The organism is Tumebacillus amylolyticus, from assembly GCF_016722965.1.
Taxonomy (GTDB): Bacteria; Bacillota; Bacilli; order Tumebacillales; family Tumebacillaceae; genus Tumebacillus; species Tumebacillus amylolyticus.
Genome location: NZ_JAEQNB010000005.1, coordinates 394,031 through 449,285, shown reverse-complemented (window position 1 = coordinate 449,285; position 55,255 = coordinate 394,031). Strand labels below are relative to the sequence as shown.

The following is a 55,255-nucleotide window of genomic DNA, read 5'->3' as shown; positions in this document are numbered from 1 at the left end:
TTTCATATGCGGCCATGGCGGAATTGGCAGACGCGCAAGATTCAGGTTCTTGTGGGGGCAACCCCGTGGAGGTTCAAGTCCTCTTGGCCGCACCAACCATGCAATACATCGAGAAAGCCCATCCTTCAAGTGAAGGATGGGCTTTTTCTATTCTACGTTCTCCAAGATGTTCAGGAAGTTCTGTCGGTTGATGACCACGGAATTCTGGATGACGTTCTCCGGGTCGTGCCCGAAAACGACCAACTCGACGACGCTGAAGAGGTCTTGGTTCAATTTTTTGATTCCCTGCCATGAGTTCTGGCTCTTGGAGATCTCCTGCTCCATCTCCAAGTAGCCCATCGTCAGAAACAGGTCGGTGACTTGGTTGAAATTTTTGCTGTCCATCGCGTTCTCCATCCTTCCAGCCTACAAAGAAAGGGACGTAGAGGTACGTCCCTTTGGGCTGCTTATGCATTCAGCGATTGTTTCGATTGAATTTTGGCCGCCACTGCACGGAAGCGGAAGTAGGACCACAAGCGCCAGACAAACGTCGAAACGACCAGCACCATGATGTAGTAGGAGAGCATGATCTCGATGTCCGGAATGTGCGCTTTCGGGAGCAGTTCTTGGAAGAAGATCGGGTGGTTCTTGAAGATATAGGTCCGAACTTCATAACGCGCATACGGGAAACCGAACAAGATGATGTAGAAGAAGATGTTCGATTTGAACTGAATCTTGCCTTCCTTGTTCGGAGCGTAGTTGGTGAAGAGGATGTACGGAATCGCCAGCAAGATGCCGTAAACGAAGCACATCAGAATATCATCTGACACCCCGCGCTTGGCCCATACCCAGAAAATCCACGGCAGCGGCGCTACCAACAAGATATCGCTAAGCAAGATCCGAAGCCCGTTGCCTTTGACCGGGCGGCGAGTCTCCATAAATTGTTTGAGCGTCATGTAGATGATGATGGCCCAAACTCCATAGCCAATCCAATCCCACTGTTGTTGAGTCAACATTTGACCATTCTCCATTCATGAGTAAGTGGTTACGAATTCATTGTAACGAGGAGTTCAGAAATCTTCATCTGTCTTCCTTCATGTTTTTTAGGTCTTCAAGCGGGTGTAAAAAGTAATGGGACAAAAAGTGACCATTACTTAGCAAGTTGAACGCGCAGATTTCCGCGCCAAATGGTCGCATACCCGAGTGACGCAAACTCATCAGGAATCGGGAGTTCAAGCAGTTCCTCCGCTTGAAGTCTTTGCGCCTTGCCCGCCTCGATCGTCTGCAAGAACACTTCCAAATAACGCAGATTAAACGCAAGGTCCTGCATCCCTGCAACCGGCCCATGACCCGGCACGAGCACTTCAAGATCAAACTCGTTCTGGACACGAGTGAGGATCCGGTGCCACTCACGCGCATCTTCCCAGATCGCAAGGTGGCCGTTTGTGAAGATCAAGTCGCCCATGAAGGCGATTTTTTCATCAGGAAGGTAGAGGAACGAATCGCTCGGTGAATGCCCGCCGCCGAAGCAGTGCAACTCGGCCCGACGCTTTGTGCCATGAAAATCAACTCGCTCTGTAAACGTCACGGTCGGCAGTGTCAGTTCCAACGTATGAATGGTCTCGCAAATTTCCCGCATCTGCGAGAGGTGCAGCTCCAAATTTCGACGCTCGTCCTCCGTTTGAGCGGCTTCCACTTTCGCCGGAAGACTTGCTACATACCCGTCGATTCCGCTGCGCTGCTGCTCCACACGAGCTCGGTCTTGCTCGATCAAATCGCGTGTCAGCTTCGTCGAGATGATGGTAGCATCGCAGAACACCTGATTGCCGCGCACATGATCGCCGTGTCGATGGCTGTTCACAAGCAGTGTGACCGGCTTGCCTGTTAACAGCTCCGCCGCCGTGCGCAAGTATTGGGCAGCTTGCGGGGTTTGAAACGAGTCAAAAACCAACGTGCGATCTCCGAGGTCTACAAAACCGCCGTTGCTAAAAGCGCCATACCCATTTGTATCTATCGCTGCATACACACCTTCTGCGAGGCGTTCGAGGGTAAAATGTTTGGATGAGGTCAAAAGTTCGGCATTCGTCATGGAAAGCAGCCTCCTAATCTTGGAAATAAGTTTCCAGTTTATTGTAGCGCGATTGTCACGTTTTGCACATCGTTTTTTAAGGTGATTCTAAGGACTTCCATCCATACTGAGAACGTAGAGTGGACAATATCTCATCGAAAGGGTGAAGGAACATGAAGAAACAGGTAAAATTGTGGGCCGCAGCAGCTGTTATCGCAGTCGCGGGAGGTTCGGCAAGCGTGGCGATGGCGTCGACGAAATACATGACGGCTGTCACACCCGACAATACCCAAGTCCACACGCAAACCGACAAGTCGGGACATGTGGGCAAGGAACGCTTTCAGTTCGCCATCAAGGGCGGTCCGGAGTCTTGGAAGTCGAACACCGAATTGCTGACTCTCCTGCACCTCACCTCTGATGAACTCGCGCAGCAGCTCAAGGACGGCAAGACGCTCGCCGACATCACGACTGGGCAGGGAGTAGACAAACAACAAGTCATCGACCTCCTCGTCAAGCAACAGACCGCGCAAATCGACGCCGAGATTTCTGCGGGCAAGCTCCCGACTGAAAAAGCTACCGCGTTGAAAAAAGGCGTCACCGAGATGGTGACAGCCTCCGTCGAAGGGAAAAAAGGCGCGATGGCCTTCGGGGAGCACGGCGGCCCGCACAAGTTCATGTTCGGCGGCAAAGACTTGGCTGACTTCTTGAACATCACCCAAGACGAGTTGAAAACGGAACTCCAATCCGGCAAAAAACTCCTCGACGTCGCCGCGGCGCACAACGTGACCAAGGAGCAACTCACGACCTTCTTCACCGACCAGCAAACCAAGCAACTCGACGAACAACTCAAAGCCGGTCACATCACGCAAGACCAGTACAACGAAATGAAGTCCCACGTCGCCGACAGGGTCACGAACCTGATCGAAGGCAAAGGCCCGGCCGTGATCAAAAAAGACTTCAAGCAAGGCCAAGATTTCAAAGGCAAGAATCAAAAGCAAACCAAAGCCCAATGGCAACAATCCAAACAATCGCAAAAAAACCAATCTCAAAATCAGTCTCAAACCCAGCCTCAAGCCTAGTAATAAACCAAAGCTCAAACCTAGTCTTTAACCAAAGCTCAAACCCAGAATCAAACCCAGCTCCAAGTCCAACCATCTCCACAACCGCAAGCTTAGCAACCCAAAAGCGCCACCCAGCCTCACTCTCATTACCTACACATACCTACACACAAGAAGACAGGCAGACGATGCCTGTTCTTCTTGTTACAATAGAGAAATAGAAGTCACACAAAAAACTCATCCAAAAAGGAGGCCCCCGCATGCGCATCTTACTCGTGGAAGACGACCGCCCGTTGCTCGACGCCATTCGGCAGATGTTCGAAGAGGACTCCTACGCCGTCGACACCGCCGAACACGGAGACGACGGCTTGATGCTCGCCGAGCAGGGCATCTACGACCTGATCGTGCTCGACATCATGCTCCCCGGCACCTCTGGGCTCGACATCCTCCAACACCTGCGCAAGCGCGGTCTCGCCACCCCGATTCTCTTGCTGACCGCCCGCGACACGGTGGAAGATCGCGTGCGCGGACTCGATGCCGGAGCGGATGACTACCTCGTCAAACCGTTCGCCGTCGCCGAACTGCTCGCCCGAGCCCGCGCCTTGCTCCGACGCAACGGGTCGGTCAACCCGGACGGCGAACTTACATATGGACGCCTCTCCATTCGCCCGAAGTCCCGCGACGGCTACGTGGACAACCAGCCCTTGAAACTCACCGCCAAGGAATACAAACTCTTCGAATTCCTGCTCGTGAATCGGGAACAAATTCTCACCCGCGAGCAGATCTTCGACCGCGTTTGGGGCTTTGAAGTCGAAACCAACACGTCTGTCGTCGACGTCTACCTCCACTACCTTCGAAAAAAACTCGCCGTCCACAGCTGCGACCATCTCATCCAAACTGTGCGCGGCGTCGGCTGCATCTTGAAAGGGACAAGTTGACATGTTTCAAAAAATACGCGTGCAGTTGGTCACCCTCAACGCCGTCGTCTTTCTCGTGCTCCTGATCTCCTGCGGCATCGGTCTCTACATCTACATCGAGCACCGCCTACTCGACCGCGTGGATACCAACTTGCAAGAAATCGCCGCCATCCCGATGCAACCGATCATCCGCCCAACCGGTCGCGCCATCGACCGACCGGCCGTGACGATCATCTACGACAAACAGGGCGACGTACTCCAACCTCCCGACTCCAAGTTTGAAAAAGCGGACCTGCAGGCCCTGCAAAGTCTCAAGATCTCCCGCGACCCGCAAACGCTCAAACTCGACAACCACTCCTACCGCGTGCTGACCGTCCCCGTCACTCAGATCGAGATCCCGAACTCCAGCCCGTTTTCCCGTGGCAACTTGAGCGGACAACCGATCCAACAAGTGACGAACACCCTGCAAGTTGTGCGCAACATCGACGCCGAGCAAGATGTGCTCGACACGCTGTTCGTCGTCACGATCATGGTCATCGTCTTCGGCAGTGCGCTGACGGTGGGAGCCGGATTCTTTCTCGCGGGACGCGCATTGGTGCCGATCCGACAAGCTTGGGAACGGCAACAACAATTCGTCGCCGACGCCTCCCATGAACTTCGCACACCGCTGGCCGTCGTGCAGTCACACTCCGAACTCATGCTGCGTCATCCCGACGATACCATCGAAGACCAAAGCCGCAACGTCGCCGTCGTCCTCAAAGAAACCAAACGCATGACCAAACTGGTCAGCGACCTCCTCACGTTGGCACGAACCGATTCCAACCAAGCGCTCGTCGAAGGTCGCACGTTCTCCCTGGATGAAGTCGTCCGTGATGTGGCCGAAGATTACACCCTGATGGCCGAACTCCAAGAGATTGAACTGAAAACCAACATCGAATCCTCCCTCGACTTCACAGGCGACGAAAACCGCATGAGACAATTGCTCGTCATCCTGCTCGACAACGCGCTCAAATACACCCCCGAAGGCGGTCGCATCGACCTCACCTGCCGCAACGCCGCGATGGGGAACATCGAACTCAAAATCAGCGACACCGGCATTGGGATCGCGCCGGCTGACCTCCCGCGCATCTTCGACCGCTTTTATCGGGGAGACAAAGCCCGCACCCGCGCCGAGGGAGGTTCCGGTCTGGGACTGTCCATCGCCCAATGGATCGTGGAAGCCCACCACGGCAAGATTCGAGCGGAGAGCGTGCTGCACCAAGGGACGACACTCACCGTCACCTTGCCCAAAGTAAAAAAGGAGTGAGCCACCCGCGTGGCCCACTCCTTTTTTCTACTATTATATAGAAGGCACAGACTATTCGACTTTCGCCCCGAACGACTTCGCCAGTTGGATGGCGTGCTCCAAATCAATGCGCGCCCCGAACAGGTCGAGCGTGCGCATGTCGACGGCGTCGAGGTTCGCCCCGCGCAGATCGGCTTTGGTGAATTTGACATTGGTCAGTGTGGCGCGGGAGAGATCGGCGCCGCGCAGATCGCTTTTTTCCAAGTTGCAGCCGTAGAGGTCGGCTTCCGTCAGCCGAACGCCTTTCAAATTTTGCCCGCGCAGGTCTTGCAGTCGGAGATTGGCAAACGACCAGTCACCGCCGACGATGGAAAGCCCGCCGAAGTTCGTCTTCACAAAACTCGACCCCGTCATCTTGCACGAAGTGAACTTCGCGACCAAAAAGTTCGCATGGTCGAACTTGCAATTCAGAAACGCGCTGTTCGTATGCTCCGACGCATTCAACTGCGCGCCCGTGAAGTCACACTCTGAAAACACACAGCCCCGCGTGATCAATTCCCGCAAATCGGCATCTCGAAACGTACAGGCGACAAACGTGCAGTCCTGCCATTCGTCCTGCGAAAACCCCTCATGATTGAAACTCTCTCCCGAATACTCTTGTCCACTCCACATCTCCGTCACGTCCTCTCTGTTGCGTACCCTCAGTGTACCTGAGTCTTCCTGGACAAGCCACCATCGCTTACAGTTGAACGAGTCCATTAAGGCATGGTACGATGTTCTGGCACCTCATTTACAGCGCATACAATCGTATACGAGAAACGGAGGGACTTGCTTATGACAGAGAAATCAGGCCAATCGGAGAGCATCCGACAAGCGGCGACGATTTTGTTGGTGCGTCAAGAAACAACGCCCGAGCGGCTGGAAGTATACATGACGAAGCGACCGACCACGATGCGTTTTTTGGCAAGTCATTACGTGTATCCGGGCGGTCAGATGGACGAGGAAGACCACGATCCGCGCTTTGCCAAACGGGCGGTTCCTTTGAACCCTGTGCTCAACCCAGAAGGTCTGCCTTTGGCGTACTGGGTGTGCGCGCTGCGGGAAGCGTTTGAGGAAGTCGGAATCTTGTTGGCGCGCAACACGTCGGGGCAACTGATTCAATCCCAAGCCTACCGAGATGTGCGGCACGAGATGCTGGCGGGCCATGTAAGTTTTTATGAAATCTTGGAAAGCGAAAACCTCACCCTCGCCACCGATCTCTTGCGTTATTTCGGGCATCGCTTGACGCCGCGCAAGGTGTCAAAAAAGCGCTTTGACACGCGCTATTTTCTCACGATCTTGCCCGAGGGGCAGACGCCGGAGCCGCATGTTGGCGAAGTGGAGGAAGACGGCTGGTTTGATGTGACCTCCGCCTTGGATGGCGTTACGCGAGGCGAGTTGGAAATGGTACCGCCGACGCTTGATTCGCTGCGTGTGATCGGGCGTTTCAAACGTGTGGACGATCTGTGGAATTCGGCTGAAGGCGTGGGGACGCCGACACCGGAAGAATTGGCATAGGGATGCCGGGGACAGGGATGACAAAAAGGGAAAAGGGGGAAGCCCGATGGGGATGATTCAAGGAACCTATCACATGCCCCTCGTTGCAATTTCAGTTCTCATCGCGATCATCGCGTCGTACACGGCGCTGGATCTCAGCTCTCGTGTGACGGCTTCACGAAACATCGCGCGCCGCATCTGGCTGATCGGGGGCGCGGTTGCGATGGGCACAGGCGTTTGGTCGATGCACTTTATCGCGATGTTGGCGTTTGAGATGCCGATATCCGTTCGCTATAGCTGGTGGTATGTGCTTCTGTCCATTTTGCCGGCGATTGTGGCGTTTGGCATCGCGTTTTACTTGATCTCCCGAGAGACGTTCACCACGCGCACGCTTCTCTTGGGCGGACTGTTGATGGGCGGCGGCATCGTCGCCATGCATTACACCGGCATGAGTGCGATGCAGATGTCGGCGATGGTCTCGTACGATCCCGTTCTGGTGACACTGTCGGTCGTGATCGCCGTGGGGGCGTCCTGGGCGGCGCTGTATCTGCTGTTCCAATTGCGAAGCGACTCGCAAGACAGACGGCTGTGGGGACGCAAGATCGGCAGCAGCGTCGTGATGGGATTTGCGATCTCCGGGATGCACTACACCGGGATGTCGGCTGCGCAATTTATGCCGATGGACATGTCGGGCCTGCCACACCATCCATCGACCAACTCCTGGGGGATCGCCTACGGAATTGCGATGGGGACGCTTGTCATCCTCGGGTTCGTGATCGTCAGCGCCGTCGTGGATCGACGTCTGTCTGTACAGTCCTCGAAACTCGAGCTGAGCGAACAGCGCTACAAGTCGTTGTTCGAACACAACCCGGACGCGATTTTCACCATCGACTTGCAGGGCTACTTCGTGGAAGTGAACCCCACCGCAGAAAAAATGCTCGGGTACAGCGCCGAGAAGTTGATGAAGATGATCTACCTCCCGTTCATCGATGAAGCGGACCGAGAACGCACGATCGAACATGCGCAAAAAGTTCGCTCCGGCATCTCCTCGATGCTCGAAGTGACGTTGCTTACACGCACCCGCCGCGTGCTGGCGGAAGTGACAACCGTGCCGATCTACGTAGACTCTGAGATTTCCGGTGTCTACGTGATCGTCCAAGACATCACAGAACGCCGCGAGTCGGAGCAGGCCATCAACTTCATGGCGTACCACGACGACTTGACCGGCTTGCCAAACCGACGTCTCTATATGAAGCAATTGCAAGACGCAGTGGACGCCGCCGACAAGCAGGGAGCTCTGGTTGCGACGATGTTGCTGGACATGGACCGGTTCAAAAACTACAACGACTCGCTCGGTCACAGCTTTGGCGACAACTTGTTACGCGCCATTGGGCAACGTTTGGTGAATTCCGTACCTCCAGGAGCGCTGGTTTCACGTCTGAGCGGCGACGAGTTCACCGTCCTGCTGCCTCGCGTAGAACGCATGGAGCTCATCGACGAAACGGCGCAAAACTTGTTGCAAGCCATCTCGGAGCCTCTGCACCTCAACGGCTACGACATTCGCCTCGAAACGTCGATCGGGATTGCGGTCTATCCGGACAGCGGCCGCACGGTCAGCGACCTCATGCGCAACGCGGACGTCGCGATGTACCGCGCCAAGGAGCGGGGCAATACGTATCAATCGTTCGACCCGCAGATGGTAAGCGTTGCATTTGACAAAATGGTCATGGAACACGACCTGCGCAAAGCGTTGGAGCGCGACGAATTCATCGTCTACTACCAGCCTTACGTAGACATCCACAACCGGCAGATCGTCGGAGCGGAAGCGCTGATTCGTTGGCAGCACCCCGAACGAGGTTTGGTGCCGCCGTTTCAGTTCATCCCGTTTGCGGAAGAGACCGGTCTGATCGTGCCGATCGGAGATTGGGTGATGCGCACCGCGTGTGCCCAGTGCAAGAGTTGGCAGGAGCAGGGCCACAATTTGCGCATCGGCGTCAACCTTTCCTCTCGCCAGTTCCAGCAAGAGACGTTGGTGCAAACTGTGCAAGACATTTTGGACGAGACGGGGCTTCAACCCGAATTTCTCGAATTGGAGATCACGGAGAGCATGACGATGGAAGTCGAACGCTCGATCTCGATGCTCACGAAGTTGAAACAACTCGGCGTGCGCATCGGCATGGACGACTTCGGCACTGGATACAGCTCGCTGAGCTACTTGCAGAAGTTCCCGCTGGATCGGCTCAAAATCGACCAGTCCTTCGTGCGCGACACCCACATGTTGACCCACGAATCGGCGATTGTGCCGACGATCATTTCGATGGCGCACAACCTCAAACTGCAAGTCACCGCCGAGGGCGTCGAGACGCCGGAACAACTCGACTTCCTCAGCACGCAGTTTTGCGACGAAGCGCAAGGCTATCTGTTCAGCAAACCGGTGCCGGCCGCCGAGTTCCTGCAGCTCCTCCAAAGCCCGCACAAACAGGTCTAGCAAAAAGAAGTCCGACACGCCCGCGCGCAGTCGGACTTTTTTTTATAAAAAAAGACCCGTTCGCACCGCGGCGTCGGGTCTCTGGTTTGAATTACAGGGAGTGGTACGTGCCGTCCACATCGCGGGCGCGACCATTCTCGATCAAGTGGATCACAATCCCTTGGATGGTGCGCTCCGCCACCCACATCACGCTGGGATGGACGCTGCCTTGGTAGACCGCTTCGACCAGTTCCGCTTCGGTGCGAGGGCGTTCTCTCAAGAGTTGGTAGACTTGCTCCACGCGTTCCAATCGGCGGGAGATGAAAAAGTCGATCTTGGCTTCGACATCGGAGATCATCCCGCCGTGACCGGGGGCGATCCAAGCGGCTTGGAAGGTCTTCAGACGGCGCAAGGTGTCCAAGTAGACACGCAGGTCGCCATCCGGGGGTCCGATCCAAGTCGTGCCGACTCCGACGACGTTGTCGGCGGTGAACAGCACGCCGTCCTCCGGCAACCAAAAGTTCAAGCAACCGTGCGTGTGGCCCGGCGCGTGCAAGACATGCAATTTCAAACCGCCCACGTCGACGACATCGCCCTCAACCAGCGTCCCGCCGACTTTTACGGGCGCGATTTCCTTTTCCACGAGTTCCACTTCGAGCGGGTGGGCGTACACCGGGCAATCAAAATGCGAGGAGAAAAACTTCGCCCCCGGCGTGTGATCGTGGTGGTAATGGGTCATGAGAATGGCTTCGACCTTCGGCGACCCGATTTGCTTCACATACTCCGCCACTTTTTGATGGGCTTCCTCGTGTTCGTAGCCTGCGTCGATCAACACCGCCCGATCTCCGTGAACGACCAGATAGACGTTGGTCGTGGTCGCCGGAAACAGCGTCGGCGTGGTGACGGGCAGTTGGTGGACGTGCGGGGTGACTTCCATGCAAGCAAACCTCCTCTTCAACTAAAACTCTATATTTTGTAGTATAACGGGTGTTTACAAACAGAGAAAAGTATCTTATAATTCTGACATAGGGGAAACAAATGAGAGCTGCGTTGTTTGGGGAAACAACGTAGGAGCTATTCAAACGCAAAATGTACGGTAGGAGGCCTCTCGTCATGAGTGGCCTCTTTCGTTATGATAAGATCAGACGGGAAAGGAGATGGTAAGAGTGAAAATCTATACCAAATCGGGTGACAAGGGCGAGACCTCGCTCATCTACGGACATCGCATCCCCAAAGATGCGGTGCGCGTTGAAACATATGGTACCATCGACGAAGCGAATTCGATGATCGGGCTTGGTGTATCGTATCTGCGCGAGGTGACGTTCCGAACGGACGACCTGCAACAGCAACTGCTCACCATCCAGCGCGACCTGTTCGATCTGGGCCGCGACCTCGCGACGCCGGTGGAGAAAGCAGAAGAGAAGGGCTACTACGTCAGCGCCAAGCAAGTCGAGCAAGTGGAGTCCTACATCGACAGCTTCGATGCGGAAGTGCCGCAGCTGACTCGCTTCATCCTGCCGGGCGGACACAAATCGGCCGCCGCTCTCCAAACCGCTCGCACGATTACCCGCCGTGCGGAGCGCATCGCGGTGACGCTTTCCAAAAACGAGCCGGTCAACCCGGAAGTGCAACGCTATTTGAACCGGCTCTCCGACTACTTGTTCGTTGTGGCCCGCGCCATCAACCATCGTGCCGGGACGCACGAGCCGGAAGTCGATTTCACCTTCTAGGAGTGATTGTGAACGTGAAAGACCTGACATGGCTACGAGACATCGAGACGTTTCTGATCGACCTCGACGGCACGCTCTACCGGGGCAATGAAGTGATCGAAGACGCGCCTGCGTTCATCGAATGGTTGCAGAGTTCCGGCAGACGATACTTATACGTCACCAACAACTCCTCCCGCACCCCGGAGCAAGTGGCAGACCATCTGCGGCACTTGGGGATTCCGGCGCAGACGGAGGATGTTTTCACGTCAAGCCAAGTGGCGGCGGAGTACATCAAAACGGACGGTCGCAGCGGCAAGCGCGTATTCGCCGTGGGCGAGGGCGGTCTCTACACCGCGTTGACCGAAGCCGGTTGCGAAGTCGTCAAGGAAGGTCCCGCCGATTATGTCGTGCAGGGCATCGACCGTGACTTTTCCTATGAGAAGTTGAAACATGCTTCGCTGCTCATCCAGAGCGGCGCTCTGTTCATTTCGACGAACGTCGACAAAGCCCTGCCCACCGAACACGGCCTGTTACCGGGTTCGGGGTCGTTGGCGGCGGCGATTCGCACCGCGTCCGGCACCGAACCGCTCGTCATGGGCAAACCGGCCGCGAGGATGATCGACTTCGCCATCGAGCGCCTGGGCGTGAGCAAGGACCGCGCGGTCGTCGTCGGCGACAACTTGGAGACCGACATCCTCGCCGGTGTGAACGCCGACGTGCGCACCGTGCTGGTGCTGACCGGCTTCTCCAAGGAGGAGCACATCGAGAGCGCCGAGGGACGTCCCACCGTCGTCCTGCACTCGCTGACCGACCTTCGCCGTCATGTGGAAGGCACAGAGCAATAAGCAGAGAAAAAAGACCCGTTGCACCTCCTGAGAGGTGTGAACGGGTCTTTTTTCTTCACTTATTATTCATCTGTCCGCAGTTTTCCGTAGATCACGAGATCGCGGAACTCCCCAAAGGTGTAGGCCGCGCCTCGCAGTACGCCTTCGCGCTTCAACCCGATCTTCTCCACGACACGGTGCGAGCCGATGTTCGGTGCTTCGATTTTGCCTTGCACACGGTAGAGGTCCATCTGCTCGAATCCGTATTGGATCAATGCGCCAAGCGCTTCCGTCATAATCCCTTGGCTCCAGTAGTCTTTGCGCAAGATGTAGACCAGGTCGGCGGAGCGGTCCCGGTGGTCCCAATGTTGCAGTCCGCAGGTACCGATGATGCGACCGGTGTTTTTTTCTTCGATCCCGAGACGAATGCCGCGTTTGTTTTCAAAATTGTCGTCGTATTTCTGAATCAACGAACCGATTTGCTCGCGGGGGAACGGCTCGTTTCCGTAGTACTTCATGACGTCCGGGTCCGACAGAAACACAAACACATCCTCCGCATCCTCTTGCGTTACTTGGCGCAAGACCAACCGATTCGTCTCCACGCGGGGAAACACAGCTTCCATCTTCAACACTCCTTTTTTCAAACAAACAGTCTAGGTCTTCTGACCCAACTTTAGCAAACCGGCTACGGTCGATCAAGGGCTCATCCCCGTCAAACGAAGTTACGCCCCTTTCTCGACTTCCTTGACGATTCTCGGCGATTCTCGACGAACTAGGGGTCGCCTATCGCCGCGCTGGTACATATTTCATAGACTTATAGACTCTTGACCCTAACTAAATCTAGTGGATATAATCACATAGGTTAGTCAACGAACACTACATATGGTGTTTCGATCAGGAGAGAGAAAGCGAGGACCCCACATCATGAAATGTCCGTATTGTGCCCAAGCGAATTCCCGCGTCATTGAGTCGCGAGCGACCGATGAAGCGGTGCGCCGCCGTCGCGAATGTGAGAACCAAGACTGTCAGCGCCGGTTCACGACCTATGAAAAAGTCGAGATGGCCCCGCTGATGGTGATCAAGAAGGACAAAAAACGCGAGGAATTCTCGCGTGAGAAATTGCTGCGGGGTCTGCTTCGCGCCTGTGAGAAACGCCCCATTGCCGTCGATGAGATCGAGTCGTTGGCCGATCACGTAGAGAAGACGTTGCGCAGAGAGTTTGACAAGGAAGTCCCTGTCGAAGCCGTTGGCGAACAGGTGATGGACCGACTGCGCGACCTCGACGGCGTGGCGTATGTACGATTTGCAAGCGTCTACCGCCAATTCAAGGACGTGGAGACGTTTGCCCAAGAAGTGCTCGGATTGCTTACTCATAAGGGGGACCAGTGATGACTCAAGAACTTCAAACCAGCATTCTTCCTTTTACCCAAGAAGATTATCTCGCACCGACCGGTGAGCGGATCGTATCGGACCGCTACCTGCTCAAAGACACCAAGAAAGAAACCCTCGGCGTCGGCAGCGTCGTGGTAGCCGTGGTTGATAAAAAGCGCGCCTACCACGAACTGGCGCGTGTCATCGCGCTTCATGACGCGACCCGGCAGGTGCAAGTGGAATTGCGAGACGGGTATCGTCTGGAACTCCCTTATGATCAGATTGACGTGCTCAAGGAAACTTCGCCGCGTGAGATGTGGGCCCGGATTGCCCGCGGGGCGGCAGAAGCGACGAACGACCCGCAGATGTGGGAAGAGCGTTTTTATCAACTTCAAGCCGGTTGGAAGTACGTGCCGGGCGGTCGCATCAACGCTTCGATGGGCACGGGGATTCAGACGACTTCCTACAACTGCTTCGTCATCCCGAACGTCGGCCCGTCGCCGCGCGACTATGCGTTTTCGTTTGGACAAACGTTGGAGATTCAAGCGCGCTCGGGCGGCGTCGGCATGAACCTCTCGCAAGTCCCGCCGCAAGGAAGCCTGACTCCTGTCAAAGAACTCAAGCGTTCCGACGTGCAATTGGTGCTGGACGTGTGGCACGGCGATGTCGTCGACTTTTTGAAGGAAGAAAGCTACAAGCACACGACCAAAGTGATTCGCGTGACCCGTGAGTTTTTGCGTGCCGTCGAAGAGGAAGGCGAATGGACGTTCCAATTCCCGGATACGTCTGTGGAAGGCTATGACGAACTGTGGAACGGCAATCTCTCGGACTGGCTGGAAAGCGGTCGTGCGGTTGTCCAAGGCGAAACGGTGAAAGCGGCCGACCTGTATGAGCAAATCGTCGAGAGCGGTGTCATGGTCGTGCAAGATGTGATCGGGTTGACGCTCGTGCCGGGCGACTCCCGTGGCACAATTGCTGAGACGCTGGCCGACATGTGGGAAGCGTTGCTCAAAGGCAAGCGCGTTTCGGTGGTCTTGTCCTCTCTGCGTCCGCGTTACAGCTATGTGCGCGGTGTGAACGGCCGCAGCTCGGGGGCGTATTCGTGGGGCAATCTCTATGACAAAGGCAACTATGTGTTCGCAAACGGATTTGGTCCGGTCGGTGTCGGGGAGATCATGAGCGTGGGCTGTCAGCTCACGTTGCAAGGCGGTTCCCGTCGCGGGGCGTTGATGCTGATCTTGAACGACAAGCATGCGGACATTCGCAAGTTTATTACGTGCAAACAAGCAGACGGCGTCATCACCGGCGCGAACCTGTCAGTTGGGGTCTCCGAAGAATTCATGGCGGCACGAGCAGCAGGCGAGAAGTGGTCGATCGGCTATCCGGTGCTGGAGTCCGCGGAGGACTTCGAAGCCACCGAGCAGTTCGACGCAGAATCGCTCTGGGATGAGATGATGCAATCCGCTTGGCAATCGGCTGAGCCGGGCGTTGTCTTCCTCGGTCGTTACAACCACATGTCGAACTCGAACTATTTCAACCCGATCATCGCGACGAATCCGTGCGGCGAGCAAGGTCTGCCTGCGTACGGCATCTGCAACCTCGGCGCGGTCGTTCTCAGCCGTTTCGCAGTCGGTTTCGTCGGGACGAAGGAAAAAGCGACATTTGCAAACGCCGCACTTGAAAAGCAAATTCGTGCAGAGCTTGGCAAACACTTCGCCGAATCCAGCGCGGAGTTCCTCTTGCATCATATTAAATGGGAAGAACTCGAAACTGCCGTCCGCACCGGGCTGCGTTTCCAAGACGCGGTCATCGACGCGACGTACTACCCGTTTGAAGAGAACCGCAAAAACCAACTCGCCGAGCGTCGCGTGGGTCTGGGAATCATGGGTCTGCATGACCTGATGCTGTTCTGCGGCATCCGCTACGGTTCGGAAGCTGCGACTTCGTTGAACGATGTCTTGCTGGGCATGATCGCCGAGTGGTGCTACCTCGAATCGGTGGAACTGGCGAAGGAGAACGGCCCGTTCCCGATGTTTGACGCCGATAAGTACCTGCAATCGGGGTACATGCAGGTCATGGCACAGGAAAAACCGCATGTCGTCGCCGCGATTCGCGAGCATGGCGTGCGCAACGTCACCACGATGACGATCGCTCCGACGGGGACGACCGGCACGATGGTGGGTTGCTCGACAGGCTGTGAGCCGTACTATGCGTGGAGTTACTACCGCAATTCTCGTCTGGGTCTGTTTGAAGAGAACGCGAAGATCGTCAACGACTTCTATGAAGCACATCCGGGAGTAACGGAATTGCCGGAGTACTTCGTGACCGCGATGGACCTCACGCCGGAGGAGCACGTTATGGTGCAAGCTTCTCTGCAAAAGTGGATCGACTCTTCGATTTCGAAGACCTGCAACGCGCCGAACTCGTATACCGTGGAAGACACCAAGCGCCTGTACGATTTGGCGTATGAGCTGGGTTGCAAGGGCGTCACCATCTACCGCGACGGTTCTCGTTCGGAGCAAGTGCTTTCGTTGAAGGAAGAAGACAAGCAGGAGGAAGTCACAGCATCTGCGGAGGCTCAAGTGGCCGCAGTCGCTGAACCGCTTCCGGTGATCAACAGCAAACCGAATTACAAAAAGCCGCGCCCGGACGTACTCTACGGTGCGACCTATAAAAAAGACACCCCGCTGGGTTCGGCGTACATCACGATCAACGACGACCCGGAGGACGGCTTGGCCCGCGAAGTCTTCGTCAACATCGGCAAGGCCGGCTCCGACGTCTACGCATCAAACGTCGCCCTCGGCCGTGCGATCTCGCTCTACCTCTCCGATTCCTCCAACCCGGACAAAGAAGCGCTCCTCGTGAAAAACTTCTCCGGCATCGGCGGCTCGGGATCTGTAGGCTTCGGTGAACGCCGCATCACGTCCGTCCCGGACGCAATCGCCAAATCGCTCATCGAACACAGCGAAACGTTCCCGCTGCGCCACCTCGACTTCTTGAAAGACAAAGAAGTCGCCTGCGCCGACGAACACAAGTCCCTGCGCGACTACAATACCGGCAAAGACTTCTGCCCGAACTGCCACCAGCACAGCTTGGTGAGACAGGGTGGATGCAATGAGTGCGAGGCTTGTGGGTTTAGTAAGTGTTAAGGGAAGAGTAGGAAGAAGCTAGGTAGAAAATGATGTAGGGCATTTGCATATGCAGATGCCCTATTTTTTTAGTACAGGATATTTAGGGTTTCATAACGAATTTGATTGCTGTGAAGTGTAATAACTGAATTTTATTTTTAATATGATAATTCGAATTGTGATGTGCATGGAGTACCCAAACAACATCATTCAACCTGAACCCGAAAGGAGGAATCCCCATGAAAAAAATCACCATCAAGAAAACCGAGGTAGTAAAACTCACCAGCAGCGCAGCTTCCTTGTACGGACCTGGTACCGGTTGCGACCTGTACAACACGTGGTAAGGGAACAAAACTCACCCTGAACGGAGGTGTCAGCATGAAGACGTTGGCGATCAAGAAACTCGGTGCAGTCAAGCTCGCCGTATCACCCCTGTATATTCCGGAAGACTGCTTGCCGTACACGTTCATGGCGTAAGGGAACAAAAAGCGAGGCCAACAACGGCCTCGCTATTTTTATTGTTTTAATTAGTCGAAAATTGTTGAAAATTAATAATTGACTTTGTATTGTAGATGTTATAAATTTAAGGCGTAGAGGGGAGCACAAGTTTCCAACTACATAATCCAACATCCAAAGGGAGGAATTAATCATGAAAAAAATGATGGTTAAGAAAACCGAGGCTGTAAAACTCACCACCGCGGCGTCCCTGTACGGCGAACCGTGTGTTATCGTTGTAGGTTACTAATCTCTTCGGAAAAAAAGCGGGGCACAGCGATGTCCCCGCTTTTTTTCTTATCCATCAAGGAATTGAGGTGAATCTCACATGGACGATCAACAAGACCAACGAAAAATACACCTGCACCCGCTGACCTTCCTCCCCGACTCGGAAGGGGTGTCCATCGGGAGGTTTGGAACGGATACATTTGCCGTGTTCCCGGAGGACGGCGCGGAGTTGATCAAGCAATTGCAAGCAGGTCTCACCGTAGGCGAAGCGGCCCGCTGGTACCAAGAGACCTATCACGAAGAGCTCGACATGGGGGATTTCTTGGAGATCTTGCGCGATCTCACGTTTGTCATCGAGGAACCCGAAGGCGGAGACCTACATACGAATGATCTCGCAACCTCCCGCTCGGACAGCCCAACGCTTCGAGGCCAAACGCTCGGAAAGTGGGCGTTCACTCCAGTCGCTTGGATTCTCTACGCGGTGTTGATCGGGGCGGGCGTTGCGTTTCTATGGAAGTACCCGGAGTTACGACCTGCGCGAAAGCACGTCTTTTTCACCGACTATACAACCGCGATTATCCTCGGGCTGTTTATCGGGCAGATGCTCGGCATTTTGGTTCATGAGAGCATGCACTTGCTCGCCGGTCGACGACTGGGGCTGCCGTCTAAACTGAGCGTCGGACGTCGGATGTACATGCTGGTGTTCCAAACGTCGATGCCGGGAATCGCCGGCCTGCCGCGCAAAGTGCGGTATCTACCGTTTTTGTCGGGGATGTTTGGGGACGTGCTGTTTTTCTCGGCGCTGGTCCTGCTCGCGGGGATTACGCAAATCCTCACAGGCGAGCTCAATCTCTTCGCACGGTTTTGCTTAGCGCTCTCATTCACTACAATCCTGCGGTTTCTCTGGCAGTTCTACTTCCATTTGCAAACGGACATCTACTACGTCATCGTCACGATCCTCGGCTGCGTCAACTTGCAAGAGACGGCCCGGCAGAAGATCGCGAACGTCTGGTACCGCCTGATTCGCGCCGACCACAAATTGCACGACCCGTCGCGATGGGCGGAGACGGACGCCAAAGTGGCGCGGTGGTACGGGCCGGTGTACAGCGTGGGGTATGCGTTTTTCCTGTACGTGTTGGTGTTTGTCATGTTCCCCATCGCGTATAAGTTTTTGTCCACCGTCTTCATGAACTTGTTGCACGGCTCCACCGACAAGATGTTGGATTCGGTGCTGTTCATCGTCTTCAACGGCATCCAATACGGGGTCGTGGTGTGGCTGTATGTGCGAGGTCGCCTGACGCGACGCCGCAGTCAAAAATCAATCGTCCAAGGAGGAGTAGGGAAATGAGCATGGCACAGACGCAAAAACATCGTTGGATCACAGGACAGACCCGCGCCGACCGTGAAGCGGTGTATGGGGCAGGGGACGCGGGGCAGGGTGTCTTTTTCATTGAGGCGCATCGTCAGTTGAGAGGTCCGTATACGGCGGCCGGCGAGCTGTTGCGTCAACTGATTCCGACCGTGCAGCAGCGCTGGCCGGAGCTTGTGGAGCGCCACGTCGTCGAAATTTTAAGCCTTGCGCCGGAGTTGCGTGCAGTCGTGCCGACGTCCCGTGAAACGCTGACGTCCATCGCCATTCCCGAAGAGCGGACCCGTTTTTACGCCCGCGCCCGCACGCTGCGCTTGACCAACGGCGTCATCGAGCTGTTGAAAAAACTCGCAGACCCGGCGCGCATGGGCCCGTTGAAACTTGTGTTTGAAAACGCGGGGGATTGCGAACACCTCGACGGCGAGTTTTTCGCGACGATTTTGCGCCGTGCTCATCCCGCGCAGATTGAAGTCACGCTCAGCACGAAGCCCGAAATGGAGCAAGAGATGGTTCGCGAAGCTCTGGAGAAATACGCCGAACGAGTTGAAGCTCCGGCGACAACCCAGCACCAACCGGCTTCAATCGAAACGGACGTTCTCGCACTCGCCAAACGCTTTGTGCAATCCGACGGCATCTCCGACCGTGCCGAGGAAATCGCGGCCTACGAATCTCTCACCGAGGAGCAACGCCAAGCTCTGCACGATGAACGGGCGGACGAGTTGGTGGCGCGTGACGAGGTCACCTTGGGTCTCGGGGCCATCCCGTGGCATCGTGAACGGGGGAGTTCAACGAAAGCGGCGATTCTTGCGTTGCGTACTCCCTTGGACTATTGCCTCAACATGGGGTTCTACGAATCGTGCTTGGACTTCGGCTTGCGAGGCCGCAAATTTGTGGATTGGTCGGATGAGAACTTGGAGATGATGTGGGCGTTCACGACGAAATCGACCAACTCGCTGGCCGCTCTGGGTCGCGCCGAAGAAGCGGAAGTTCTCTACAACGACGCCCGCGCCCACACGGACAACGAAGTGATCCTCATGCAAGCCGCCTATGCCACGTCGATGCTCTACACCCGCCATCGCCAAGACCGCGACCACTCCACCGCCCGCTATTGGATCAACCAAGCGCTGGACCTCGCCGCGAAAGTTTCCGACGAAAAAGGGCGCATCTTCCGCACCGTTTTCTACAACAACGGCCTCGCCCTCGTCGAAATGCACGTCGGCAACATCGAAGAAGCGCTGCGCCTCGTAACGGACGGGCAAGCTCGCCTCAACGAGATGCTCGGCGAGAACGAGCAGATGTTGCACCGCTCGGTGCTCATGAACAACAAAGCGCATATCCTCAGCGCGATGAAACGCTACGAAGAAGCGCTTTCCGAATTAAACGAAGTGATCGCGATCGACCCGAATTACCCGGAGTATCACTTTGACCGGGGCAACGTGTTCAGCAAAATGGATCGTCTCCCGGAAGCCATCAATGATTACACGCACGGCATCGAAATTTCGCCGCCGTTCCCGGAACTTTACTACAACCGCGCCGCTGCGTACAACCGCATGGGCGAAACTGAAAAAGCGCTCGCCGACTACTCCTATCTCTTGGAGATCGAGCCGACCAACCTCGACGGACGCTTGAACCGCGCCACGCTGTATCTGGAAGCGGGAGAGACAGGCGCTGCTCGTCTGGACGTGGAGGAAGGGCTCGCCCAAGACCCGCAACACGCGCAACTTCTCTGCACGCTGGGCTTGATCGAGATGGCGGAAGAGCACCCCGAAGCGGCGGAAAAAGCGCTCCGCGCCGCCCTCGCCATAGACGAAACTTTGCTGGAAGCCTACGCCAACCTCTCCGTCCTCCTGTTTGAAAAAGAGGATGCACAGGGAGCGGTTGAGGTTCTCACCGCATCTGTGCAGCACCACCCGCAAGCGGCCGTGCTGTACTTCAACCGCGCCTGGGCGTTGCAAGCGCTGGAACGTTATGAAGAGGCCGCCGAAGACTACACGCAAGCTCTGGAACTGGGCTCCGAAGAAGCGCAGGAGATCTATTTCCAACGCGGCGCTTGCTTGCTGGAACTGGGCCTTGAGGAGGAAGCGTTCGCCGATTGGAAGCGCCATCTCGCCAGCGGCGAGTCTCCGTACTTGGAAACGATCCAGAACACAGCGCCTGTACTTGTACAGTAATAAAAAAAAGAGGTGTTCCGCTCCGGCGGATCACCTCTTTCATTTAATGAGAACCTTATTTCTCCTCGACAGCAAAGTAATTTCCTTCGCTATCGGCAAAGTTAAACACTTTTCGAGAACCCATATGTACGATCTCGCCGACCGTGATGTTCTTGTTTACGAAGGAACTGCGCAATTCCTCGAGATTCTCCGAGAAGAACAACAGGGAAGGGGTGGCAAGATTCAATTCCGGTTGGAGCTTGGAGATGATTTCCTTGTTGTGGAGGACAATGGAAGTTTCAGCGTCCTTGGTTGGCGCGATTGTAAACCATTTCATGCCATGTTCGTTGTCTTCTTCGGATATCAAAACGAACCCTGCTTTTTCTGTCCAGAAATTCACCGCTTCTTCTTGGTTGTTTACATACAACATGATCTGACCGACTTTGTACATCATTCAACATCACTCCTTTTCGCTGTACCAATTCGCCCTCCGAAGAATTGTTCCCTTTTTTACGGTGAAATAACATCATAAACAATTTCTTACTGCATAAATTATCCATGTAGAGGGTCTCCTACATACCAACTACAAAATTCATACCTTGAACTGGAGGAATTCCCAATGAAAAAAATGACCATCAAGAAAACCGAACAAGTAAAACTCACCACCGCAGCAGCTTCCCTGTACGGCGAGCTCTGCTGGCCGCCGGTTTTGGCGTAAGAACAGCTCGCGAAAAAAGCGGGGCCCTGCGAAGGGCTCCGCTTTTTTTCTGTCTTTGACAATAAAAATTGAAATGCCCAGGCATGAACCTAATAACTCCCTAATATAATCAAGCAAACGATGATTCGCAGCAATGAAAAGCCAACTTTTAAACTATACAGTACAGTGAGGTGTATGACGACTGGATCTCTTACCAGCAACTGAAAACCATCTTGTCGTAGATTGGGTTGGACCTGTAGCCTGTCCAGTCGAGTCCCTTGGCTGTGTGACAACTGCTTTCGACGTGACTCTGTCTGTAAAAAGTACCTTCGTAGACGAACCGATCTCGGTTGAGATAGCAGGGAACCAAGTTTCCACGGGTGGTTTGTCCATCGTCCGATCAGGCGGTGTCCTGATCGTTCTGTGCGAGGAACTGCTGGTGGAGGGGGAGCGCGTGGATCTGCATGTGATGGGGGAGAGCGCGGACCTGCCGACAACTTGGCGCACGACGATTTTCCTGAAGGCTTCCGGAATTTTGAAACTTGAACCGGCCTTCGCTGACCTGTTGCTGGGCTGGACGGACGACCGAGCCACCGGGCGCGTGCAACGGCCCGTGCCAACCCAAGAGGCAGGCCGGTGGATCTTCGGCGACGAGCACAAGCGTGTGGCGCAAGACCGAGTGTATTTTCAACTGCAACAACCCCCGCGGGAACTGGGGCGCATTCTCTGGGTGTACGCCAATTCCTACATCGACTTGTTGGCGGGGCCGTACGGGTTGGAAATCTTGGACTCGATCGTTCGAGAGGCCGGATTTGTCACTCGCATCACCAACCCGTTCACCGAATTCCTCGACCCGATGCAAGGTCTGCGCGAACTGGTCGCCTCCTACAAGCCCGAGATGATCGGCATCTCGTTTCGAAACATGGACGACGCGCTGATCATCCACGCGCTGGATGGGGAAGCAGACTCCGTTGACACGCTGGAGTTATACCCGGACGTCAAACGAGTCGTGGAAGCTCTTCGCGAGTTCCAAGGGCCGGTCTTCATCGGAGGTGCCGCATTCGGGATGGCTCCCGAGACGTTTCTGGAGAATATGCAACTGGAGTTCGGCGTGATCGGAGCGGCAGACTATGCGATTGCAAAACTCTGTGAACTTTGGTCGCCCGATCTGCTGGCGACGCAAGGTCTGGAAGGATTCCGCCGCCTTTGGTCCCAACTGCCCGGCGCAGTTTGGAAGGAGCAAGGAAGCTTCCACCGCACAGTCGCCTTGCGAACTCGGGTGCTCAATCAATCCACCCGAATCCGCCGCACTTGGACATTTTCCTATAAAAACAAACGCGATTACCTTCCGGAGCCTGTTCGCGGGGCGCAAGGATGCGCGTTGGCGTGCTCCTACTGCGTCGAATCGGTCAACCGCACGCGAATGAGTTCGCGGAGCATCGAGCAGGTCGTCGATGAAATTGAGTTTTCCTTGCGCCGGTACGGAATTCGAGTCTTTCACATGGCGGACTCCGAAGCGAACATTCCGTTCCAACGCCTCACCGATTTGGCGAGGGAACTGATCCGCCGCAACCTGCATCACGAAATCCTGTGGACGGCGTACCTGAACGTTCTGCCCTTTGAAGCGGATGCCATCCCGCTGTTGGTGGAGTCGGGACTGTACAGATTCAAGTTCGCGTTCGACCACTTCGCAGACGACATCCTCAAAAGCTACCACAAAAACTTCCGGGAAAAAGACCTCGATGCGCTCCTCGATGCTTTCGAGCCGTACATAGGACAGGTGCAACTCTATGCGGGCATCTTGCTGGGCGGTCCCGGTGAGGATGAAACGACCTTGCAGTACGCGATGGATCGCATGAAGCAGCACGCCAAGCGCGGGTTCACATTTTACTACAACGTCGGCGTGCGCATCTATCCGGGAACTCCGTTCGGTCTGCAATTTTTGGAAGATCGCACGCAAGCGGGGTATTACGGCCCCGGCAAACACGACGACGGACTCAGCGCGTTGGTCTACTCGGCGCCGCAATCCCCGCGCGTCTTGGCGGCACGAGTCGAGGAGTTTTTCCAAAACTCCCCGCGCGTGTTCCGCATGAACAAGGAGAAAACGACGGGCATCGGGTACGAAGGATACCGCCGCTTCCTGGTGGCGTGGCATGCTTGGCTCGACGGACGCTCGATTGACGCGCTGCAAATCTTGGAAGAGACGGAGAACCTGCATTTGCTGCGCGAAGGTCTGGTGTTACAGCGACTCTTGCGCATGCGTACACGCAAGATTCGAAATCAAAACGCACAAAAGGAGGCGACCCCCAGTGAAAGTGTGTCTGGTTAGACCGTTGTTGTCAGGGAGCGGATTCAATGGCTACCCGTTAAACCTGCTGATCTTGGCTTCGGCGATTCGCGATGCGAGCCATCATCCGATCATCTGCGACTATGATTATCTCAAGGAACTGGACCCGAGTTGGGACAGTCCGGAGTTCGCAGCAAGGGCGGCCGAAGACATTCTGAGCCACAATCCGGACCTCGTCGGGATCACGGCGATGTGCAGCAACTACGTGCTGGCTGTCGATGTGGCCAACGAGATCAAACTTCGAGCTCCTCATGTACACGTCACGTTCGGCGGTCCGCATGTCTCCTTGTGTGCGTTGGAAACGCTGGACAGTTTCCCGTCCGTCGACACCTGCGTCATCGGAGAGGGCGAGATTACATTCCCGGAACTGCTGAACAACCTCCAGTTCGAGGAAGACCTCGCCGGCATTCTCGGCATCGCCTATCGCGACGGGGAGGGCACCCCGGTCAAGACCGCGCCGCGCCCGCTGATGAAAGACATCACGCTCTCGCCCCGTCCCGCCTACGACTTGGTCGACATGCGCTCGTACATCGACACGTCCAAGGACATCTACATGCAAATCTACGCAGGGAGCGGATGCCCGTTCGATTGCGTGTTCTGCTCCACCAGCATCGTCTGGGAAAGAAAGTACCGCGTCATGGGCGCCGAACGCGTCGTTGACGAGATCGAATATCTCCACAAGACCTACGGCGTGACGCACTTCAACCTCATGCACGACAACTTGTCCTCCAACAAACCGTACATCCACGGCATCGCCGAACAGATCATAGAGCGCGGCTTGCAAATCAACTGGGGTTTCTCGTCCCGCATCGACACGCTCGATGAAAAAACATGCCAGATCACCGCAGCGTCCGGCTGCAACTACATCTTCTTCGGTGTCGAGAGCGCCTCGGAAAAAATCCAAAAAGTCATCGGCAAGCGCCTGAAGATGCCGATGATCCACAACACCCTGCGCCACTGCCTCGAAAACGGCATCATGCCGACCACTTCGTTCATCCTCGGATTCCCCGAAGAAGAGCGGGAGGACATCGAAGCGACGATCCGCCTGTCGTTTGCCTGCAAAGTCAACGGAGCTTGGCGTTCGTTCATCAACCTGCTCAGTCCCTACACCGGAACGTATCTCATGCGCAGCTCGGAGAAACTGGTGCTGGATTGGGACAATGTGAACACATCGATGATGAATTTCCTGTACGACAAGCACAAGCGCGAGATTGAAAAAAATCCATACATCTACGCGAACTTCTACTTCCTCGACTACTCGAAAGCGTACCTGAACGAAGCGGACTACTCGGCCCTCGTCGATTTTTACACGATGTGCTTGTTCAAGTATCCGTTCACCATCCATTACCTGATCAACGACTTGGGGATCTCGCCGGTCGCGATCTTTGAAAAATTCCGCGAGCAAGTTGCGAAAATGACGCCGCTGGAACGAGACCGCCTCGATCTGATCATCACCGAAGAAGACCTGTTTGAAATCGCCGGAGAAGACCGTGCGTACGATCTCGTCAGCGTCTTGCGCTACGACCAATCCATCGTATCCGTCTCGAGCGAAAAAACGGGAACCCGCGTCCTCTACCAAGGCTCGGTCTTCCTCGGAGACTCCATCCCGCACAACCTGCTGGAACAATTCGTCGTCACAGAGGGCGTCCGCAATTTCATGCATGAGAACATCGGCGGGCAGCTCGCGACCTATGAATTAACTCATGAGCAATACCAACAATTCCAAGCCAAGCTCTTGCCGGTCTTCTCTCCAGAGCAAAGCGGGGGGGTGCCGCATGCTTAATCTCCACTTGAACGCCCGCCACACGTTGCTCAAATTCGACCAGCAACTGCCCGTCTACAACTGGTACTACCCGTTTCCAAGCGTCGAGGACGACGTGGTCGACACGGACGAAGCCTTGCAATCGATCCCGGTGCGCAAGGACGGTCATCGCGCCCTGTACTTCCACATCCCGTTTTGCGACACGCTCTGCACGTTTTGCCCGTTCTATCGTTCGACCCACTACACATACCATGAATTTATCGACCAATATCTCGAAGCGTTGTTCTTGGAGATGAAGTGGAAATCCAAGTATCCCGGTGTCGGCAAAGTTCCGGTTGACATCATCGCGGTAGGGGGCGGCACACCGTCCGTCCTAAGCGCCGAGCAGATCCTGCGCTTTGGCAGCAAATTGCGGGAGCACTTCGACCTGAGCGAACTGAAGGAATTCACGTTCGAACTGGAAGTGAAAAGCGTCACTCTCGAAAAACTCCAAGCGATGAAGTCAATCGGCGTCAACCGCGTCTCCTACGGCATTCAGACGTTCAACGAAACCTATCGCGAGGTGTTCAACATCACCTCGACGCTGGAACAAGTGCGCCAAGTCTCCGAGTGGGCCACTTCGCTGTTCGAGTACGTCAATGTCGACTTGATCTTCGGCATGGCGGGGCAGTCGCTCGATGACCTCCTCGCCGAAGCGGACGCTGCCATCGCGCTCGGCACCACGACGATCGACTTTTATCCGCTGAACTACATGTCGGCCAGCCTCAAGATGCACCGTTCCTTCAAGGAAAAAGGGCTCGAGATGCTCTCGCCGTCCACCAAGACTTCCTATCGCATGTTCCTTGACGAGTACATGCGCGCCCAAGGCTACCACCCGATCAACGGCTACTCCTACACCCGTCCCAAGCAGTTGCCGACGGAGCGGACCGTGCTCATCCGGGAACCGATCTTCCTCTACCACGACATGCTGTACGGGTACCAAGGAGACGAAGTGATCGGATTCGGTTCCAGCGCCATCTCGCAAGTTCACAACTATACGATGGTCAACCCGAACTCCATGGAAGGCTACATCAAAGCCATGCAGACCGAATCGCTTGATGTCACGACCATCGAGAACTTAAACTGCCCGGAAAAAGGAATCGTGTACTTCCCGTACCGCGGCGTCTTGGACAAAAAACGCATCGATTGGGAGCGAGTCCCCCAAGAAACAATACAGGCGTTGCAAGAAGCGGTGGATCAGGGTCTTGTGCTCGATGAGGGGACTCAATACACGCTCTCACCGTCCGGCTGGCTGTTCTACGTCAACTTGGTCTACTTCTTGACCCCGGAAAAAGGAAAGCAATGGCTGTCGCAGCGCATCGAGATGCGAATCGAAGAGGGCCGAAGCGCAGACGAAGTCAAACTCTATCAAATCATCTGACCCAAGGAGACCGACGCAGCATGATGTTGAACTGGTGGGAAGACCTCAAGCCGGCAGGACCATTGAAAACCCTGAACTTCTTGACCCAAGTGACCCCGTTGACGTTCGATCCGACCGAATCGTTCGATGTGGTCACCCGCAATGTGATCACCAACCTCTACGAAGGGCTGTTGGTGCAAGACCCTGTGACGCTGGAGTTGGGACCGGGCATCGCCGATTCCTGGGAAGTGGTCGAACCGGGTCGCGCCTTTCGCTTCCATCTGCGCACCAACACGCGCTTCTCCGACGGAGACCCGATTTTGGTGGAGGACGTGGTGTACAGCATCCAGCGCATTCCGCAGTTCGAAGGGGTCGGCATCTGGGTTTCAGAGGATGCCCCCCGCGTCATCCGAATTGAGCTGGACCAACCGATGCACTGTTTCCTCGACTACCTTGCCACGCCTTCGTTTAGCATCGTGTCGAAACGTCACGTCGAAATGCACGGCTTCCACCGCGAGAACTTGGTGACGTCAGGCCCGTTCAAACTCAAGGAAAACGCAGACCATCATCCCTCGCTCGTGTTCTTGGAGAAAAATCCCTACTATTGGGACGCTGCCAACGTGCAACTCGACGCCGCGGTGTACATCCCAATCATGGATGCCGACGAGCGCTTGCGACTCTTCCGCACGAGGTACTCGCCGAGCGGGCAGCGGTTGTACTACTTCCTCAACCACGCGCCGGTACTTAGGTACCAAGAACTCAAGCACGACCCGGAGTTGCAACCGGAGCCGGTCTTGGCGACGATCGTCCTCACACCGAACCAGCGAAAAAAACCGCTGGACGACGCCCGCGTGCGTCGAGCGCTTTCGCTCGCCATCTGTCGTCAAAACGTGATCGAGTCCTGCCTCCCGCATCTGGACGCTGCCGATGCTCTCGTTCCGCAGAACATGCGAAATTTCCCGGAAGCTCGAGGGTTGGTGTACGAGAACGAAGGAGAAGCACGGCGCTGTCTGCAAGAGGCGGGCTACGAGAACGGGATTGGATTCCCCGAGATGACGCTGACAATTCTCGGACACGAGTACATGGAGCTCATGGCTCAATCGTTCATCCAAGATTGGAAGCGGGTATTGGGAATCACCGTGCGCTATGAGCGGTTGCCGTGGGGCGAGTATCTACAACGTCTCGACACAGGAGACTACGACTTGCTCTACGAAACGTGGCACACCGACATCGCAGACGCAGGGACGTTCCTGTTGCCGCTCTCCACAGACCATCCGTTCAACACGAGTGGAAGTTCCGATCCGCGCTTTGACGAGTTGATGGAGCGGTCGTTGGAAGAGATGCAAGAGGAGAGGCGCACGGAGCTGTACTTGGAGGCGGAGCGCATTGCGTTGGAAGAGATGGCGACGATCCCGTTGTTTTTCGAAGCCCACTTCTGCATGGTGGACTCCGGTGTGCTGGGGGCGCAGTTAAGTCGCACGGCGGTCTTGCCGCTGAAACACATTGAATTGCTTGAAGGGAGGTGATAATGATGGAAAACGTAAAAGCACTCGCTACCGAGGTTGTCGAAACCGAGGAAACCGTTGAAACGGTTGTCAACGCTGAGAAGCTCTCCGAGGAGGTCGCCCTGACCCCGAAGCGTCTGAGCAAAGTGGTTACGATGCGCCTGCTTTCCGAGTGGTAGAACCTACTTAGGAGAGGAAATACAGACTGCTCTGCAACCGAGAGCAGTCTGTATTTTTCTAAAAATGGTGATTTCCGTTAAGCAAAATGATATTCTGTTTATGACAGAATATTTGAGATAAGGGGTGACGAGCATGAGCAACACGACTTCCACAGCAGCGCCCGGATTCCGCGATGTCATTTCAAACCGCAATTACGTCTGGTTATGGCTAGGCCAAACGATTTCCCAGATCGGGGATTCCCTGACGATCGTCGCCGTCCCGCTGTTGGTGTACGCACTGACACAATCGGCGACTTCTTTGACGTTGACGTTTGTCATTGAATCTCTGCCCTGGATTCTGATCGGACCGTTTGCAGGTGTGTTGATCGACCGCATCAACCGACGAACCGTCCTCATCTGGGTCGATCTCCTGCGAGCTTTGATTGTGGCTGCGATTTTCTTTTCTCATTCCGTGTCGTTGATTTATGTGATGATTTTCTTGTCACAGACGTTGGCGGCCGTGTTCGCTCCGGCTCGTTCGGCGGTCATCCCGGAACTGATCGAGCGCGACTTGTATGTCAAAGCGATCTCTCTGTCACAAAGCTCGTTCCAAACGGTGCAAATTCTCGGACCGTTTTTGGCAACGGGTGTCATTACGTTGTTTGGAGGTCCGAGAGCGTCGTTTCTGGTGGACACCGTCACGTTCTTGGCGGCCGTCTCCTGTACGATGATGATCCGGTTTCCAAAGCAAAGCGTCAAAGCAAACGCCGGGCAACCGAAAGTCTCGTTCTTCAAGTCGTTCGGTGAGGGAACCGCTTTCTTGGTCAAGCACAAAGTCCTGCGCTATGTGACGGCGATCAATCTGTTGAAAGCGGTCACCCAGTCGGTGATCCTCGTGAGCAGCGTTCTGTACGTGAAGACCCAATTGCAGATGTCGGAGCAAGACAGCGACCGTGTGTACGGACTCGTGGTGGCTGCGACGGCGATCGGGATCATCCTCGGTACGACGTTGATCGGAATTTTGGACAAGAAACTCGACCGCCGATTCTTGATCATCGGAGGTCTGATGCTCCAAGGGGCGACGTTCCTGCTGATTCAGTTCCAACCGGGAGCTCTGGCGTTGATCTTGATGTATGGATTCTCCGGTTTCTGTGCGAGCGGGGCTTTGACTCCGGTGTCGGCGTGTTTTGCAGAATCCACGCCGAACGAAGTGCGCGGTCGCGTCTACTCGGTCGTTAATTCGGTTATTCGAATCGCACTCGCCATCGGCTACTCGGCGGCGGGTCTCGTCGGCGCACAATACGGGGCCGTCGCGTTGTTGACGTACGGAGGCATCCTGTTGCTGGTGGCAACTCCGATCTTGACGTTGCTCTTGCAGGGCATTAGCGCGTTGCAAACGAAACAAGCCGTCGTCAATCAAACGGCCACGTCCGCGAAATAGACAAATACAAGAGGAGATCCGCTTAGCGGACCTCCTCTTTTTTTTATATGCACTGGTAGTGGGAAATTTGCTGGAGCGGGATGGTGAATGGTTCCCAACGGCCGATTCTCTGCCGCCAACGGAAGCCGCTCACTAGGTTCCAACTTACATTCGTCGGAAACGCCCAGAACGGACGACCGAATCTCGGCCAGATGAACACGTTTCGATGCAAGCAGAATCGGATGCCGTGCGGGTCTTGCGGATGAAATCCGCCCGGTCCGCCGCCGTGGAACCCCCCGCCCGGTCCGCCGTGAAAAGCTCCTCCTGCTCCACCACCGCCATATTGCTGCGGGAGTTGGGGCTCAAATTGCGGCGGCGGTCCGGGCGGCGCTCCTCCGGGACCTCCTTGGCCCGGGCCAAACGGAGGCGGTGGGGCGGGGCGGTACAGATCGGCAAATGGAACGGCGACGGGAATGTAGGACCAGTCGGAAGAATCGGGCCCTTTTTTGCGACGTGACATAGGGCAATCGCTCCTTTTTCCTGACTTGATTTCTCAATGCTCACAACATATGTAAAGGAGCGGAATTGTGCGTTTGTCCTCCCTGATTTTCTTGTCGATTTTACGTCTGGTCTAAATTACCACTGGTCAAATCTCCCTTAAATTGTTGAGACAATTCAGGTTCCATGTTACCATTTCGACATAGAACGACAGCCGAATCCATAGATTCTAGAACTATGGTACGGGGGACGCAACACATTGGGGTGAATGTACTGGAACCGTTCTGCAAGTCAACGGAACCACAACTAGGGAACCTCTTCCCGAACCCGTCAACTAACCTCGGAGGCATTTAGGAGGACAAACAATTGAAAAAGTACTGGAGACACGTACTCACCGCCACTGCCGTAGTGGCCGGTCTTTCGTCGATGATGGGAACTGCTGCACAGGCAGCCCCGGAGTATGGTGTGAATGTTCAGGTGAACGACCAATTGGTGCAGTTCCCGGATGCAAAACCGTTTCTCGACGACAATGAACGACTACAGGTACCGCTTCGTTTCGTCTCGGAGTCTATGGGCTACGATGTGAAATGGAACGCGGTCGGCGATGATGTCAAAGTCAGCATCGTCAAAGGCTCCCACACCGTCACCGTCCAAACCGGAACCGATACCGGCGTGGTGAACGGTACGCCGGTGGACATGGATACGACGTCTGAATTGATCGACGGTCGTACGTATGTACCCCTGCGTTTTATTACGGAGTCGCTGGGCGGCGCGGTGAAATGGGACGGACCTTCGAGTTCCGCCCTCTTGTCCACAGATGGCAAGACCTACACACCGGTGGCCCAACCACTTCAAGCCTTGGCAGGACCTGCACTTGGAACGAAGATCGTAGAAGGAGCCAAGCAATTCATCGGCGTCCCGTATGTTTGGGGCGGCACGACGCCCAAGGGCTTTGATTGCTCGGGCTTGGTGACCTACGTCTTCAATCAGAACCATGTCTCGGTAACCCGCACCTCGAAACAAATGTTCCAAAGCGGACAAGCCGTGTCCACCAACGCGCTACAACCGGGGGACCTCGTGTTCTTCAACACCTCCGGCGCCGGCGTTTCGCACGTCGGCATCTCGCTTGGCGGTACGCAATTCATCTCGGCGACCTCTTCTTCGGGCGTCAAGATCGATTCGCTCAACTCCGGCTACTGGGGGGCACGCTACCTCGGTGCCAAGCGCGTCCTGTAACAACCACCCAAACACTGTTGAAAAAAGAGCATTCGGGAGACTCCCGGATGCTCTTTTTTGTTTGACACGATCTAGACGTTGTCGTAGTATGTTTATAAAATAGCAAACGTTTGGAGGTTTCGTCTATGTATGAGCGTGGGTACCGAACCGAAGAGGACCACTATGAGTGCCTGTTTTGCGCCGCGTCCTATGAAAAAGGGGTGATCTACCCGGAGGACGGTGTGCTCTACGAGTCGGAGAAAGCGATGAAGCGCCACATCGAGCAAGCACACGGCTCGGTGCTGACCGCTCTGCTCGGACTTGGGAAAAAAGAAACGGGCCTCACCGATACCCAACGCAATTTGCTGGAACTGTTTGCGGCGGGCTACAGCGATGCCGAAATCGCAGCCAGAGTCGGCGGGAGCACGTCCACGATTCGAAACCACCGTTTCACCCTGCGAGAGAAGGAACGGCAAGCGAAAATCTTTCTCGCGATCATGAGCCAACTCGACGGTCTCAGCCCGCAACGAGGTCGTCATTCCGCCAACCACGACCACGTCGGACCAAGCGAGTTCCCAACCAAGGCGAAGAAGCGACTTGAAGCTCTTCAAGACGTGATCAAGTTGTTCCACCCCAATCGTCGGTACACCGAAGGAGAAGTCAACGACATCATCCGCGGCGTGTACACCGACCACGTCTTGGTTCGTCGTCTCTTGATTGAGCACGACATGCTGGACCGCGAAGCAGACGGAAGTACCTACTGGATGAAGGGAGCTCTGGACATGGACAAAAAAGCCCAACTGAAATGGGAGTACAAAAACACCCGCCGTCCCGTCGGCGTCTACCAAGTGAAATGCTTGGTGAACGGCAAAGTTTTGATCGGTAGTTCCAACAATGTAGACGGCATGCTCAACCGCTTGCGATTCGAGTTGAAGTCGAACATGAACAGGATTCCGCAGTTGCAAGCCGACTACAACCAGCACGGAGCCGATCAGTTTGTCTTCGAAGTGCTGGAATTGGTCAAACCGGAGTCCGAGGGTCCGCAAGACTTTGTCGCCGAAGGAGAGCAAGCGAAAGCCTTGGAAGCCAAGTGGTTGGAGAACCTGCAACCGTATGGAGACCGCGGGTACAATGAACAAGAGTAACTTACGAAAAAAAGCCCTGCCGTCGCCGAGACGGGCAGGGCTTCTTTTCGCTGTCACGTAGATGGACAGGGCTTTTTTGCCAGCATGTAGACGGACAGGGCTTTATTTGCATTACTCGCAGTCGAGCAGTTCGACTTTGCCGGTTTCGAGATCGTAGCGGGCGCCGACGATGCGGAATTTGCGTTCGTGAATTCTCTTGGCGTATTGAGGATGGGAAGCTTTGATTTCATCTACGACTCGTTGGACGTTGGCACGGACGGAAGCTTCGACGAGGTCGGAGGGGTGTGATTGTTGCGCGGTTTTCACGGCCGGCGTGATGCGTTTGACGAGCGAGCGAATATGTCCAGAGGGCTGAGTGCCTTTTTCCAAGGCGTCGACGGCGGCTTGAACCGCTCCGCAACGCTCGTGCCCGAGGACGACGATGAGCGGGACATCGAGATGCTCGACGGCGTATTCCATCGAACCCATCACTTCATCGCCGAGCACATGGCCGGCCACACGGGAGACAAAGAGATCGCCGAGCCCTTGGTCAAATACCAACTCCGGCGGAACGCGAGAGTCGGAGCAAGAGAGGACGAACGCAATCGGATGTTGCTTCGGCGCAATCTCATGGCGACGGGCGATGAGGTTCTTCGGATGGCTGAGATGTCCGCTTGCAAACCGTTCATTGCCATCCACCAAAACCTGCAACGCCGCCGCAGAAGGGTCCCCATGCGCCGCCTGCAAGGACTGCGTCGGCAAGAGCGTCAACACAAGCGGGAGAAGGAGTGCTGGAAGCCAGGGTTTTTTCATGAAGAGTCCTCCTATAACGCCGTTGATGATCTTAGTGTGCCAGAGTTGTTACAAGTAAAGTCCCTTGGACGACGGAGTAGGAGGCGAGATTCTTGTAAAGGAAATGGGGGTTGTTGTCACCCTGACATACGTGAACGCATGCGTGCGGGGGAGTTTACTACCGTTCAGCTTTCTTTTTGACGACCGGAAGGGAAGTTATTCCATGTCAAGATGAGTCCTGTTGATTGTGCGAGAACCAGAATTTCTGATTGAAGCTTTTTCTTGTCTTTTTTGTCCAAGTTCTTCATAAAATGATTCTGAGGAGACAATGTAGATTTCATCATTTGAAGGTCTTCTAAAACACTTTCTAATACGATCGCATTGGCTTGCTCGTCCTGGACGTGTCTTATGGTTTGAAAGGAAACTATTTTTCTTGCGTTATGATCTGTAAACTTTGTTTGTGCGATGGTTTGATCGAGGCAGACTTCTTGTAGCTTTTCTGGGAGACGTGAAAAATGAGGCTGTTTCAACACCTTTTTTATGCCATAAATTTGATCGCCGACGAATTTTTTGTTGATATATTTTTCTAGTAAGGATTGGACAATTGGATATACATTCGCTAATTTCTTCAGTTCTCTGTACCCGGTCCAGCCAACTCCTGCCTCTTCAGCCCTCCGTTTTTCATCCTTGTCTTCATTTGCATAGTTCGTATATTTTTTTATGGTCGAGATCGAAACCTTCGATTCAGCCGCGATTCTTTCTACGGTGTACCCCCGCTCAAGAAGATATGCAACCTGTCTCTCCATTCCAAAGCCCGTTTTCTTTTTCCGAGACAATTCCATCTCAAGTCTTTTGAGTACACGCAACTCTGGAGATGTTGGACTTTCTACATAACAGAGGACTTCCTTTTGCTTCAGTTGTTTCAGGCTTTCATAACGGCGGTATCCCTCGACTAAAGTGTATGTGATTTCGTCATCGTTCACTTCTACTAACAACGGTTCATGCAAACCATTTTGGATGATGCGTTCAGTCAATGCATCATCTTTATCTGTTTTTCTAAAGGAATCCTCAACTCGAATCTTCTGAATAGGGATCATAACCAACTTCAACCGGACCACCTCACCATGTAGTTGCCATATAGATATGAAGGGGTGAAATTGTCCCATTCTTTTACGTATAAGAACATTTCGTAAAATATATTGTTATGTTATATTTTGTTTCGAGAGAATCTAGTTTTGACTACTTGAAAAATGAATGGAGGAGCACAGCTGTGGATTTCCGTTTGGAATTGCAAAAGTTGAGTTCACAAGTAACGGAACGTAAGGGATTTATCACGAATGAGGAAATGACCAAACAATCGCTGATCATCCCGTTTTTACAGCGTTTGGGGTACGATGTGTTCAATCCTTTGGAAGTTCGTCCTGAGTATGTATCTGATTTCGGGGCGAAAAAGGGAGAGAAAGTTGATTACGCCATTTTCAAAAACGGCATTCCGATTATTTTCATTGAAGCGAAAGCCGTCACGGAAAAGTTGGACAAGCACAGCGCTCAACTTTCTCGATATTTCAACGCAACGCCGGAGGTCAAGATTGCAATCCTGACCAATGGAGTAGAATACAAGTTTTTTACCGATCTCAATCAAGACAATATTATGGACGATCAGCCGTTTTTCTCTTTTCATATGGAAAATATGTCAAGTGTGGACATGGAATCGATCGAGAGTTTTACACGGGAGCAATTTGATGCTGAGGGTCTGGTCAAGTACGCAGAAGAACTTGTGTATATGTCGAACTTAAACTCCAATCTCAAAGAACTCTTCCGAAATCCGTCCGACGAATTCCTGCGCTTTTTGATCAAGGATTTCAGTAACTCTCGTATTACTTCAAATGTCTTGGAACGTTTCCGCCCGATTGTGAAAAAAGCAATCAGCAATACACTGTTGGAAATCATTAGTGAAGGTCTCTCACCTCGTGATGTCGTGGCAGCAACGGCAGAGGATGCTGTTGCTCCTGAATCTTCACAGGCAGAAGCAGGGGCACGAGGTGCAATCATCACGACCGAAGATGAACTCAAAAGCTATGAGATTGTCAAAGAGGCTTTGACTACCGCGGGTCGCGATGTGTCTGCCTTACACTACAAAGATACGACCGGGTATTTCACGATCTATAACCGCGTCATCACCAAATGGATGTTGCGGATCAATTTGGATGGATCGAACAAATATGTTGTCACGAGGCTTTCCGTAGAAGACTGTGCGAAACTTGCCCAGCTCTATGAAGTAGAGGCTGCTCCGAAGTCTCTGGGGGAAAGCCGGATTCGAATTCAATCGGTCGATGATCTTCTGTTGTTAGAAGAGCTTCTCGTCGTTTGTTTTGACGGCGTGAAGTAGGGCAACTTATCACTGAGCACGTATGTGTTGTGAGGAGGCCATCCTGCATGCAACAGGAACAACCGCAATCTTTAGAGACATCGTCCGGGATGTTGGGGGAGAATCTCGTGCCGGACATCCTGTCGTTGACGTTGCAGATCGTGAATGTACAATTCATCGGGACGCCGGGAGAATCGAGTGACTGGGTGCTGATCGACGCCGGGATGCCGGGGTCGATGGAGCGGATCGTGGAAGTGGCGGAGCAGCGATTCGGGTCGAATCGTCCACCGAAGGCGATCATCCTGACGCACGGGCACTTTGACCATGTCGGGGCGTTTCCGGAGCTGTTGGAAAAATGGGATGTGCCCGTGTACGCACATCCCTTGGAAATTCCCTATCTGACGGGACGAGAAGAGTATCCGCCTCCCGATCCAACGGTCGGCGGCGGGCTTCTCGCAGGCATGTCGTTCCTGTTCCCGAACGACCCGATCCAACTGGGAAGCTCTGTACAAGCTCTGCCCGAAGACGGAAGCGTGCCGTTTCTCGAAGGTTGGAAGTGGCTCCACACGCCGGGTCACACCAAGGGACATATCTCACTGTTCCGTGAGGCAGACCGCGTGGTACTTGCTGGCGATGCGTTTATCACCGTGAAGCAAGAGTCGCTGTTCTCCGTCTTGACCCAAGAGCCGATCTTGCACGGGCCGCCGTGGTATTTCACCCCCGATTGGGAAGCGGCAGAGGATTCGGTGCGACGCTTGGCTGACTTGAAGCCCGCCGTTGCCTACACAGGACACGGGTGGCCGATGTCGGGCGACGTGCTGACACAGGGTCTGGAGTTGCTCGCACGCGACTTCAAAACCCTCGGCAAACCTCAAAGCGGACGCTACGTCCATTGAAAAAAGAGCCTGATACGCGAATCCGCGTGTCAGGCTCTCTTTTTTCCACTATTGGTTCGGTTTGTTCAAACTCTGGTAGAGGTTGTAGAGGGCGACGGCAAGCTCGGCGCGGGTGGCGGTGTCGTTGGGGTGGAACTGGTTGTCAGATTCCCCGCGCATGACGCCGAGGTCGACGATGCGTTGCACATAAGGCGTGTACCAAGCATTCGGGTCGACGTCTGCGAATCGTTGGGAGACCGGAACGGAAGTATTCGGCGGCGTCGGGGTTGCCGGGGTCGTGCCTGTGTTATCGGACGGCTGAGACGGCGGGTTCAAAGCGCCTTGGGTTGCGATCAGGTCGTTGTAGATGGCGAGAATTTTCTCTCCGTAATTCGCACCCGTCGCCCAGCGGCCGGTGAGGGACTCCCACGTCGGAGCAACGCCTCGCGTGACGAGCGTGAATCGCGGATCGAGCTGCACGGTGTTGGCCGGCAACGGCAAGGAACTGGCATACGCGTAGAGATGTTGAATCTGCGCTTCGATGCCCGCTTGCGGAGTCGGGAACACGGCTCCTCGTTCTGTACCGCCAACGGCACCGATGCCCGCGAAGTTGTTCTGCTCGGGGAGGACGAGCCCGCCGAAACGCCAGTAGTTCGTTTCCAAAATCGATTGGCAAAACGCAATGTCGCCGCGCACGCCGTACTTACGCCCGATGGTGATGTACCATGAGGAGTAGTCTGGCGCACTCGGATTGACTTGGTGCAGGTAGTTGCGCAACTGGAACGCGGTCGCAACCGGCTGACCCATGATCGGAGTGGGCATGGTTTTTCACCTCTCTGGGTTCGAAGTTGATTCATAGGTATGCAACGAAGGCAGGAGGACAGCCCAATTTTTTCCTCCCATGACAAGAGCCTTTCCCATTACGGTGCCGTCTGCATGTTATAGGAGTGTCGAGAAGACAACCAAACTTTATTCAAAAGGAGTGTTTCTTTGATGGACGGCGTATTTGGGTATTTCACTCGTTGGGCAGTGGTGTTCCTGATCATCTTCGTATTGTTCTTCCTGCTGGTTCCGAACTGCTACCCGGTTCAAACCACCACGATGCAGTGCTACTAATTGTAGCGCGGAAGAAAGAGCCCCCTTATTGCGGGGCTCTTTTTTTTGCCCGGTTTTGGTAAAAAGCTCGAAATTGACGATGACATTCATTCTCAATGAAAAATCGTGGATTTTCTCCGTTTTTGATAGCCATACGCGAGTTCTCGTGATACTATAATCCAAGACAGGGAAATGGAGAGGGGGACACATCCAGATGCATACTCATCATCACGGTCATGACCACCATCATCATCATATGGGCCACGCGCAGGCTTCGGCGAATTCGGAGCGGCTGATTCGGTTTGGGATGATGCTGACATTTGTGGTGTTTTTGATCAAGATCATCGGAGGCTACTGGACCGGTTCTCTGGCCTTGTTGTCGGACGGATGGCATCTTGCGGGTGACTTGTTGACGCTTGGGCTCTCGTGGTGGGGCGTGAAGCAGTCGCTCAAACCGCCGAGCAGGAGACAGTCGTTTGGCCGATTCCGTGCGGAGATTCTCAGCGCTTTTACGGCGAACTTGATTTTGGTTGGCGTGGGGGCATACATTCTCATCGAAGCGATGCGGAGTGTGACCGAACCGCAACCGGTGTCCAGTGGTTGGATGTTTTGGTTGACGCTTGCGGGTCTTGTGATCTACACGGCCCTGACTTATATGATGAGCAAGGAAAAAGACAACATGAACGCCAAGTCCGCTTGGCTGCACTTCCTCGGCGATGCGTTGTCGTCGCTGGCGATTTTGATCGGAGCCGTGGTGATTCACTTCACAGGCTGGTTCTGGGTCGACCCGGTCTTGGGCGGCTTGGTCGGTCTCGTGATCGGGATTGGCGCGGGGAAAATGGCATGGGAGGGAGCGCACATCCTCCTGCAATTTGCACCGGAGCACTTCGAGCCGGATCAGGTGGAGGAGTCGGTGCTGAAACTGCCAAACGTCTCGGCGGTGACCGACTTGCACCTCTGGAGTCTGACGCCGACGCAGCACTTTATGAGCTGCCATCTCGCGGTGGACGTATCGACGATCGGCGAAGGCGAGATCATCATCCGCCATGTGCAGCAGAAGATGTTGGAGGAGTTCGGCATTCACCATGTGACGATCCAATTGGAGACGTCCTCGTGCAGCACGTGCTTCCACACAGTGGTGGACATGAACTCCCACTGCCAAGACTGCCCGCAGACAGATGCCACCTCCGAGATCATCCAGATCGAACCCAACTAAGAAAAAACGCAACCTCCTAACCGGTTGCGTTCATCTCGACACGATGTTGAAAAAACGTAGCCACAGATCGTGGCTTGCGTTCCTTCTACGATTTGAAAACGCGACCGCGTGAGTGGTTGCGTTTTTTTATTTGTATTCGAAGGTGCCGCCGTCGATTTTTTTCATGCCCTCGACTTGGGCGAGGTCGGCGGCGAGACGGAAGGCGGAGTCGTCTTTTTGCTTGGCTTCGACCATGATGTCGAAGTCTTGGTTGTCGATCTCATGGACGAGGTCGAGAAACGGCACGAGGTCTTGGATGTCGATGTAATCCGCATGATGACGCGGGTCTTCCTCGCTTTTGGGCGACGAGACGTGAATTTTCGGCACCAAACCGGTCGGCTCCCACGTCGCGAACACGCGCGGCACCAAATCCCGCAACTCCTCGTCGCCCGGATTGCAGCGATGGTGATGGATGTCGAGCACCATCGGAATGCCCAGCCGCTCACAGAGTTCCAACGTTTCGAGCGCGGTGTACGTCTTGTCGTCGTTCTCAAGCGTCACACGGCGCTTGACGTGATCAGGCACAGACGCCCAGTTTTCTTCAAATCGTTGCAGCGAGTCGGCTTTGTCCTTGAAACTGCCGCCGACATGCATGACCAGTTTGGCCCGCTCGTCGAGGCCCATCAACTCGAACATTTTGACGTGGCGCTCCATGTCGAGAATGGAGTTGGCGACGACTTCGTCGCTTTTTGAATTCAAGATCGTGTAGTGATCGGGGTGAAACGAGACACGCATCCCCGTGTCGCGCACAAACTTTCCCACTTCTTCGAACTCAGGACCGAGCTTGCTCCAAAAATTCCAGCCCTCCGTCAACTCATGACCGAGCATCGGGATGAGTTTGGAGGTGAAGCGGTACAGATGGATGTCGTGCGCATGAGCATGGCGCAAGATGCGCAGGGTGTTCTGCAAGTTCTTGGCTGCGATGTTCGTCAGTTTGCGCAGACCTGCTTCCCGGTCGATGATCTTGTTGAAATTGGTGACGGTCATCGTCGAGGAAGGTGTTGCGTTCTTGAGGTTCACGGACATCGCGACGAATCCGACGCGGAGTTTCATGAGCGTTCCTCCAACCCATGTGAAAATAGGAACAATCTGTGAAGATGCGAGTATACTGGTACCAAGTGCAGAACTTCACAAGCATGGTTTCCAAACTGTTTGAAAGACTAGACGCTAAGGAATCTAAGACGTACAAAGGAGTGAGACCGAGATGGCGAACATCGTCATACTGGGTGCCGGATACGGAGGCATGGCCACAGCCGTCGCCTTGGAGAGATCCGGTCAACCCTTCACACTGATCAATAAACATGAGTACCACTACTTCACCACCCTGCTCCATGAACCGGCAGGGGGTCGTAACACATTCGACGAGTATTCCGTTCCACTGCGCGAGGTGTTGCGCCGACCGTCATCTGAAATTCTCAAAGCGACGGTGCAGGAATTGCGCCCGCAAGACAGCAAAGTGATCACAAACCAAGGAGAGCTCCCCTACGACTACTTGGTCATCGCGCTGGGCAACGCGCCGGAATACTTCGGAATCCCCGGCATGCAAGAGAATGCGCTGGTGCTGCGCTCTCTGGACACCGCCCGCCAATTGCATGAACACATCGAGAAAACGTTCGCTTCGTGGCATGAAGACCAAGACGACGCCAAACTCCGTGTCCTCATCGGCGGAGCGGGTCTGACCGGCATCGAGTTGTGCGGAGAACTGGCCGAGTGGTTGCCGGAACTGGCCGCTCAATACAACTTGCCCTTGGACAAAATTCAACTGATCAACCTCGAAGCCGCTCCCTCCATCCTGCCGATGCTCGACGAAGGCTTGCGCGAAGAAGCGCAGCGCGTGTTGGAAAGCAAGGGCGTCCAATTGCGCACCGGCACGGCGATCGTCAAAGTGAACCCGAATCAGGTGGAACTCAAATCGGGTGAAACCCTCGACGCCAAGACGATCGTCTGGACCGGCGGGGTGCGTGCCAATCCGTTGATCAAGGAAGCAGGCTTTGAGGTCGATCCGAAAGGCCGGGCCAAAGTGAATGAATTCTGCCAATCGGTGAACTTCGAGAATGTGTTCGTCATCGGGGACTCCGCATGGTTCACGGGGGAAGACGGCAAACCGTTGCCCCCGACCGGGCAGGCGGCCGAACAGATGGGCAATCGCGTGGCGGAGAATCTGCAAGCCATCGAGAGCGGTCTCCCGATGCAACCGTTCCATTTCAACAACCTTGGCACGCTGGCGTCGCTCGGTCACGAAGTCGGTGTCGGCAGCGTCAAGGGCGTTCGCACCAAGGGCGTGCCCGCCGCGTTGATGAAGGAAGGCTCCAAAGCAAAATATCTGTGGCACCTTGGCGGCTTGCGGATGCTCTCGCAGAAGCGCGGGCAATTCAAGCGCAAAGGCTAACACCCAAAAAACAAAGCCTGACACCCCGTAGTGGGTGGAGGGCTTTTTTTATTGTCTCTCAAGAAGTCTGGAATATGTTGTGTTTCCCAAGATACTTGTCCGTTTCGCAAGTAAAGCATTCTGAATAATTTATAGTAGCTAGAAAAGTGAGGGGGTGTGTGGCGATGAAAGGCAAACGCAAAGGCAAAGTGATTCGTGTCAAAAAGCGGATTCGTCGTGGCAAAGAAACCCTCAACGTCGTGATCAATGTGCGTGTCAACCCCTCCAATGTGACGGTGACCAACCGAACCGACGATTCCAACGAGCTTGGAAACGGCGGTTCCGGCGGTGGTGGCGGGATCAACGGAGGGGGCGGTGGCGGCGGAGGGGTTGGACGACGCTAACGTTTTTTTAGTAGATAGTGCGCAGAATTGGATGTTTGGAGGAGTTCAAAACGCCTTCACTTCACATAACGTGAAGGTATCTCAACTTTTCGCACATTTGGTTGAGTACGAATTACAAACTATTTTGGAGGTCTGAGGACATGAGTGATTTCAAAAAAGAACTCCGCAACTTGAAGGTTGGGGAGTTCCAAGCAGAACATCTGGCACCTGTTACCAAAAAAGGTGACCTCGATGCAATTCCCGTGTTCGCCTGTGGCGGAGGTGGAGGCGGCGGCGGCCTCTGCGGAGGTGGCGGCGGCGGTCTCTGCGGAGGCGGAGGCGGCGGACTCTGCGGAGGTGGCGGCGGCGGTCTCTGCGGAGGCGGCGGCGGCGGTCTCTGCGGAGGTGGCGGCGGTGGTCGTTGCGGAGGTGGCGGCGGCGGTCTTTGCGGAGGCGGCGGCGGCGGTCTTTGCGGAGGTGGCGGCGGCGGTCTCTGCGGAGGTGGCGGCGGTGGTCGTTGCGGAGGCGGCGGCGGTGGTCTCTGTGGAGGCGGCGGCGGCGGAGGCGGCGGTGGTCTCTGTGGAGGCGGCGGCGGAGGCGGCGGTGGTCTCTGTGGAGGCGGCGGCGGTGGCGGCGGCGGTCTCTGTGGAGGCGGCGGCGGCGGTGGCGGCGGTGGCGGCGGTGGCGGCGGTCTCTGTGGAGGCGGCGGCGGCGGTGGCGGCGGCGGTCTGATTCGCCGATAGTTCAACGCGCAGTCGATTCGGCTGACGGTTCCAACTGAGAAGGATTGCCCTTGTATGGACAAGTTATGGGCTTGCATACAGGGGCTCTTCTCTTTTTATATATCCTACATCACCCTACAGATTGGAGGAGCAGCATGAGCACGGTACATCCTTCTATGTGTTTGAAAGTGGCGGGGGGCACGTTTTTTTTGCCGGATCGAAACGGAGGCGTGTATTTTCGGAATCACGCGGGCTCGTTTCGGATGCAGGGCCGTGACATCCAGCAATGGATAGAGAAATTGATGCCGCTGTTCAACGGCGCACATAGCCTGGCCGATTTGACCGAGGATCTGCCGGAGCAACACCGCAATCGGATCTTTGAACTTGCAGAGGTGCTGTATGAAAACGGCATCGTGCGGGATGTGAACCGAAATTTGCCGCATCAACTGTCGGATGAAGTGGTGCAAAGGTACGCGGCACAGATTGAGTATTTAGATGTAAGGGGGCATTCGGGGGCTCGTCGGTTTCAAGAGTTTCGGCAGGCGCGGGTGTTGGTGGTCGGAGCAGGACCTTTTTTGGTCACGATGGCGGGGGCGTTGTTGGATGCCGGGTTGCAAGAGGTGCATCTGCTGATTCTGGATGCAGAGCCGACGTCGCGGGAGAGGTTGGTGGAGTTGCAAGAGCATGCGAGGCTGACGGATTCGAAGTCGGTGCTCCGGGAAGTCACCCTGCCGCTTGAGGAAGCGGTGGCGGCGCATGATTGGATTCTGTACGTGTCGGGTACGGGTGACGTCGAGCTCGTACGGGCGCTGCAATCGCTGTGTCGTCAGCAGGGAAAAGCGTTGCTTCCCGCGATGTATGTGGAGCAAGTCGGTCTGGTCGGGCCGTTGGTGCATCCAAACCTCTCGTCCGATTGGGAGTCGGCGTGGCGGCGGATTCATCGCGCGGCGGTCTGTCGCGATCCCAAGGCGCACTTTCCTTCTCCGACCGCAGAGGCGTTGCTTGCAAATGTAGTGGTCTTCGAGCTGATGAAGACGGCTGCGGGTGTGAACGAGTTCGTGCGGGAACAGGGGTTTTTCCTGTTGAACTTGGAGACGTTGGAGGGCAATTGGCACGGGTTTCTACCCTATACGGAGAGGGGCGCTGTTCAGGAGATTGCGGGGCTTGCGGAGAAGTTGGCGCAAGAGACGAGGGGGGCGCGGGAGGAGGAGTCGAGAAGTTGGTTTTATGCGTTCCGCCACTTGACGTCGAATGTGAGCGGCATCTTGCACACGTGGGAAGAGGGGGAGTTGCAGCAACTCCCGATGGCGCAATGTCGGGTGCAAGCGGTCGATCTTCAATCCAACGGGTTGGCGGATTTGTTGCCAAGCGAAGTCTGCCTCGGGCTCACGCATGAAGAAGCACGGCGGGAGGCGGGGCTTGCAGGATTGGAAGCGTATGTGGCGCGGGGTGTTTCACAGGAGGAATTCTTGGGAGTCGGGGCTGGCTTGACGCTTGCAGAAGCAGTCGGTCGCGGGGTGCAGAAGTGCTTGGAGGCGGAACTTGCGAGTCGGGAACGAGAGACTTCCATGAAAAAGCGATCTGTAGATCTGCTCACCATTGCAGACGAGCGATGCCTGTACGAGTTGCAAGCCCTGACGATTGCAAACGGAGCCCCCGTCATTGGCTGCGGCCCAAAGATCTGGGGGTTCCCAACTCTTTGGGTAAAAACGAACGGACACAGCTTCTGGGGAATCGGGTTGCACGAAACGATGGCAATGCGAAATGCACTCGAAAAAGCCTTGCAAAAAACCGTCATGCGAAGTGCGGAAGTTGAACATAACGTCACAGAAGATGCGAAGTTTTATGGTGCAGGGGACATTGATTCCGTACAACTTGGGTCGAGCGTCTCAGACGTGTCACCCGGCTCGCAATCGTCGGGAAGTCTCATGATCCCTGCCCGTGAAGTTGGTTTTTCAACGGACACGGTCTTGTCGGCTCTGCAAGTTTTGAGAGAGCATGGCAAGAAGGTCCTCGCGTTCGATTTGGCACAGGAGCCATTTTTACAACAAGTGCTGGCCGGCGTGGTTGGAGTGGCGTTGCGAGAGGAGGAATCTCCGTGAGCCATGTGGTGTGGGTGCTTGGCGTAGGAATTTTGGCAGACAAAGTCTGCGAATTGCTGTCCGACTCTTGCCAGGTCGTTCGGCACTCCGATTGGCCGAAACGGACGGAGAGTGAGGAGCAGACGGCCGATCTCGCCCTGTTGTTGCACGATGCTTGGCATCCCGCTCTCGATGCCAAAGCACATGCCGTCTTCCAAGAACTCGGCGTTCCTTGGGTACGCGGCTGTGTGCAGCTGGGAGAGGGGGTGCTCGGCCCGCTCGTCCAACCCGATCAACCGGGCTGCCCCCGCTGTGCCGATTGGCGGCGGCTGATGGCGGGTGGAGATCGTGAGGAGTCCTTGCAAATTCTGCACCTCTTGGAGCAACACGGAGGGTTGGACCGTGACCCGTTGGCTTCCCGGACGGCGCTGTCCCACTTGGCTCACGTGCTGACGGCCGACGTGCAGAGAGTGTTGCAAGGTCGAGAGGCTCAGTTGGCGGGGCATGTTTTTTTGGCGAACATGAGCACGTTGAAGAGCTCTCGGCATTTCTTGCTGCCCGATTCCTTGTGCCCAGTTTGCGGGAATCGGCCTGAGGATACGGCAGAGGCGGCGCGGATCGCGTTGCAACCCAATCCGAAGCTCAGCGCAACCGGATTTCGCACCCGTTCCATGGAGCAGTTGAAGGATGCGCTGCTCCGTGAGTATCTCGATCACGAAGTCGGATTCCTCAACGACGACCTGCAAGACTTGGTCTCTCCCTTCGCCGCCGTCACGGTGAATCTGCCTCTGTTGCACACCAACGAAGTCACCGCAGGACGCACGCATTCCTATGCCGAGAGCAAACTGACGGGCATCTTGGAAGGGTTGGAGCGGTTCTGCGGAGTCGCCCCTCATGCGAAGCGAACGGTCGTCCGCGGCTCCTATCGCTATCTGGCGGCACATGCGTTGAACCCTGCTCGCGTCGGGGTTCATGAGAAAAATCAATACGACCGCCCCGGCTTCCCGTTTCGCGCCTACGACCCGAATTCGCCTCTGGATTGGGTGTGGGGCTACTCGTTCACCCGCGAACGCCCGATTCTCGTGCCGGAGTTGCTCGCCTACTACAGCTTGGGTCAGGGCGACGGTTTCGTCTATGAGACGTCGAACGGTTGTGCGCTGGGCGGAAGTTTGGAAGAGGCGATTTTTTACGGGTTGCTCGAAGTGGTGGAGCGCGATGCGTTTCTCATGACGTGGTACGCGCAACTGCCTTTGCCTCGGTTGGACCTCGATTCTGTGCAAGACACCGAATTGCAATGGATGATCCACCGTCTGCGTGTGGTCGGCGGGTACGATCTCCATCTCTTCAACGCCACGATGGAGAACGGCATCCCGAGCATCTTCGCGCTGGCGAAAAACCGCAGGGGGCAAGGGCTTAACCTAATCTGCGCCGCAGGAGCCCACCTCGACCCGCTTCGAGCGATCAAAAGCGCCGTCCACGAGTTGGCGGGGATGATGCGGGTGCTTGATCACAAGTTCGAAGCCAATCGGGAGAAATGCGGGCGGATGTTCCGCAATTCGGCTCTCGTGCAGGAGATGGACGATCACATGCAACTCTACGGTTTGCCCGAAGCAGAGGAGCGGCTCCACTTTTTGTTGGATGCCGACCGACCGGTGCAGACGGTCGAGGAGGCTTTTTCGCGGAGAGAGCAGCGGGCCGATTTGACAGACGATGTGCGGGACTTGCTCGACGTGTTCCGCAAGTTGAATCTGGAAGTGATCGTGGTGGATCAGACGACACCGGAGGTGAGTCGAAACGGGCTCTCTTGCGTAAAAGTGCTGATCCCGGGGATGTTGCCGATGACGTTTGGACACCATCTGGTGCGCGTCAAAGGGCTTGAGCGCGTATTGAAGGTTCCCGCACAACTCGGGTATGCCAAGAAAAAGCTGACCCGCCGACAACTCAACCCGCACCCACACCCGTTTCCATAAAGGGGGGACCGAGATGAATCCCGATGCTTTTTTACACGCGTTGCACTATGACGTTGACCGGATTCGTCCCTCCGACTGGCAAGTGGATTGGGACGACTCGCCGCTGCTCTACAAACTGTACCGAGGGCTCCCGCAATTCCCGCTGTCTGCGGAAGTCCCTCTCACGCTCCCGGGGAAAAAAGCGTCCGGGACGCCCTCGCTTCGTGAAGTCGGCCACTTTCTGTGGTATGTCAACGGCCTGATGCAAGCCAGCGACTCCGGGTATGGGATGAAGTTTCGGCGGTTTTTTCCTTCGGGCGGGGGCTTGTATCCGAGCGAGTTGTACGTGTATTTGAAAACGGATGGCGTGCCGACCGGCGTCTATCACTACAGCGCTGCCCATCATCGTTTGGTGCTGTTGCGGGAAGGGAAGTTTGACGAGGTTCTGGGGCGGGCTCTCGGCGGACGGTGTGACCTCGACGCTTGTTGGGGGGCGGTGTTCGTCTCGACGATGTTTTGGAAAAACTTCTTCAAATACAACAACTTCGCGTATCGCCTGCAAGGGCTGGATGCCGGGGTGTTGCTCGGACAGCTCTTGGAGGTGTCGAAGCGGTTCGGCTACACGGCGGGCGTTTGCTATCAGTTCTTGGATCGGGCGGTGAACTCTCTGCTTGGAATTTCGGAGTTGGAGGAGAGCGTGTACGCGGTCGTTCCGCTCTCAGTGAAGCCGACGGGAGAGTGGTTTGCGAAAGCGCAAACGAATACGTCGTGCAAGGACCTCATCCGTGAACTTCCCGACCTTCATCTCAAGCACTATGTCCGGTCGAAATGGATCAAACCGTTTCCCTTGTTGGTTCGGATGAACGAAGAGGCGATGCTTGATAACACGAACGCTTTTACAAAATGGCAAGGAGGTACCTCCACAGGGGACGCCTCGAATCTGACGGCGTTGCCACAAGTACCGCGCTTGTCCTATGATCTGGCGGCGGTCGGACGCAAGCGAACTTCCTCGGGAGAAGACTTTGTCTTGCACGGAGTCAGTCAAACTCAACTTGCGATGCTTTTGCAGGAGGCCACGAACTCTTTTTCCTACTGCAATGATCTGGATGGGGGCGAATCGACGAAGCCCCGCGTCTCGCTGTACGGCTCTTTGACCGGCGTGGAGGGCTTGCCGGACGGAGCTTATTCATACGACAACAGCTCCCACACCTTGCAAAGCATCCGCCTCGGAGACCACCGCTACGTGTTTCAACAGGGGGTCTCGATGCAGAACGTCAACATGACCCAAGCCCCGCTGTGTTTTCACGTCGTCGGGGACCGAGATCACCTCACCGAATCGCTCGGGTTTAGAGGGTATCGCATTCAGCAGATGGAAGCGGGTCTCCTCGTCCACCGTCTCGTTCTCGCTGCGACGGCTCTCGAACTCAGCGGACATCCGTTGCTCGATTTCGACACCGCCGCCTGTGACGAGCACTACAACCTGCAAACGCAGGCCACGCTCATCCAGATTCCCATCGGAGTCACCCGCGTTCGCCCGCGTTTTCAAGGACTTTTACACAGGTAACGAAAAAAAGGAAGCCACTTCGCGGGCTTCCTTCTTTTTTCCAACACTCATACTCGTCGAACTTTGTCTTATACATAGGAGGAACAGCACGATCGAGGAGGGTATGAGCGAGAATGTCTGTCATGCAACAATGGGGGAACGTGGGAATTGAATTTCAAGAAGACGGGTGGTACGGGGCACTCACCCGTGAATTGACATTCGTACAGGCGGCAATCGTCGCACAGGGTATCGCTTCATTTATGAAAACGGAAGACTTGACGCAAAACGGCATGATCGTCGGCTTCGTCGGCGACGCTCGCGGGTACTTGTTTGCAGAGCGCATCGCCGAGGTGCTCGCCGGAAATCAAGTCATCGTCTGGCTCTGTGAAGAAGAGGCCACCGAAGGCCAACTTTGCAACGCGATTCGTCAAGAAGGACTCGACGGCGGCATCCTCGTCACGGGCCAAGGCACGACGGTTCGCGGACTGAAATTCCTCACGCCGGAGAAAAAAGAACTCACACCGGCACACATCGAGCCCTATGTTCGGGAAATTGAGGCGGGCGCACGAGGATTGCTTGTGAAGCCGTATGCACAGGCGTCGAGAGAGGGCGCGCTTCTCTTGTGCGCGTTTCAGATGTAGGGTACAATGCGGATGACTTGTCTCAATTTTGACCGACTCTCGCCAAAAAGGAGTCCTCTCATACATGCCAAGAAGCATCCGCGACATCCAAACTGAATTGAAAAAAGGCATCATCCAACCGGTCTACCTGCTCTACGGCACCGAAGCGCTCTTGATCGACGACGTCGTCCAATCGATCCAAGACGCCGCTCTGCCGCAAGGGATCGACGACTTCAACTACATGCGTTTCCACTACGACGAATCGCCGATCCAACACGCGGTTCATGAAGCGGAGACGATCCCGTTTCTGTCGGAGCGCAAATTGATTCTCGTGCAGAACTGCGCCGCGTTCACTTCGGCGAAGTCCCCGCGCGTCGACCACGACCCGGAAGCCCTCCAAGCCTACATGGAGAATCCGGCTCCCTATACGACGCTGATCTTGACCGTCTTCGCCGAGAAACTCGACGAGCGCAAGAAACTCACCAAGATCGCCCAACAAAAAGCGGCCGTCGTCCAATTCGTCTCGCTCAAGGAAAACGAGTGCCGCGACTGGATCGCCGGAGAAGTCAAACGCCAAGGCAGTTCGATCACGAACGACGGCATCGGACGCCTGATCCTCTCCGTCGGCACCAACCTGCGGCTTTTGCGCAGCGAGTTGGAGAAACTCGCGCTCTACGCAGGTCCCGGCGGCACGATTGACGAAGCGGCGGTCGACATGCTCGCCACGCGAACGATGGAGCAGAACGTGTTCGTGTTCATCGACGAAGTGGTTCGCTTGCGCATCGACCGTGCCATGCGGATGATGTACGACCTGCTCAAGAACAAGGAAGAACCGATCAAACTCCTGTTCATGATCGCCCGCCAAGTGCGGATGATGCTCCAAGTCAAACTGCAAAGCGGTCGCGGCTACAACATCAACCAGATCGCACAGCAACTGGGCGTCCATCCCTACCCGGCGAAGATCGCCGGCGAGCAAGGCAACTTCTACAGCGTCAAAGAGCTGGAGAAACTGCTGTTCGAACTGGGTGAGATCGACTACAAGATCAAAACCGGCCAACTCGGAGACCGCACCGCTTTGGAGATGTTCATCCTGAGCCTGCCGCATAAAGTCTCCGCTGCGAGTAGGCAACGTGCCTGACGGAGATACTCCCTAGCAGAAGGGAGGTGGAGCCAGATGGCGCGCAAGAGACGACGTCTGCTCGTTCCGGGAGCGCGAGACGCCTTGGAACTGTTGAAGGCCGAAGTGATGAACACCACGCCCGAACAGGCGAAGTTCAAATCGGCAAGTGAGCAAAACATCCCGCTCACCACGGGGGACAACGGCAACCTAACCGCACGTGAAGCAGGCAAAGTCGGAGGACCGATCGGCGGCCAGATGGTCAAGAAACTGATCGCCCTCGCCCAGATGCAGATGATCAACGAACAACATCGAGACGAGAACCGCCCCCAACAGTAGCGTGGGCGGTTCTTTTTTTTCGTTTGAATAGTCAGAAAAATATGTATACAAAGTGACAACCCTTCGCTTATAATAGACTTATCAAGTTATATTGTAATTGTAGCTTGACAAAGATCGACAAAAATTAAAACTAGGCGGTGGTCTTTCATGAGTCAGTTGATGAGCAACGTACATCGCAAGTACTCGGTTCGTCCGGATGCGGTAGACATGCGTGACAAAATGTTCCGCACCGCCATCTTCAACACTCCGGAGGCACTCCCGAAAGCGGTGGATCTGCGCGACAAATGCTCGCCGGTCGTCGACCAAGGGCAACTCGGCTCTTGCACGGCGAACGCGATGGCGTCCGGTTTGCGCGAATACCTGCTGCTTCGTTCCGGCCAGCCGTTTACCCCGCTCTCCCGTCTGTTCCTGTACTGGCACGAGCGCGAGATGGAAGGCTCTCTGAACGAAGACGCCGGCGCACAAATTCGTGACGGCATGAAAGTTTTGAACAAGGTCGGGGTCTGCCCGGAAGCCGATTATCCGTACGCCATCGACCACTTCAAGGACAAGCCAACCTCGCAAGCTGAGAAGGATGCGGCGCTCTATCGCATCGGCGAGTACCACCGGATTGCGTCTCTGTCCCTGCTCAAAGCGGCGCTGGCTCAAGGTCTGCCCGTCGTCATCGGCTTTGCGGTCTATGATTCGTTTGAAAGCAAGGAAGTCGCCGCCACCGGGATCGTCCCGATGCCGGACGCTGAAACCGAACAGATGCTGGGCGGCCACGCCGTGCTCGCCGTCGGCTACGACGACGAGGGAGGTCATGTGATCATCCGCAACTCGTGGGGCGAAGGCTGGGGCGACGAAGGCAATTGCTACTTCCCGTATGAGATGTGGGACTACAACCACATCTTGCAATCCCCCATTGTGTTCGACATGTGGACAGGCCACTAAGCATGGCTTTCAGGACATACAAAAAACGACCCAGGGAAATCCTTGGGTCGTTTTTGCATTCCATCTGAAAAACTCCATCGCTTTGGCGCCAAAGTCATGAAGCTCCTATGGAAACCGTCTTACGCGGAAGCTTGGTTGAACTTCTTGGTCAGACGGGATTTTTTACGAGAAGCAGTGTTCTTGTGCAGGAGACCTTTGGAAACAGCCTTGTCCAGTGCACGAGTCGCTTGCTTCAGCAAGGTTGCGGAGTTCGCATCGTTTGCTGCTACAGCTGCTTCGAACTTCTTGATTGAGGTGCGGAGAGCGGATTTCGCAGCAGCGTTACGCAGGGTACGGGTGCTGGTGGTCTTCACGCGCTTCACAGCGGATTTGATGTTCGGCATCTATATTTCACCTCCATTTCAGAGCACATATCCATAAAAAAGGACATTGGATATTTTATCATGACTAGTGCGAGAATGCAAGGTTTGTATCTCCCTTGCATAATTTAGAAACTCTGAGCCACTCTAACTCCAAGACCCTAGTCAGAAAGCAGGTGGAGTTCGTGGGCAAAGAGCCGCGTTACAAGTATAGCCAAGAATCCGCACATACGCAAATGGATGATGAGTTTTGGAACTCCTATAGCGTCAGCACAGATCTCGCATTGGAGGCGCACCAGATTTTTTCTCCCGATCACGGGGGGACGATTCCGGGTGTGAACCTGTCCGAAGAAGAGGACGAAGGCATCAAAATTACCCGCATGTCGATCCTCGACGATGTCGGCGGCAAGATCATGGGCAAGATGCCGGGCAACTATCTGACGCTTGAGATCCCCGGCCTGCGATACAAAGATCCGCAGTTGCAGCGCCGCGTCTCGGAGACGCTGGCGGCCGAATTCCGCAAGTTCGCCAATCTCACGGCGGAATCGACGGTGCTCGTGATCGGACTTGGAAACCGCAAAGTGACGCCCGACTCGCTCGGGCCGCTGGTCTGTGACAATCTGTTCGTGACTCGCCATCTCTATGAACATATGCCCGACCTCGTGGCAGGCGGCGGCTATCGTCCGGTGGCAGCCGTGGCGCCGGGGGTGCTTGGCATTACGGGGATTGAGACGTCCGAGATCGTGCACGGCATTGTGAAAAAAGTCAAACCCGACCTCGTCATCGCCGTCGATGCACTGGCGGCGCGTTCGATGGAGCGAGTGAACACCACGATCCAGATCGCGGACGTCGGCATCTCGCCGGGGGCCGGTGTGGGCAACAAGCGCAAAGGGCTTAACAAAAAATCGCTCGGCGTCCCCGTCATTGCAGTCGGGGTACCGACCGTGGTTGATGCAGTGACGATTACCAGCGATGCGATGGACCTGATCGTAAACCGTTTGGAGCAAGACGTGCCGGGCAACGGCATGACCAAGCTGTTCGCCAACTTTGATGAGCGGGAAAAAAAGCAGTTGATCTTCGAACTGCTTCAACCGATCGGCCAAAACCTCATGGTCACCCCGAAGGAAATCGACACCTTCGTCGAAGACATCGCCAACGTCCTCGCCAACGGACTGAACGTCGCACTTCATGACGCCATCTCCATGGACGACTCATCCATGTACACGCACTAACTGCCTGAAAATCAAGAGCCTGCTGAGGAATCTCCTCGGCGGCTCTTTTTTAGTGATACAGTAGAAATGAATATAAATGTACAAATGAAAATTTCGCATTTCACAACTTCAAGATATATTGTTGTGAATTTAGTAATTTGATATACTGATGTCAGAATAATTTAATACTATCATCTACTTCTGTTATATCAGAGGGGGAAGTTGCATGGATCGTGTATCCACACTCGTAGACTTGCTTCGCCTCAGGTCGAAGGAACGTCCGAGCGAGCGCGTCATGATTGGCCAAAACGACCGGGAGGAAGTGCTTGGCTCGGCGACCTATGCCCAGTTGGATGACCGTGCCCGTGCGGTCGGCGCCCTTTTGCAAGGTTTTAAAGCCAAGGGCGAGCGCGTTCTGCTGCTCTATGCCCAAGGCCCGGCCTATCTCACGGCGTTGCTTGGCTGTTTCTACTCCGGAACCATCGCGGTTCCCGTCGCGGCACCGCGCGATGTGCGCAATTTGGAATCCTTGCAGAGAGCTGTCGAGAATTCAACTCCGACCGTCATCCTGACCACGTCGCTGCTTTTGAACTCGATCCGCGACGTGTTGCGCGACCAACCCGATTCTGCGCTCAAACAAGTGCGCTGGGTCGCGACCGACGCCGTGCCGATTGAACTCGGCGGCAAATGGCGGGACGCGGGCGTTCACGGCGAGATGGTCGCGTACTTGTCCCATCCGGAGGGCTTGGTGGACGATCCGACTGCGGTCACCGTTCATCACAGCGACCTCATGCAGAGCGATTATATCGTTCGAGGGGCTCTAGAGTCCACGGAGGAACCGGCCGTTCTGCTGGCGGGACACCTTGGATTCAAACTTGAAACCGAATAAGAACTAGACTAGACAAAGAGAGGTCATTCCAAATGAAAAAGTTTCTCGCACAAACCAGCGTTCGACTGGCGTTGGTCACCGTTTTGACAAGCGGCTTGATCGGGACCGGAGCTGCAACGGCCGACGTCACGTACACTTCCAAACTGCCGCATCACTTTGTTGCGCTTGGCGATTCGCTCACACTGGGCCTTGAGCCGGGCGTTGACTACTCGATGAACGAGCCCTACGGATTCGTCGACCGCTTGTACGAAGACTCCCTCTACACGGGACGCACCTACGTGAAAAACTACGGAGTGGCGGGCTTGAACTCCACCGGCCTCGTGAAATACCTGGACGCGCTGAAGCAAAATAAAAACACCACTCCGAACGAAATTCAAGCAGACCTGCCGGAAAGCCCGCGCACAGACCAACTGTTCTCGCAGATCGAAGAATCCCGCCAAGAACTCGCCGTTGCCGATCTGATCACCGTGACGATCGGAGCGAACGATTTCGCGCCCGACTTCGCAGCGTTCGTCCAAGCAGGCGCTGACGACGATGTGAAAGCGAAGACCAACGATGTGCTCGACACCCTGTCCACCAACCTCCGCTCCGCACTCGCCACCCTCCATGAACTCGCACCGCATGCACAAGTCGTCATCGCTGACGGCTACGTTCCGTACTTCACAGACGGAGATCAAGCCACCTACGACCGCCTCCAGCAAGTCTCCGAAGACACCACGACTACCCTCGACGAAATTGCCGACAGCATGAAGTCTGACACCTTCCCGATCAAAGTGGCTCACGTATCTGAGAAATTCAACGGTCACGAGCGCGACTACACCCATCTCGCCGAGAACGACGTTCATCCGAACCAAGCCGGATACGAGGCGATGGCAGATGCTTTCGCTCAAGCGATCTGGGGCGGACGCTACCGCATCACCGAGCAACGCCAGCCGATCAACGTCATCGTCAAAGGCAAGGAATTCCACAACGACTATGAAGTCACGATGATCAACGACCGTGCATACCTCCCGCTTCGTGAATTTGCAGAAGCGGTCGGCGCCGAAGTCGGCTGGGACGAAGAGAACCAAGCGGCGATCATTTCGATGGGCGAGAGCAACGTGAAATTCTCCATCGGTTCCGATACGTTGCTCGTCAACGGCGAGGAAGTCAAAATCGACGCTCCCGTCCACCTGCTCTACGACGGTACCAAAACGTACGTCCCGCTTCGTGCGATCTCGCAAGGTCTGGGCTTTGACGTGGAATACATTTCGAACAGCAACACCGCCTATATCAACAACTAATCATTTTGCTAGAAAAAGAGACCGTGCCACACTTGAGGGTGGCACGGTCTTTTTTTCGTTGTCATATCTAGCAACGAGGATTCATAGAGTAGGGGCATAGAGAACAAAGGAGGACGGTCGCCATGAAGAACCGCAATGAGGAGCGCAAGCGACGGTTTCGCTCTCTGACGTTGAATTTAAGCAGCCAAAAGGCTCGCACCACGATTGTCACGATGGGGCTTGCCACGGCGGTTTTTTCCATTTTTGTAGGAGTGGTGGCGGTGCAGTTGATCGCCGGAGGTTCAAGCAAGGGCTTGGCCGGGCGCATCTTGCACAGCATCTCCGCTCACTCGCTCAACGGAGTCATGTCTCAGGAGTTGCCGAT

Annotated in this window: 50 protein-coding genes, 1 tRNA gene and 1 riboswitch (1 of these 52 only partly in view); of the genes, 38 read left to right on the top strand and 13 right to left on the bottom strand. The window is 55.2% G+C overall.

From position 1 onward, the window contains the following. Positions 1 to 8: 8 nt before the first annotated feature. Positions 9 to 95 (top strand) — tRNA-Leu (locus JJB07_RS17670). A 52-nt stretch (positions 96 to 147) separates the two neighbouring features. On the opposite strand, the gene JJB07_RS17665 is transcribed toward JJB07_RS17670, so the two are convergent. The 3 genes from JJB07_RS17665 to JJB07_RS17655 form a co-directional block, all read right to left on the bottom strand. Then, on the bottom strand, positions 148 to 384 hold the full coding sequence (locus JJB07_RS17665; RefSeq protein ID WP_201637310.1) for a hypothetical protein: 237 nt from the start codon (positions 382 to 384) through the stop codon (positions 148 to 150). A gap of 62 nt (positions 385 to 446) precedes the next feature. After that, a complete protein-coding gene (locus tag JJB07_RS17660) occupies positions 447 to 995 on the bottom strand; it encodes a CcdC protein domain-containing protein (protein ID WP_201637309.1) in 549 nt (182 codons plus the stop codon). 134 nt (positions 996 to 1,129) lie between these two features. Further along, on the bottom strand, positions 1,130 to 2,068 hold the full coding sequence (locus tag JJB07_RS17655; RefSeq protein ID WP_201637308.1) for an MBL fold metallo-hydrolase: 939 nt from the start codon (positions 2,066 to 2,068) through the stop codon (positions 1,130 to 1,132). Positions 2,069 to 2,220: 152 nt separating this feature from the next. On the opposite strand from JJB07_RS17655, the gene JJB07_RS17650 reads away from it, so the two are divergent. The 3 genes from JJB07_RS17650 to JJB07_RS17640 all read left to right on the top strand — a co-directional run bounded on the left by JJB07_RS17650 (position 2,221) and on the right by JJB07_RS17640 (position 5,328). Beyond that, positions 2,221 to 3,126: a hypothetical protein gene (locus JJB07_RS17650; protein WP_201637306.1), complete on the top strand. Its 906-nt coding sequence runs from the start codon at positions 2,221 to 2,223 to the stop codon at positions 3,124 to 3,126. Between the two features lie 239 nt (positions 3,127 to 3,365). Next, positions 3,366 to 4,043: a response regulator transcription factor gene (locus tag JJB07_RS17645; RefSeq protein ID WP_201637304.1), complete on the top strand. Its 678-nt coding sequence runs from the start codon at positions 3,366 to 3,368 to the stop codon at positions 4,041 to 4,043. A 1-nt stretch (position 4,044) separates the two neighbouring features. Beyond that, positions 4,045 to 5,328 carry a sensor histidine kinase gene (locus JJB07_RS17640; RefSeq protein ID WP_201637302.1) on the top strand — a complete coding sequence of 428 codons (1,284 nt, stop codon included), beginning with the start codon at positions 4,045 to 4,047 and terminating at the stop codon, positions 5,326 to 5,328. 51 nt (positions 5,329 to 5,379) lie between these two features. Here JJB07_RS17640 and JJB07_RS17635 read toward each other — a convergent pair whose 3' ends face one another. Further along, on the bottom strand, positions 5,380 to 5,979 hold the full coding sequence (locus JJB07_RS17635; RefSeq protein ID WP_201637300.1) for a pentapeptide repeat-containing protein: 600 nt from the start codon (positions 5,977 to 5,979) through the stop codon (positions 5,380 to 5,382). A gap of 162 nt (positions 5,980 to 6,141) precedes the next feature. Here JJB07_RS17635 and JJB07_RS17630 point away from each other — a divergent pair, with 162 nt between their 5' ends. Together JJB07_RS17630 and JJB07_RS17625 are read left to right on the top strand one after the other, a co-directional pair. Further along, positions 6,142 to 6,864 carry an NUDIX hydrolase gene (locus tag JJB07_RS17630; RefSeq protein WP_201637298.1) on the top strand — a complete coding sequence of 241 codons (723 nt, stop codon included), beginning with the start codon at positions 6,142 to 6,144 and terminating at the stop codon, positions 6,862 to 6,864. A gap of 46 nt (positions 6,865 to 6,910) precedes the next feature. Then, the gene (locus tag JJB07_RS17625; protein ID WP_201637296.1) at positions 6,911 to 9,331 is read left to right on the top strand and encodes a bifunctional diguanylate cyclase/phosphodiesterase; all 2,421 of its coding nucleotides are present in this window, start codon (positions 6,911 to 6,913) and stop codon (positions 9,329 to 9,331) included. 91 nt (positions 9,332 to 9,422) lie between these two features. Here JJB07_RS17625 and JJB07_RS17620 read toward each other — a convergent pair whose 3' ends face one another. Continuing rightward, positions 9,423 to 10,247, bottom strand: a complete 825-nt coding sequence (locus JJB07_RS17620) for an MBL fold metallo-hydrolase (protein ID WP_201637294.1) — start codon at positions 10,245 to 10,247, stop codon at positions 9,423 to 9,425. A 229-nt stretch (positions 10,248 to 10,476) separates the two neighbouring features. Here JJB07_RS17620 and JJB07_RS17615 point away from each other — a divergent pair, with 229 nt between their 5' ends. Both JJB07_RS17615 and JJB07_RS17610 read left to right on the top strand, forming a co-directional pair. Then, positions 10,477 to 11,040 carry a cob(I)yrinic acid a,c-diamide adenosyltransferase gene (locus tag JJB07_RS17615; RefSeq protein WP_201637292.1) on the top strand — a complete coding sequence of 188 codons (564 nt, stop codon included), beginning with the start codon at positions 10,477 to 10,479 and terminating at the stop codon, positions 11,038 to 11,040. Positions 11,041 to 11,054: 14 nt separating this feature from the next. After that, positions 11,055 to 11,864 (top strand): TIGR01457 family HAD-type hydrolase, encoded by an 810-nt coding sequence (locus tag JJB07_RS17610; RefSeq protein WP_347338364.1) that lies wholly within the window; start codon positions 11,055 to 11,057, stop codon positions 11,862 to 11,864. Positions 11,865 to 11,926: 62 nt separating this feature from the next. Here JJB07_RS17610 and JJB07_RS17605 read toward each other — a convergent pair whose 3' ends face one another. Beyond that, positions 11,927 to 12,466, bottom strand: a complete 540-nt coding sequence (locus tag JJB07_RS17605) for a GNAT family N-acetyltransferase (RefSeq protein WP_201637290.1) — start codon at positions 12,464 to 12,466, stop codon at positions 11,927 to 11,929. A 301-nt stretch (positions 12,467 to 12,767) separates the two neighbouring features. On the opposite strand from JJB07_RS17605, the gene nrdR reads away from it, so the two are divergent. The 4 genes from nrdR to JJB07_RS17585 all read left to right on the top strand — a co-directional run bounded on the left by nrdR (position 12,768) and on the right by JJB07_RS17585 (position 20,605). Next, a complete protein-coding gene (nrdR, locus tag JJB07_RS17600) occupies positions 12,768 to 13,232 on the top strand; it encodes a transcriptional regulator NrdR (RefSeq protein ID WP_201637288.1) in 465 nt (154 codons plus the stop codon). Beyond that, positions 13,232 to 16,363, top strand: a complete 3,132-nt coding sequence (locus JJB07_RS17595; protein WP_201637286.1) for an adenosylcobalamin-dependent ribonucleoside-diphosphate reductase — start codon at positions 13,232 to 13,234, stop codon at positions 16,361 to 16,363. The genes nrdR and JJB07_RS17595 overlap by 1 nt, the downstream gene beginning before the upstream one ends. A gap of 802 nt (positions 16,364 to 17,165) precedes the next feature. Further along, on the top strand, positions 17,166 to 18,413 hold the full coding sequence (locus JJB07_RS17590; RefSeq protein WP_201637284.1) for a hypothetical protein: 1,248 nt from the start codon (positions 17,166 to 17,168) through the stop codon (positions 18,411 to 18,413). After that, entirely contained in the window at positions 18,410 to 20,605 is a 2,196-nt protein-coding gene (locus tag JJB07_RS17585) for a tetratricopeptide repeat protein (RefSeq protein ID WP_201637282.1), read from the top strand. Before JJB07_RS17590 ends, JJB07_RS17585 begins: the two co-directional genes overlap by 4 nt. Before the next feature lie 55 nt (positions 20,606 to 20,660). Here JJB07_RS17585 and JJB07_RS17580 read toward each other — a convergent pair whose 3' ends face one another. Beyond that, the gene (locus tag JJB07_RS17580) at positions 20,661 to 21,038 is read right to left on the bottom strand and encodes a VOC family protein (protein WP_201637280.1); all 378 of its coding nucleotides are present in this window, start codon (positions 21,036 to 21,038) and stop codon (positions 20,661 to 20,663) included. 529 nt (positions 21,039 to 21,567) lie between these two features. Here JJB07_RS17580 and JJB07_RS24425 point away from each other — a divergent pair. The 6 genes from JJB07_RS24425 (at position 21,568) to JJB07_RS17550 (ending at position 29,893) form a co-directional block, all read left to right on the top strand. After that, on the top strand, positions 21,568 to 23,610 hold the full coding sequence (locus JJB07_RS24425) for a radical SAM protein (protein WP_201637278.1): 2,043 nt from the start codon (positions 21,568 to 21,570) through the stop codon (positions 23,608 to 23,610). Next, on the top strand, positions 23,591 to 25,411 hold the full coding sequence (locus tag JJB07_RS17570) for a B12-binding domain-containing radical SAM protein (protein WP_201637276.1): 1,821 nt from the start codon (positions 23,591 to 23,593) through the stop codon (positions 25,409 to 25,411). Before JJB07_RS24425 ends, JJB07_RS17570 begins: the two co-directional genes overlap by 20 nt. Next, a complete protein-coding gene (locus tag JJB07_RS17565; protein WP_201637274.1) occupies positions 25,404 to 26,810 on the top strand; it encodes a coproporphyrinogen-III oxidase family protein in 1,407 nt (468 codons plus the stop codon). The genes JJB07_RS17570 and JJB07_RS17565 overlap by 8 nt, the downstream gene beginning before the upstream one ends. Positions 26,811 to 26,830: 20 nt before the next feature. Further along, positions 26,831 to 28,315 (top strand): peptide ABC transporter substrate-binding protein, encoded by a 1,485-nt coding sequence (locus JJB07_RS17560; RefSeq protein ID WP_201637272.1) that lies wholly within the window; start codon positions 26,831 to 26,833, stop codon positions 28,313 to 28,315. Between the two features lie 5 nt (positions 28,316 to 28,320). Beyond that, positions 28,321 to 28,473, top strand: a complete 153-nt coding sequence (locus JJB07_RS17555) for a hypothetical protein (protein ID WP_201637270.1) — start codon at positions 28,321 to 28,323, stop codon at positions 28,471 to 28,473. A gap of 133 nt (positions 28,474 to 28,606) precedes the next feature. Next, entirely contained in the window at positions 28,607 to 29,893 is a 1,287-nt protein-coding gene (locus JJB07_RS17550; RefSeq protein WP_201637268.1) for an MFS transporter, read from the top strand. A 43-nt stretch (positions 29,894 to 29,936) separates the two neighbouring features. Here JJB07_RS17550 and JJB07_RS17545 read toward each other — a convergent pair whose 3' ends face one another. After that, a complete protein-coding gene (locus JJB07_RS17545; protein WP_201637266.1) occupies positions 29,937 to 30,392 on the bottom strand; it encodes a hypothetical protein in 456 nt (151 codons plus the stop codon). 180 nt (positions 30,393 to 30,572) lie between these two features. Beyond that, a riboswitch (cyclic di-AMP (ydaO/yuaA leader) is annotated at positions 30,573 to 30,734 on the top strand. A 2-nt stretch (positions 30,735 to 30,736) separates the two neighbouring features. Here JJB07_RS17545 and JJB07_RS24055 point away from each other — a divergent pair. Together JJB07_RS24055 and JJB07_RS17535 are read left to right on the top strand one after the other, a co-directional pair. Beyond that, entirely contained in the window at positions 30,737 to 31,606 is an 870-nt protein-coding gene (locus JJB07_RS24055) for a C40 family peptidase (RefSeq protein ID WP_236588153.1), read from the top strand. A gap of 125 nt (positions 31,607 to 31,731) precedes the next feature. Then, positions 31,732 to 32,730 carry a DUF2087 domain-containing protein gene (locus JJB07_RS17535; RefSeq protein ID WP_201637264.1) on the top strand — a complete coding sequence of 333 codons (999 nt, stop codon included), beginning with the start codon at positions 31,732 to 31,734 and terminating at the stop codon, positions 32,728 to 32,730. A gap of 111 nt (positions 32,731 to 32,841) precedes the next feature. Here JJB07_RS17535 and JJB07_RS17530 read toward each other — a convergent pair whose 3' ends face one another. Both JJB07_RS17530 and JJB07_RS17525 read right to left on the bottom strand, forming a co-directional pair. Then, a complete protein-coding gene (locus JJB07_RS17530) occupies positions 32,842 to 33,522 on the bottom strand; it encodes a carbonic anhydrase (RefSeq protein WP_201637262.1) in 681 nt (226 codons plus the stop codon). A gap of 164 nt (positions 33,523 to 33,686) precedes the next feature. Beyond that, positions 33,687 to 34,610 carry a ParB/RepB/Spo0J family partition protein gene (locus JJB07_RS17525; RefSeq protein ID WP_201637260.1) on the bottom strand — a complete coding sequence of 308 codons (924 nt, stop codon included), beginning with the start codon at positions 34,608 to 34,610 and terminating at the stop codon, positions 33,687 to 33,689. 161 nt (positions 34,611 to 34,771) lie between these two features. On the opposite strand from JJB07_RS17525, the gene JJB07_RS17520 reads away from it, so the two are divergent. Together JJB07_RS17520 and JJB07_RS17515 are read left to right on the top strand one after the other, a co-directional pair. Continuing rightward, a complete protein-coding gene (locus JJB07_RS17520) occupies positions 34,772 to 35,890 on the top strand; it encodes a type I restriction endonuclease (RefSeq protein ID WP_201637258.1) in 1,119 nt (372 codons plus the stop codon). 47 nt (positions 35,891 to 35,937) lie between these two features. Beyond that, positions 35,938 to 36,765, top strand: coding sequence for an MBL fold metallo-hydrolase (locus JJB07_RS17515; RefSeq protein ID WP_201637257.1), 828 nt, complete (start codon positions 35,938 to 35,940; stop codon positions 36,763 to 36,765). Positions 36,766 to 36,813: 48 nt separating this feature from the next. On the opposite strand, the gene JJB07_RS17510 is transcribed toward JJB07_RS17515, so the two are convergent. After that, positions 36,814 to 37,566 carry an S-layer homology domain-containing protein gene (locus JJB07_RS17510; RefSeq protein WP_201637256.1) on the bottom strand — a complete coding sequence of 251 codons (753 nt, stop codon included), beginning with the start codon at positions 37,564 to 37,566 and terminating at the stop codon, positions 36,814 to 36,816. A 171-nt stretch (positions 37,567 to 37,737) separates the two neighbouring features. Between JJB07_RS17510 and JJB07_RS24295 the strand changes: the two genes are divergently transcribed. Further along, entirely contained in the window at positions 37,738 to 37,860 is a 123-nt protein-coding gene (locus tag JJB07_RS24295) for a hypothetical protein (RefSeq protein WP_283809144.1), read from the top strand. Positions 37,861 to 38,053: 193 nt separating this feature from the next. After that, entirely contained in the window at positions 38,054 to 39,055 is a 1,002-nt protein-coding gene (locus tag JJB07_RS17505; RefSeq protein WP_201637255.1) for a cation diffusion facilitator family transporter, read from the top strand. A 126-nt stretch (positions 39,056 to 39,181) separates the two neighbouring features. On the opposite strand, the gene uvsE is transcribed toward JJB07_RS17505, so the two are convergent. Further along, positions 39,182 to 40,147, bottom strand: a complete 966-nt coding sequence (uvsE, locus tag JJB07_RS17500) for a UV DNA damage repair endonuclease UvsE (protein ID WP_201637254.1) — start codon at positions 40,145 to 40,147, stop codon at positions 39,182 to 39,184. 151 nt (positions 40,148 to 40,298) lie between these two features. Here uvsE and JJB07_RS17495 point away from each other — a divergent pair, with 151 nt between their 5' ends. The 10 genes from JJB07_RS17495 (at position 40,299) to JJB07_RS17450 (ending at position 51,149) form a co-directional block, all read left to right on the top strand. Beyond that, the gene (locus JJB07_RS17495; protein ID WP_201637253.1) at positions 40,299 to 41,483 is read left to right on the top strand and encodes an NAD(P)/FAD-dependent oxidoreductase; all 1,185 of its coding nucleotides are present in this window, start codon (positions 40,299 to 40,301) and stop codon (positions 41,481 to 41,483) included. Between the two features lie 164 nt (positions 41,484 to 41,647). Next, positions 41,648 to 41,866, top strand: a complete 219-nt coding sequence (locus JJB07_RS17490) for a hypothetical protein (protein ID WP_201637252.1) — start codon at positions 41,648 to 41,650, stop codon at positions 41,864 to 41,866. 140 nt (positions 41,867 to 42,006) lie between these two features. Then, entirely contained in the window at positions 42,007 to 42,588 is a 582-nt protein-coding gene (locus JJB07_RS17485; protein ID WP_201637251.1) for a hypothetical protein, read from the top strand. 134 nt (positions 42,589 to 42,722) lie between these two features. Beyond that, positions 42,723 to 44,669 carry a putative thiazole-containing bacteriocin maturation protein gene (locus tag JJB07_RS17480; protein WP_201637250.1) on the top strand — a complete coding sequence of 649 codons (1,947 nt, stop codon included), beginning with the start codon at positions 42,723 to 42,725 and terminating at the stop codon, positions 44,667 to 44,669. Next, entirely contained in the window at positions 44,666 to 46,618 is a 1,953-nt protein-coding gene (locus JJB07_RS17475; protein ID WP_201637248.1) for a TOMM precursor leader peptide-binding protein, read from the top strand. Before JJB07_RS17480 ends, JJB07_RS17475 begins: the two co-directional genes overlap by 4 nt. A gap of 13 nt (positions 46,619 to 46,631) precedes the next feature. Further along, a complete protein-coding gene (locus JJB07_RS17470) occupies positions 46,632 to 48,161 on the top strand; it encodes a SagB family peptide dehydrogenase (RefSeq protein ID WP_201637246.1) in 1,530 nt (509 codons plus the stop codon). Positions 48,162 to 48,274: 113 nt separating this feature from the next. After that, positions 48,275 to 48,781, top strand: a complete 507-nt coding sequence (locus JJB07_RS17465; RefSeq protein ID WP_201637244.1) for a phosphohexomutase domain-containing protein — start codon at positions 48,275 to 48,277, stop codon at positions 48,779 to 48,781. Positions 48,782 to 48,845: 64 nt separating this feature from the next. Beyond that, a complete protein-coding gene (gene holA, locus JJB07_RS17460; RefSeq protein ID WP_201637242.1) occupies positions 48,846 to 49,898 on the top strand; it encodes a DNA polymerase III subunit delta in 1,053 nt (350 codons plus the stop codon). A 36-nt stretch (positions 49,899 to 49,934) separates the two neighbouring features. Next, the gene (locus tag JJB07_RS17455) at positions 49,935 to 50,216 is read left to right on the top strand and encodes an alpha/beta-type small acid-soluble spore protein (RefSeq protein ID WP_201637240.1); all 282 of its coding nucleotides are present in this window, start codon (positions 49,935 to 49,937) and stop codon (positions 50,214 to 50,216) included. A 147-nt stretch (positions 50,217 to 50,363) separates the two neighbouring features. Continuing rightward, the gene (locus JJB07_RS17450) at positions 50,364 to 51,149 is read left to right on the top strand and encodes a C1 family peptidase (RefSeq protein ID WP_236588152.1); all 786 of its coding nucleotides are present in this window, start codon (positions 50,364 to 50,366) and stop codon (positions 51,147 to 51,149) included. A gap of 119 nt (positions 51,150 to 51,268) precedes the next feature. On the opposite strand, the gene rpsT is transcribed toward JJB07_RS17450, so the two are convergent. Further along, positions 51,269 to 51,532: a 30S ribosomal protein S20 gene (rpsT, locus tag JJB07_RS17445; protein WP_201637239.1), complete on the bottom strand. Its 264-nt coding sequence runs from the start codon at positions 51,530 to 51,532 to the stop codon at positions 51,269 to 51,271. Between the two features lie 212 nt (positions 51,533 to 51,744). Here rpsT and gpr point away from each other — a divergent pair, with 212 nt between their 5' ends. The 4 genes from gpr to spoIIP form a co-directional block, all read left to right on the top strand. Beyond that, positions 51,745 to 52,740 carry a GPR endopeptidase gene (gpr, locus tag JJB07_RS17440; protein WP_201637345.1) on the top strand — a complete coding sequence of 332 codons (996 nt, stop codon included), beginning with the start codon at positions 51,745 to 51,747 and terminating at the stop codon, positions 52,738 to 52,740. A 205-nt stretch (positions 52,741 to 52,945) separates the two neighbouring features. Then, positions 52,946 to 53,608 (top strand): AMP-binding protein, encoded by a 663-nt coding sequence (locus tag JJB07_RS17435; protein ID WP_201637238.1) that lies wholly within the window; start codon positions 52,946 to 52,948, stop codon positions 53,606 to 53,608. A gap of 32 nt (positions 53,609 to 53,640) precedes the next feature. Next, entirely contained in the window at positions 53,641 to 54,891 is a 1,251-nt protein-coding gene (locus tag JJB07_RS17430) for an SGNH/GDSL hydrolase family protein (protein ID WP_201637237.1), read from the top strand. Between the two features lie 122 nt (positions 54,892 to 55,013). Further along, a protein-coding gene (gene spoIIP, locus JJB07_RS17425) for a stage II sporulation protein P (RefSeq protein ID WP_201637236.1) crosses the window boundary here: on the top strand, positions 55,014 to 55,255 show its 5' end (the start). 991 nt of this gene lie beyond the right edge of the window; 242 of the gene's 1,233 nt are visible here — the first part of the coding sequence; the start codon lies at positions 55,014 to 55,016; its stop codon lies off the right edge, out of view.

Bases quoted from the DNA above. Each gene is read 5' to 3' on its own strand.
- JJB07_RS17665 (WP_201637310.1), bottom strand. From the start codon at position 384: ATGGACAGCAAAAATTTCAACCAAGTCACCGACCTGTTTCTGACGATG.
- JJB07_RS17660 (WP_201637309.1), bottom strand. From the start codon at position 995: ATGTTGACTCAACAACAGTGGGATTGGATTGGCTATGGAGTTTGGGCC.
- JJB07_RS17655 (WP_201637308.1), bottom strand. From the start codon at position 2,068: ATGACGAATGCCGAACTTTTGACCTCATCCAAACATTTTACCCTCGAA.
- JJB07_RS17650 (WP_201637306.1), top strand. From the start codon at position 2,221: ATGAAGAAACAGGTAAAATTGTGGGCCGCAGCAGCTGTTATCGCAGTC.
- JJB07_RS17645 (WP_201637304.1), top strand. From the start codon at position 3,366: ATGCGCATCTTACTCGTGGAAGACGACCGCCCGTTGCTCGACGCCATT.
- JJB07_RS17640 (WP_201637302.1), top strand. From the start codon at position 4,045: ATGTTTCAAAAAATACGCGTGCAGTTGGTCACCCTCAACGCCGTCGTC.
- JJB07_RS17635 (WP_201637300.1), bottom strand. From the start codon at position 5,979: ATGTGGAGTGGACAAGAGTATTCGGGAGAGAGTTTCAATCATGAGGGG.
- JJB07_RS17630 (WP_201637298.1), top strand. From the start codon at position 6,142: ATGACAGAGAAATCAGGCCAATCGGAGAGCATCCGACAAGCGGCGACG.
- JJB07_RS17625 (WP_201637296.1), top strand. From the start codon at position 6,911: ATGGGGATGATTCAAGGAACCTATCACATGCCCCTCGTTGCAATTTCA.
- JJB07_RS17620 (WP_201637294.1), bottom strand. From the start codon at position 10,247: ATGGAAGTCACCCCGCACGTCCACCAACTGCCCGTCACCACGCCGACG.
- JJB07_RS17605 (WP_201637290.1), bottom strand. From the start codon at position 12,466: ATGGAAGCTGTGTTTCCCCGCGTGGAGACGAATCGGTTGGTCTTGCGC.
- nrdR (WP_201637288.1), top strand. From the start codon at position 12,768: ATGAAATGTCCGTATTGTGCCCAAGCGAATTCCCGCGTCATTGAGTCG.
- JJB07_RS17595 (WP_201637286.1), top strand. From the start codon at position 13,232: ATGACTCAAGAACTTCAAACCAGCATTCTTCCTTTTACCCAAGAAGAT.
- JJB07_RS17590 (WP_201637284.1), top strand. From the start codon at position 17,166: ATGGACGATCAACAAGACCAACGAAAAATACACCTGCACCCGCTGACC.
- JJB07_RS17585 (WP_201637282.1), top strand. From the start codon at position 18,410: ATGAGCATGGCACAGACGCAAAAACATCGTTGGATCACAGGACAGACC.
- JJB07_RS17580 (WP_201637280.1), bottom strand. From the start codon at position 21,038: ATGATGTACAAAGTCGGTCAGATCATGTTGTATGTAAACAACCAAGAA.
- JJB07_RS17565 (WP_201637274.1), top strand. From the start codon at position 25,404: ATGCTTAATCTCCACTTGAACGCCCGCCACACGTTGCTCAAATTCGAC.
- JJB07_RS17560 (WP_201637272.1), top strand. From the start codon at position 26,831: ATGATGTTGAACTGGTGGGAAGACCTCAAGCCGGCAGGACCATTGAAA.
- JJB07_RS17555 (WP_201637270.1), top strand. From the start codon at position 28,321: ATGGAAAACGTAAAAGCACTCGCTACCGAGGTTGTCGAAACCGAGGAA.
- JJB07_RS17550 (WP_201637268.1), top strand. From the start codon at position 28,607: ATGAGCAACACGACTTCCACAGCAGCGCCCGGATTCCGCGATGTCATT.
- JJB07_RS17545 (WP_201637266.1), bottom strand. From the start codon at position 30,392: ATGTCACGTCGCAAAAAAGGGCCCGATTCTTCCGACTGGTCCTACATT.
- JJB07_RS17535 (WP_201637264.1), top strand. From the start codon at position 31,732: ATGTATGAGCGTGGGTACCGAACCGAAGAGGACCACTATGAGTGCCTG.
- JJB07_RS17530 (WP_201637262.1), bottom strand. From the start codon at position 33,522: ATGAAAAAACCCTGGCTTCCAGCACTCCTTCTCCCGCTTGTGTTGACG.
- JJB07_RS17515 (WP_201637257.1), top strand. From the start codon at position 35,938: ATGCAACAGGAACAACCGCAATCTTTAGAGACATCGTCCGGGATGTTG.
- JJB07_RS17510 (WP_201637256.1), bottom strand. From the start codon at position 37,566: ATGCCCACTCCGATCATGGGTCAGCCGGTTGCGACCGCGTTCCAGTTG.
- JJB07_RS24295 (WP_283809144.1), top strand. From the start codon at position 37,738: ATGGACGGCGTATTTGGGTATTTCACTCGTTGGGCAGTGGTGTTCCTG.
- JJB07_RS17505 (WP_201637255.1), top strand. From the start codon at position 38,054: ATGCATACTCATCATCACGGTCATGACCACCATCATCATCATATGGGC.
- uvsE (WP_201637254.1), bottom strand. From the start codon at position 40,147: ATGAAACTCCGCGTCGGATTCGTCGCGATGTCCGTGAACCTCAAGAAC.
- JJB07_RS17495 (WP_201637253.1), top strand. From the start codon at position 40,299: ATGGCGAACATCGTCATACTGGGTGCCGGATACGGAGGCATGGCCACA.
- JJB07_RS17490 (WP_201637252.1), top strand. From the start codon at position 41,648: ATGAAAGGCAAACGCAAAGGCAAAGTGATTCGTGTCAAAAAGCGGATT.
- JJB07_RS17485 (WP_201637251.1), top strand. From the start codon at position 42,007: ATGAGTGATTTCAAAAAAGAACTCCGCAACTTGAAGGTTGGGGAGTTC.
- JJB07_RS17480 (WP_201637250.1), top strand. From the start codon at position 42,723: ATGAGCACGGTACATCCTTCTATGTGTTTGAAAGTGGCGGGGGGCACG.
- JJB07_RS17470 (WP_201637246.1), top strand. From the start codon at position 46,632: ATGAATCCCGATGCTTTTTTACACGCGTTGCACTATGACGTTGACCGG.
- JJB07_RS17465 (WP_201637244.1), top strand. From the start codon at position 48,275: ATGTCTGTCATGCAACAATGGGGGAACGTGGGAATTGAATTTCAAGAA.
- holA (WP_201637242.1), top strand. From the start codon at position 48,846: ATGCCAAGAAGCATCCGCGACATCCAAACTGAATTGAAAAAAGGCATC.
- JJB07_RS17455 (WP_201637240.1), top strand. From the start codon at position 49,935: ATGGCGCGCAAGAGACGACGTCTGCTCGTTCCGGGAGCGCGAGACGCC.
- JJB07_RS17450 (WP_236588152.1), top strand. From the start codon at position 50,364: ATGAGTCAGTTGATGAGCAACGTACATCGCAAGTACTCGGTTCGTCCG.
- rpsT (WP_201637239.1), bottom strand. From the start codon at position 51,532: ATGCCGAACATCAAATCCGCTGTGAAGCGCGTGAAGACCACCAGCACC.
- gpr (WP_201637345.1), top strand. From the start codon at position 51,745: ATGGATGATGAGTTTTGGAACTCCTATAGCGTCAGCACAGATCTCGCA.
- JJB07_RS17435 (WP_201637238.1), top strand. From the start codon at position 52,946: ATGGATCGTGTATCCACACTCGTAGACTTGCTTCGCCTCAGGTCGAAG.
- JJB07_RS17430 (WP_201637237.1), top strand. From the start codon at position 53,641: ATGAAAAAGTTTCTCGCACAAACCAGCGTTCGACTGGCGTTGGTCACC.